Annotated in this window: 51 protein-coding genes and 2 pseudogenes (1 of these 53 running past the window's edge); 26 read left to right on the forward strand and 27 right to left on the reverse strand. The window is 68.3% G+C overall.

Annotated features, from left to right (window positions below; translation table 11 throughout):
• Positions 1 to 51 precede the first annotated feature (51 nt).
• The 4 genes from OG2516_RS18070 (at position 52) to OG2516_RS21020 (ending at position 2,577) form a co-directional block, all read left to right on the forward strand.
• Entirely contained in the window at positions 52 to 594 is a 543-nt protein-coding gene (locus OG2516_RS18070; RefSeq protein ID WP_156799445.1) for a hypothetical protein, read from the forward strand.
• Positions 594 to 1,025, forward strand: coding sequence for an SPRY domain-containing protein (locus tag OG2516_RS18075; protein WP_007257145.1), 432 nt, complete (start codon positions 594 to 596; stop codon positions 1,023 to 1,025). The genes OG2516_RS18070 and OG2516_RS18075 overlap by 1 nt, the downstream gene beginning before the upstream one ends.
• Positions 1,026 to 1,498: 473 nt before the next feature.
• The gene (locus tag OG2516_RS21015; RefSeq protein ID WP_007257147.1) at positions 1,499 to 1,846 is read left to right on the forward strand and encodes an IS5/IS1182 family transposase; all 348 of its coding nucleotides are present in this window, start codon (positions 1,499 to 1,501) and stop codon (positions 1,844 to 1,846) included.
• A 23-nt stretch (positions 1,847 to 1,869) separates the two neighbouring features.
• Positions 1,870 to 2,577: a transposase gene (locus OG2516_RS21020; RefSeq protein WP_425357556.1), complete on the forward strand. Its 708-nt coding sequence runs from the start codon at positions 1,870 to 1,872 to the stop codon at positions 2,575 to 2,577.
• A gap of 129 nt (positions 2,578 to 2,706) precedes the next feature.
• Here the strand turns inward: OG2516_RS21020 and OG2516_RS18085 are convergent, their stop codons facing one another.
• The 8 genes and pseudogenes from OG2516_RS18085 to OG2516_RS18115 form a co-directional block, all read right to left on the reverse strand.
• Positions 2,707 to 3,129, reverse strand: a complete 423-nt coding sequence (locus tag OG2516_RS18085) for a hypothetical protein (protein ID WP_007257150.1) — start codon at positions 3,127 to 3,129, stop codon at positions 2,707 to 2,709.
• A 583-nt stretch (positions 3,130 to 3,712) separates the two neighbouring features.
• Positions 3,713 to 3,880, reverse strand: a pseudogene (locus OG2516_RS20820) (IS3 family transposase); the annotation flags it as partial.
• A 251-nt stretch (positions 3,881 to 4,131) separates the two neighbouring features.
• Positions 4,132 to 5,130: an ABC transporter permease gene (locus tag OG2516_RS18090; protein ID WP_007257151.1), complete on the reverse strand. Its 999-nt coding sequence runs from the start codon at positions 5,128 to 5,130 to the stop codon at positions 4,132 to 4,134.
• Positions 5,127 to 7,688: an ATP-binding cassette domain-containing protein gene (locus OG2516_RS18095; protein WP_007257152.1), complete on the reverse strand. Its 2,562-nt coding sequence runs from the start codon at positions 7,686 to 7,688 to the stop codon at positions 5,127 to 5,129. Before OG2516_RS18095 ends, OG2516_RS18090 begins: the two co-directional genes overlap by 4 nt.
• Positions 7,689 to 7,757: 69 nt before the next feature.
• Positions 7,758 to 8,927, reverse strand: a complete 1,170-nt coding sequence (locus tag OG2516_RS18100; RefSeq protein WP_007257153.1) for a substrate-binding domain-containing protein — start codon at positions 8,925 to 8,927, stop codon at positions 7,758 to 7,760.
• Positions 8,928 to 9,094: 167 nt separating this feature from the next.
• On the reverse strand, positions 9,095 to 9,814 hold the full coding sequence (locus OG2516_RS18105; RefSeq protein ID WP_007257154.1) for an SDR family NAD(P)-dependent oxidoreductase: 720 nt from the start codon (positions 9,812 to 9,814) through the stop codon (positions 9,095 to 9,097).
• Positions 9,815 to 9,929: 115 nt separating this feature from the next.
• On the reverse strand, positions 9,930 to 10,643 hold the full coding sequence (locus OG2516_RS18110) for an SDR family NAD(P)-dependent oxidoreductase (RefSeq protein ID WP_007257155.1): 714 nt from the start codon (positions 10,641 to 10,643) through the stop codon (positions 9,930 to 9,932).
• 16 nt (positions 10,644 to 10,659) lie between these two features.
• Complete coding sequence (locus OG2516_RS18115; RefSeq protein ID WP_007257156.1) at positions 10,660 to 11,562, reverse strand: MBL fold metallo-hydrolase; 903 nt, start codon at positions 11,560 to 11,562, stop codon at positions 10,660 to 10,662.
• Positions 11,563 to 11,705: 143 nt separating this feature from the next.
• Here OG2516_RS18115 and OG2516_RS18120 point away from each other — a divergent pair, with 143 nt between their 5' ends.
• From OG2516_RS18120 to OG2516_RS18130, 3 genes are all read left to right on the forward strand, one after another.
• Positions 11,706 to 12,767 (forward strand): SDR family oxidoreductase, encoded by a 1,062-nt coding sequence (locus tag OG2516_RS18120; RefSeq protein ID WP_007257157.1) that lies wholly within the window; start codon positions 11,706 to 11,708, stop codon positions 12,765 to 12,767.
• A gap of 210 nt (positions 12,768 to 12,977) precedes the next feature.
• On the forward strand, positions 12,978 to 13,670 hold the full coding sequence (locus OG2516_RS18125; protein WP_007257158.1) for a GntR family transcriptional regulator: 693 nt from the start codon (positions 12,978 to 12,980) through the stop codon (positions 13,668 to 13,670).
• Positions 13,671 to 13,710: 40 nt separating this feature from the next.
• Complete coding sequence (locus tag OG2516_RS18130) at positions 13,711 to 14,541, forward strand: 3-oxoadipate:acetyl-CoA acetyltransferase (protein ID WP_007257159.1); 831 nt, start codon at positions 13,711 to 13,713, stop codon at positions 14,539 to 14,541.
• Positions 14,542 to 14,568: 27 nt separating this feature from the next.
• On the opposite strand, the gene OG2516_RS18135 is transcribed toward OG2516_RS18130, so the two are convergent.
• The gene (locus OG2516_RS18135; protein WP_007257160.1) at positions 14,569 to 15,816 is read right to left on the reverse strand and encodes an iron-containing alcohol dehydrogenase; all 1,248 of its coding nucleotides are present in this window, start codon (positions 15,814 to 15,816) and stop codon (positions 14,569 to 14,571) included.
• Positions 15,813 to 17,300, reverse strand: coding sequence for an NAD-dependent succinate-semialdehyde dehydrogenase (locus OG2516_RS18140; protein WP_040616407.1), 1,488 nt, complete (start codon positions 17,298 to 17,300; stop codon positions 15,813 to 15,815). Before OG2516_RS18140 ends, OG2516_RS18135 begins: the two co-directional genes overlap by 4 nt.
• A gap of 367 nt (positions 17,301 to 17,667) precedes the next feature.
• Here OG2516_RS18140 and OG2516_RS18145 point away from each other — a divergent pair, with 367 nt between their 5' ends.
• Complete coding sequence (locus tag OG2516_RS18145; RefSeq protein WP_007257162.1) at positions 17,668 to 19,281, forward strand: flavin-containing monooxygenase; 1,614 nt, start codon at positions 17,668 to 17,670, stop codon at positions 19,279 to 19,281.
• Positions 19,282 to 19,755: 474 nt separating this feature from the next.
• Positions 19,756 to 20,746 (forward strand): annotated as a pseudogene (locus OG2516_RS18150) (IS30 family transposase).
• A gap of 235 nt (positions 20,747 to 20,981) precedes the next feature.
• Here OG2516_RS18150 and OG2516_RS18155 read toward each other — a convergent pair.
• The 7 genes from OG2516_RS18155 to OG2516_RS18185 form a co-directional block, all read right to left on the reverse strand.
• Entirely contained in the window at positions 20,982 to 22,964 is a 1,983-nt protein-coding gene (locus tag OG2516_RS18155) for an alpha-amylase family protein (protein ID WP_007257164.1), read from the reverse strand.
• A 267-nt stretch (positions 22,965 to 23,231) separates the two neighbouring features.
• Positions 23,232 to 25,151: an ABC transporter substrate-binding protein gene (locus OG2516_RS18160; protein WP_007257165.1), complete on the reverse strand. Its 1,920-nt coding sequence runs from the start codon at positions 25,149 to 25,151 to the stop codon at positions 23,232 to 23,234.
• Between the two features lie 44 nt (positions 25,152 to 25,195).
• Entirely contained in the window at positions 25,196 to 26,047 is an 852-nt protein-coding gene (locus OG2516_RS18165; protein WP_007257166.1) for an ABC transporter ATP-binding protein, read from the reverse strand.
• Entirely contained in the window at positions 26,044 to 26,859 is an 816-nt protein-coding gene (locus OG2516_RS18170) for an ABC transporter ATP-binding protein (protein WP_007257167.1), read from the reverse strand. The genes OG2516_RS18165 and OG2516_RS18170 overlap by 4 nt, the downstream gene beginning before the upstream one ends.
• A complete protein-coding gene (locus OG2516_RS18175; RefSeq protein ID WP_007257168.1) occupies positions 26,856 to 27,695 on the reverse strand; it encodes an ABC transporter permease in 840 nt (279 codons plus the stop codon). The genes OG2516_RS18170 and OG2516_RS18175 overlap by 4 nt, the downstream gene beginning before the upstream one ends.
• Before the next feature lies 1 nt (position 27,696).
• Positions 27,697 to 28,695 carry an ABC transporter permease gene (locus OG2516_RS18180; RefSeq protein ID WP_007257169.1) on the reverse strand — a complete coding sequence of 333 codons (999 nt, stop codon included), beginning with the start codon at positions 28,693 to 28,695 and terminating at the stop codon, positions 27,697 to 27,699.
• Positions 28,696 to 28,701: 6 nt separating this feature from the next.
• A complete protein-coding gene (locus OG2516_RS18185) occupies positions 28,702 to 29,814 on the reverse strand; it encodes a glycoside hydrolase family 172 protein (RefSeq protein WP_040616410.1) in 1,113 nt (370 codons plus the stop codon).
• A gap of 585 nt (positions 29,815 to 30,399) precedes the next feature.
• Here OG2516_RS18185 and OG2516_RS18190 point away from each other — a divergent pair.
• Positions 30,400 to 31,194, forward strand: a complete 795-nt coding sequence (locus tag OG2516_RS18190; protein WP_007257171.1) for an IclR family transcriptional regulator — start codon at positions 30,400 to 30,402, stop codon at positions 31,192 to 31,194.
• 123 nt (positions 31,195 to 31,317) lie between these two features.
• Here the strand turns inward: OG2516_RS18190 and OG2516_RS18195 are convergent, their stop codons facing one another.
• Positions 31,318 to 32,358 carry an SDR family oxidoreductase gene (locus tag OG2516_RS18195; RefSeq protein WP_281004414.1) on the reverse strand — a complete coding sequence of 347 codons (1,041 nt, stop codon included), beginning with the start codon at positions 32,356 to 32,358 and terminating at the stop codon, positions 31,318 to 31,320.
• The gene (locus tag OG2516_RS18200) at positions 32,355 to 33,101 is read right to left on the reverse strand and encodes a DUF4336 domain-containing protein (RefSeq protein ID WP_007257173.1); all 747 of its coding nucleotides are present in this window, start codon (positions 33,099 to 33,101) and stop codon (positions 32,355 to 32,357) included. The genes OG2516_RS18195 and OG2516_RS18200 overlap by 4 nt, the downstream gene beginning before the upstream one ends.
• A gap of 271 nt (positions 33,102 to 33,372) precedes the next feature.
• Here OG2516_RS18200 and OG2516_RS20495 point away from each other — a divergent pair, with 271 nt between their 5' ends.
• The 3 genes from OG2516_RS20495 to OG2516_RS18210 all read left to right on the forward strand — a co-directional run bounded on the left by OG2516_RS20495 (position 33,373) and on the right by OG2516_RS18210 (position 34,911).
• Positions 33,373 to 33,543, forward strand: a complete 171-nt coding sequence (locus tag OG2516_RS20495; RefSeq protein ID WP_007257174.1) for a hypothetical protein — start codon at positions 33,373 to 33,375, stop codon at positions 33,541 to 33,543.
• Positions 33,544 to 33,661: 118 nt separating this feature from the next.
• Positions 33,662 to 34,027, forward strand: a complete 366-nt coding sequence (locus tag OG2516_RS18205) for a hypothetical protein (RefSeq protein WP_007257175.1) — start codon at positions 33,662 to 33,664, stop codon at positions 34,025 to 34,027.
• Positions 34,028 to 34,161: 134 nt separating this feature from the next.
• Positions 34,162 to 34,911, forward strand: coding sequence for a Crp/Fnr family transcriptional regulator (locus OG2516_RS18210; RefSeq protein ID WP_007257176.1), 750 nt, complete (start codon positions 34,162 to 34,164; stop codon positions 34,909 to 34,911).
• Here OG2516_RS18210 and OG2516_RS18215 read toward each other — a convergent pair.
• From OG2516_RS18215 to OG2516_RS18235, 5 genes are all read right to left on the reverse strand, one after another.
• A complete protein-coding gene (locus OG2516_RS18215; protein ID WP_007257177.1) occupies positions 34,853 to 35,521 on the reverse strand; it encodes a sensor histidine kinase in 669 nt (222 codons plus the stop codon). The two genes, OG2516_RS18210 and OG2516_RS18215, sit on opposite strands and share 59 nt — an antisense overlap.
• 234 nt (positions 35,522 to 35,755) lie before the next feature.
• A complete protein-coding gene (locus tag OG2516_RS18220) occupies positions 35,756 to 36,688 on the reverse strand; it encodes an amidohydrolase family protein (protein ID WP_007257178.1) in 933 nt (310 codons plus the stop codon).
• On the reverse strand, positions 36,685 to 37,419 hold the full coding sequence (locus OG2516_RS18225) for an SDR family NAD(P)-dependent oxidoreductase (RefSeq protein WP_007257179.1): 735 nt from the start codon (positions 37,417 to 37,419) through the stop codon (positions 36,685 to 36,687). Before OG2516_RS18225 ends, OG2516_RS18220 begins: the two co-directional genes overlap by 4 nt.
• 2 nt (positions 37,420 to 37,421) lie before the next feature.
• Positions 37,422 to 38,477 carry a Gfo/Idh/MocA family protein gene (locus tag OG2516_RS18230; RefSeq protein ID WP_007257180.1) on the reverse strand — a complete coding sequence of 352 codons (1,056 nt, stop codon included), beginning with the start codon at positions 38,475 to 38,477 and terminating at the stop codon, positions 37,422 to 37,424.
• A 28-nt stretch (positions 38,478 to 38,505) separates the two neighbouring features.
• Positions 38,506 to 39,585 carry a LacI family DNA-binding transcriptional regulator gene (locus OG2516_RS18235; protein WP_192808397.1) on the reverse strand — a complete coding sequence of 360 codons (1,080 nt, stop codon included), beginning with the start codon at positions 39,583 to 39,585 and terminating at the stop codon, positions 38,506 to 38,508.
• A 109-nt stretch (positions 39,586 to 39,694) separates the two neighbouring features.
• Between OG2516_RS18235 and OG2516_RS18240 the strand changes: the two genes are divergently transcribed.
• From OG2516_RS18240 to OG2516_RS18280, 9 genes are read left to right on the forward strand one after another with little or no spacing between them, the layout of a single operon-like run.
• Positions 39,695 to 41,008, forward strand: a complete 1,314-nt coding sequence (locus tag OG2516_RS18240; protein WP_007257182.1) for an extracellular solute-binding protein — start codon at positions 39,695 to 39,697, stop codon at positions 41,006 to 41,008.
• A gap of 31 nt (positions 41,009 to 41,039) precedes the next feature.
• Positions 41,040 to 41,921: a carbohydrate ABC transporter permease gene (locus tag OG2516_RS18245; protein WP_083788652.1), complete on the forward strand. Its 882-nt coding sequence runs from the start codon at positions 41,040 to 41,042 to the stop codon at positions 41,919 to 41,921.
• Positions 41,918 to 42,775, forward strand: coding sequence for a carbohydrate ABC transporter permease (locus tag OG2516_RS18250; protein ID WP_007257184.1), 858 nt, complete (start codon positions 41,918 to 41,920; stop codon positions 42,773 to 42,775). The genes OG2516_RS18245 and OG2516_RS18250 overlap by 4 nt, the downstream gene beginning before the upstream one ends.
• Positions 42,772 to 43,905 (forward strand): enolase C-terminal domain-like protein, encoded by a 1,134-nt coding sequence (locus OG2516_RS18255; RefSeq protein WP_007257185.1) that lies wholly within the window; start codon positions 42,772 to 42,774, stop codon positions 43,903 to 43,905. The genes OG2516_RS18250 and OG2516_RS18255 overlap by 4 nt, the downstream gene beginning before the upstream one ends.
• A gap of 10 nt (positions 43,906 to 43,915) precedes the next feature.
• Positions 43,916 to 44,986, forward strand: coding sequence for an ABC transporter ATP-binding protein (locus OG2516_RS18260; protein WP_007257186.1), 1,071 nt, complete (start codon positions 43,916 to 43,918; stop codon positions 44,984 to 44,986).
• Positions 44,983 to 46,146, forward strand: coding sequence for an enolase C-terminal domain-like protein (locus OG2516_RS18265; RefSeq protein ID WP_007257187.1), 1,164 nt, complete (start codon positions 44,983 to 44,985; stop codon positions 46,144 to 46,146). Before OG2516_RS18260 ends, OG2516_RS18265 begins: the two co-directional genes overlap by 4 nt.
• Complete coding sequence (locus tag OG2516_RS18270) at positions 46,143 to 46,490, forward strand: L-rhamnose mutarotase (protein ID WP_007257188.1); 348 nt, start codon at positions 46,143 to 46,145, stop codon at positions 46,488 to 46,490. The genes OG2516_RS18265 and OG2516_RS18270 overlap by 4 nt, the downstream gene beginning before the upstream one ends.
• Complete coding sequence (locus tag OG2516_RS18275; protein WP_007257189.1) at positions 46,487 to 47,395, forward strand: dihydrodipicolinate synthase family protein; 909 nt, start codon at positions 46,487 to 46,489, stop codon at positions 47,393 to 47,395. The genes OG2516_RS18270 and OG2516_RS18275 overlap by 4 nt, the downstream gene beginning before the upstream one ends.
• Entirely contained in the window at positions 47,392 to 48,234 is an 843-nt protein-coding gene (locus OG2516_RS18280) for a fumarylacetoacetate hydrolase family protein (protein WP_007257190.1), read from the forward strand. The genes OG2516_RS18275 and OG2516_RS18280 overlap by 4 nt, the downstream gene beginning before the upstream one ends.
• Before the next feature lie 59 nt (positions 48,235 to 48,293).
• On the opposite strand, the gene OG2516_RS18285 is transcribed toward OG2516_RS18280, so the two are convergent.
• Genes OG2516_RS18285 through dgoD form a run of 3 tightly spaced genes read right to left on the reverse strand, consistent with a single transcriptional unit; the run spans position 48,294 to position 50,995 of the window.
• Complete coding sequence (locus tag OG2516_RS18285; RefSeq protein WP_007257191.1) at positions 48,294 to 49,034, reverse strand: FadR/GntR family transcriptional regulator; 741 nt, start codon at positions 49,032 to 49,034, stop codon at positions 48,294 to 48,296.
• 5 nt (positions 49,035 to 49,039) lie between these two features.
• On the reverse strand, positions 49,040 to 49,813 hold the full coding sequence (locus OG2516_RS18290) for an SDR family oxidoreductase (RefSeq protein ID WP_007257192.1): 774 nt from the start codon (positions 49,811 to 49,813) through the stop codon (positions 49,040 to 49,042).
• A 9-nt stretch (positions 49,814 to 49,822) separates the two neighbouring features.
• Positions 49,823 to 50,995: a galactonate dehydratase gene (gene dgoD, locus OG2516_RS18295; RefSeq protein WP_007257193.1), complete on the reverse strand. Its 1,173-nt coding sequence runs from the start codon at positions 50,993 to 50,995 to the stop codon at positions 49,823 to 49,825.
• Between the two features lie 134 nt (positions 50,996 to 51,129).
• Between dgoD and OG2516_RS18300 the strand changes: the two genes are divergently transcribed.
• The 4 genes from OG2516_RS18300 to OG2516_RS18315 all read left to right on the forward strand — a co-directional run.
• Complete coding sequence (locus OG2516_RS18300) at positions 51,130 to 52,032, forward strand: carbohydrate ABC transporter permease (protein WP_192808398.1); 903 nt, start codon at positions 51,130 to 51,132, stop codon at positions 52,030 to 52,032.
• Positions 52,032 to 52,868: a carbohydrate ABC transporter permease gene (locus tag OG2516_RS18305; RefSeq protein ID WP_007257195.1), complete on the forward strand. Its 837-nt coding sequence runs from the start codon at positions 52,032 to 52,034 to the stop codon at positions 52,866 to 52,868. Before OG2516_RS18300 ends, OG2516_RS18305 begins: the two co-directional genes overlap by 1 nt.
• A 23-nt stretch (positions 52,869 to 52,891) precedes the next feature.
• Positions 52,892 to 54,172: an ABC transporter substrate-binding protein gene (locus OG2516_RS18310; protein WP_007257196.1), complete on the forward strand. Its 1,281-nt coding sequence runs from the start codon at positions 52,892 to 52,894 to the stop codon at positions 54,170 to 54,172.
• A gap of 94 nt (positions 54,173 to 54,266) precedes the next feature.
• On the forward strand, positions 54,267 to 56,550 hold the 5' portion of the coding sequence (locus OG2516_RS18315; RefSeq protein ID WP_007257197.1) for a glycoside hydrolase family 2 protein. Its footprint extends 428 nt past the window's final position; only the first 2,284 of its 2,712 coding nucleotides appear in the window; it begins with the start codon at positions 54,267 to 54,269; the stop codon falls past the right edge of the window.

The following is a 56,550-nucleotide window of genomic DNA, read 5'->3' on the forward strand; positions in this document are numbered from 1 at the left end:
GGGAGAAGTCGGGCGCGTCGGATGTTCACACTGGAAATGAAGGAGCTGACAATGCTCGACATCACCGACACGACCCTCGCGATGACTCCTGCCTGGCAGGAGCACCTTTCGCCCGGCGACATCGTCTCGTTCGAGTTCCCGCTGGCGGAGGCCGATCCCACTGAAAGGCCAAAGCCGCGGCCGTGTCTCGTCCTCGAGATCGAAGACCTGGCGGGCGAGCGCTTCGCGCTGATCGCCTACGGCACGACCTCGCCGCGCAAGTCGAACTGGGGATACGAAGTGCACGCCTTGCACGAAGAGGATTACCTGTCGTCCGGGCTGGACCGCCCGACCCGTTTCATCGGCCGACGCCGGCTTATGGTCTCGCTCGACAGTCCGGGCTTCGTCATCTCCTCCAACACCGGTGCGCCCGTGCTTGGCCGCCTCTCGGGTGGGCCCGCCGAGCGGCTGCTGGCGGTGCGCGCCCGCATTCAGGCGGAGCGGGACATCGCGGCCGAGCGGCGCGCGGACCGGCGCCGGAGGCGGGAGCCTCGGTTCACGGTCGAGCGGCGCCGGCCAAAGCGGCTGGTCCAGCGCGCGCGGGGGGCCGCCTGATGCTGGCCCAACCCTTCGCCGCCGGCCCCGGCCAACTCGCCGCTGCCGTCGAGCAGGCGCTCGACCAGGCCCGCGCCATCCGCGCGATGCTGTATGACACGGTGATCCCGCATCTGCCGCCGCTGCGGCGCGGTGCGGCCGAGCACATCATCCGGTGCATCGACCGCGGCAGTATCTTCCTCGAGAAGATGCTGCACGATCTCGACGCGCTGATCGCGCTCGTGGAGCGGGAGGCGGAGGCCGGCACCCGTCACGGCTGGCAAGCCGACGACAACCATGTTCGCGGCGGCTGGCCGACGCTCCACCGAGACGAGCGCGCATCCGCGCTGTCGTGGAGCGCCTCCGAACTGAGCCGCTTCCACGGCGCCATCGCGGCCGTGCTCGACGCCGCTAAGGCAGAGCGCGCGACGACCCGCCTCCTCGAGGACTGAGGGCGCCGCGGGCTTGCGAGCCGCCCCTGTCGCCCGCCCGTGCCTTGTCGCACGGCGGGCGACGACCCGAGGCTATCCAAGGTGACGGCCCGGTTCGTGCGTCAGAGGTCGGCTGCGTTCAGCGCCGCGAGGATCGACATGCGCTTCAGCTCGACGACGTGCCTCGCCGGCCAAGCCCGCCAGACGAGCCAGGCACGGCACCTCATCCACCTGATCCAGAACGTAAAAGAGAGGCCGGTCAGAAGATTCCGCCGGAATGCTTCCTCGGCCAGTCAGGTCGGACCCAGCTTCTTTCTGGGCGCGGTGGAATGAGCCGGTCCTTGAACCTACCAGGCAATGGAGTGATCCCGTGAAGACCTTCACCGACGAACAGCACCGCCTCGCCCACGAGCCCGGGCTCCTCGAGCTGGCTCTGTTGCGCAAAGCCCGGGTGAGGGATTTATCTAGTGAATCCAGCGTGGTAGCCGGTCTGCATGAGCAAACCCATCCCGCCGAGCGACAAGACCGAGAACTGGCCGGCCTACAACGAAGCGCTGAAGCAGCGTGGCTCCCTGACGATCTGGTTCGACCCGGACATAGCCTGGGTGCCGCCGCCGACCGGCAAGCGAGGCCGTCAGCCGCAATATAGCGATGCTGCGATCCAGACATGCCTGACGATGAAGGTCCTCTTCGGCATGGCGCTCCGGCAGACGACCGGTTTTGTTGAAAGCCTCCTGCGCCTAGTTGGCCTCGACTGGGCAGTGCCGGATTTCAGCACGTTGAGCCGGCGCCAGAAGGCCTTGGCCGTGACCATTCCCTACCGCGGCTCGCAGGGGCCCTGAACCTGCTGATCGACAGCACCGGCATCAAGGTCGAAGGTGAAGGCGAGTGGCACGCCCGCAAGCACGGTGGCGCGAAACGCCGCCTATGGCGCAAGATCCACATCCATTGCCCGGCAGGCGAATGCATGCATTCGCCGAGAGGGGCGTCGACGAGCAGACGCTGGAGATCCGAGGCCTCGAGATCACCGGGAGCAACGTCGGTGACGCGCCCATGCTGCCCGAACTGCTCAGCCAGATCCCGCCTGATCGCGGACGGTGCCTACGACACGCGCAAGTGTCACGACGCCGTCGCCGACGGAGGCGCCCATGCGGTCATGCCGCCGCGCAGGAACGCCAAACCGTGGAAGCCGCCGAAGCCGCGCCGAGACGAAGATGCACTGCGTGAAGCTCTTGGGGCAGAGCCTCATGGCACGCGACTTCGATCGTCAGGTCGCCGAACTTCAGATCCGCGCCGCCGTCCTGAACGGCTACACCGCGCTCGGCATACCTGTCACAGAGCCCGGGGCATAAGTGCGTCTGGGGAAAGGGGAGGTCCGCGCTTCACGTCCTTTGCGCAACAAGGCCCGCCGAATGCCATGGTCTCTGGCCCGGCATCGACCGGTTGCGCGTGCGGCCGTTCGGAACGGCCATGGGGAGGACCCACAAGAGCTTTATCCGGATGCCGCCGGAGACGGCGAAGGTCTGCCTCCAGGAAGGGAGTTGCTGGGTCGAAATGGCGCCGGCCGACATAGGCGATGCAATCTTCAGGGACATGCAAATCGGCTTCCGTCGGACACGTATCCAGCAACGTCCGCAGCGCGGTTCGAGCACTGCGGCGCTTCAAAGTCACGACAGTCACGCCAAGACCTGTCCGTCTCCGGCTATACTCTCCCAACGAGCCCGAACAGCAAGAGGTCGGGGTCGTCGACTGACTGGCGCATGTCGAAGAAAAGGTCGTCACAGTCCAATGCGTCGAACATCCCTCCGGCGGTCATGACGGACATGGTGTTCAGGATGAGCCGGTTCCCTTCGGGTGTGCGCGCGGCGTGGCCCATAGTCTCTGCCGCCCGTCCGTTCTCGCCGCCCCAGAACGGCAGCAGAAGCTGCCGAGGTTCGCAAGGAGGGTGCCGATAGTAGCGCCCGCCCATACCCGAGTCAGCGTCGACCATTGCCTCGACCGCAGCCGACCAGCCGCCCGGCAGAAGCGTGCGCTTTCGAAAATGAATATTCTCAAACCAGCGCACGTCCCAGCGCTCGCTGGCAAAATGATCGATACCACGGGCGGAGACCAGATCCCCATCCATGATGAGATAAGCGAACTGCGTTGCCTCCTCATACGCTTCTTCAAGGGTCCGGGCTTCGGAGCCTGCAGGAAACTGGAAAGAGCGTCAGCGAGTTCCTCCCACACATACAGCATCGACAGGTGGTGCCGCATGCCAAGGCGGCTGGTCAGGATGGTCGCTTTGATCTGGGCCACGGAAAGGTCCTTCCGGTGAGTGCTCTTGCTGTCATTTGACAGCCGGGGCGGTTCGGGTGGTGAAGAGCGTGCCGCTACGGACCCGGTTCGGAGCCGTCAGCCGCAGCGTCCTGATCAGTGGGGAATGCCGGGACCGGCGGCGAACCCGTGCGGTTCGCGTCAAATGGGCTCGAAGCGCTAGTGGAGCTGAAAAGGCTCATGGGGTGATCTTTCTGAAGCAAGAGAAGGGGAGGGTGCCGCCCTCAAGGATGTTCGACGGCAACAGCGCCGTCACAGAGGAGATTGGATCGCCCGACAGAGGAAAAAGTAGATCCCGCAGAAAGTCCGGGAACGCGCCGCAACGCGCTGAAATCGCAAGGCGAAGATCAGTCGCTACACAAGAGCGGCTCGCCCAGCATCGGACGACGTCAGCGATACAACAGGTTCGACACAACGTCATTCCGGCGGGCAACGACCCAGATATTGGAGCCTTCCTCCAGCGTCTCCTCAACGATCCACATCTTCCCCGCTCGCGGACCAGCTGCGCCGACAGCCTCGCTGACGATCTCAATCTCAGCAAAAAGCAAGCACTTAGGCATGTGCTTAAGCCTCCATGGCTAGCCCAAGTGTCCGGTCGAAACGGGAGCCCGTAGAGCGTCTCAGCGATTAGGATATGGGAGGCTCAGCATAGACTGCGTCGTCCGGCCGCTAGTTGAGGTGGGTTCGAGCGGAAACACCGTGCGGTCAATGATCTTGAAAGGCAGTACAGGCGCCCGACCTATCCTGACTGATGCTGTGAACGGCCTCCGCGCACGCTTCGCTCTCGGAGCTGCGGCGGAGGGCGCTCCCCTTACCGCCGCTGCTCCCACCAGCCCGAGAGCCACATGCCGATGGCGATGGCGATGCCCTGAATGATCATCTGGTAGGAGGTCTCGAGGCCGAACAGGCGCAGTTGCTGGCCGAGCTGGGTCAGGAACAGGGCGGCGCCGAGGATGGCGATCATGCTGCCGATGCCGCCGTTGATCGAGGTGGCGCCGAGCACGGCGGCGGCGATCGGGGCGAGCAGGTAGGGGGCGCCGACCTCAAGAGTCGGGTTGCGGATGAAGCCCGAGATCAGCACCGCCATGATGCCGTAGAGCAGCGCGGCGCTGATATAGGCGCCGGCCTGAAAGCGCATGGTCTCAATGCCGGCGGCGCGGGCGGCGGCGGGATTGGCGCCGACTGCCTCGAACTTGCGCCCTATCACCGTCTTGCGCAGCACCAGCGTCGCCAGCACCGTCACCACCAGCGCGATCCAGAACGGGTTGCTGATCCCGAGCGTGCGGCCGCCGCCGAAATCGGCGAGGGCGGCGGGCACATTGGCCTCCGCCGGCAGCGCCTGGCGAAAGCTCAGGGTCAGCCCGGTGACGATCGCGCCGACCGCCAGGGTCACGATCAGCGCGTTCATCCGCAGCACCGCGATGAAGAAGCCGTTGACCGCGCCGACCAGCATCGCCGCCGCCAGCGCCACCAGGATCGCCAGCAGCGAATTGCCCTCGGTGCCGCCCGAGACCGCGAGCAGCACGGTGCTCGACAGGGTGACGATGGCGGGCACCGACAAATCGATCCCACGGGCCATGATCACCAGTGCCTGGCCCTGGGCGGCGAGGGTCAGGAACGCCGCGAAGGGCAGGATCGACTGGATCGAGGAGAACTGGATGCTGCGCGGCAGGAACACCGCGCCGAGCAGCAGGATCGCCGCCAGCGCGATCCAGATCGCCAGGAAGCGCATCGGCAGGCTCTCCAGCAGCCGCGCCGGGGCGGCGCCGCGGGGGGTGTCGAGATGGGTCTTGCCGGTCGCCGCGTTCACCACGCCTCTCCCCCCTGCAGGCCCGCCATCCGGCGGAACGCCCGGCGCCGGCGTCCGGCGGCGAGCAGCTTTTCCAGCTCCGAGAAGCCGGTGTAGAGAAACACCGCCAGCAGCGTCATCGCGCCGCTGGCAATCACCCCGACCGAGGCGCTGAGGCCGAGGATCGAGATCACATTGATGGTCAGCGTGAAGAAGAACGCCCCGAACAGCGCGCCGCCGAACGAGCCGCGGCCGCCGCCGAGCGAGGCGCCGCCGAGCACCGCCGCGGCGATGCTGGCGAGCGCGAAGTTGGCGCCGATGGTGGGGTGGCCGACGCCGACTTCGGAGGCCAGGAAGAAGCCCGCCACTGTGGCGGTCAGCGCCGCCAGCACGTAGGCGCGGATCTGCACCCTATCGACGGCGACGCCGTTGCGCCGCGCCGCCTCCTCGCGAAAGCCCACCGCCTTGGCCTCGAGGCCAGAGCGGGTGCGGTGCAGCCAGAGGTCGCTGAGCAGCGCGAAGGCGATCAGGAAGAACACCGAGACCGGCAGGAAGCCGACGCGGGCGCGCAGGAACTCGGTGAAGTCTTGGCTGATCAGCCCGCCCGGGGTCGGCCGGAACACCAGCGCCAGGCCCTGCAGGATCGACAGCATCGCAATGGTGGTGATGATGGCGTTGATGCGGGCGTAGCGCACCAGCATCCCGTTCACCGTCCCCGCCGCCAGGCCGATCAGCAGGCAAAGGCCGATCCCGAGCAGGATCGTCCCGGTGCCGGACTGGAAGGCGATCAGGAACGAGGCGGCGACCACGGTCAGGCTCATCATCGAGCCGACCGAGACGTCGAGGCCGCGCACCAGGAGCACGTGCAGCTGCGCCATCGCCACCATTGCCGCCGGCGCCACCGCCAGCAGGATGTGGCGGAAGTTGATCGGCCGCAGGAAGGCCTCGCTCTGGCTCGCCGCGTAGCCGCCGACGATCAGGGTGAGGATCGACAAAAACACCAGCGGCACCCACCAGTTCACTGAGCCGCGGAACAGCGACATCATCGAGGCGCCGAAGGACGACAGCGCCGGGGCGTCGCCGGCGCGGGCGGCCTGGGCATCGCGGGTGGTGAGGAAGCTCGAGACGATCCGCTCCTCGGTGACGTCGGCGCCGGTGAGCTCGGCGACGATGCGGCCGCGCGAGAACACCAGCACCCGGTCGCAGATGCCGGCGAGCTCCTGGGCGTCGGAGGAATTGACCACGCAGGTGCCGTCGTCGCGGATGTTGTCGCGGATCGCGCGGTAGATCTCGAAGCGGGCGCCGGCGTCGACCCCCTGGGTCGGCTCGTCGATCAGCACCGCGCGGGCGCCGCTGCGGAAGGTGCGGGCGAGGGCGGCCTTCTGCTGGTTGCCGCCCGAGAGGCCGTTGATCTGGCTGTCGAGGCTGGCGGTGACGACGCCGAAATCGCCGCGCATCCGCTCGGCCTCCCCGTCCTCGCGGCGGGCGGCGACGAAGGGCCCGGCGACGACGTCGCGCAGCCGGGTGAGCATCATGTTCTTGCGCACGCTGAGCTCGGGGAAGATCGCTTCGCCGACCCGGTCGGAGCTGAGGAACAGCACGTCCGAGGCGATCGCGTCGTGGGGCGCGTTGTGGTTCACCCGGCGGCCGTGGCAGCGCACCTCGCCGGTGGCAGTCTCGAGCCCGACCACCGCGCGCAGCGCCTCGCGCTGGCCGTTGCCCTCGGCGCCGGCGAGGCCGAGGATCTCGCCCGGATAGGCGTCGAAGGAGACGTCGTGGAACTGCTCGCCGTCGAGGCCGCGCACGCTGAGCACCGGGGTGGCGCTGCCGGCGTCGAGCTTGTCGGGGTATTCGCCCTCGAGGTCGCGGCCGATCATCAGCGAGATCAGCTCGTGCTCGGAGAGGTCGGGGGTGACCGGGAAGGTGCCGCGCTGGACGCCGTCGCGCAGGATCGTCACCCGGTCGGCGAGGTCGAGGATCTCGGGCAGGCGGTGGCTGACGTAGAGCACGCCGGTGCCTTGCGCGGTGAGATCGCGCACCATCGCCATCAGCTTGGTGACGCCGGCCATGTCGAGGGTGGAGGTCGGCTCGTCGAGCAGCAGCACCCGGGGCGCGTTGAGCAGGCCTTTGATGATCTCGACGAACTGGCGATGCGCGGGGGTCAGGTCGCCGAGGATCGTCGTCGCCGGGAACGGCATCTCGTACTCGTTGAGCTTGCCCTGGGCCCAGGCGTTCATGCGGGCGTAGGGGACGGCGCCCTTCTCGGTGCCGAGGTAGAGGTTCTGGGCGACGGTCAGCTCGCGCACGAGCGAGTCGTCCTGGTAGACGGTGTAGAGGCCGAGCTGGTGGGCGAGGCGGGCGTCGGCGGCGGTGAGCGGCTGGCCGTCGATGGTGACGCTGCCGCCGTCGGGGGTGACGGTGCCGCTGGCGATCTTCATCAGCGTGCTCTTGCCCGAGCCGTTCTCGCCGAGGATCGCGTGGACCTCGCCGGCGCGGCACTCGATCGAGAAGTCGTCGAGCGCCCGGACGCCCGGGTAGGTCTTGGAGACGTTCTCCATTTTCAGCACGATCTCGGCCATTGGCGTCACTCCGGCGTGGCGGCTGTCAGGGGCGGGGCCCCGCCGTGGTGGCGGGGCCCCCGGTTGGCGTCACTGGCCGAACATCGCGCCGAGGGTCTCGGCGTCGACCAGCGAGGAGACCGAGATCTCCATCGGCAGCGAGGGGTCGCACTGGCCCTGCTGGGCGGGCTTCATCGAGAACGGAACGTTGATCGAGGAGGACACCTCCTCGCCGTTCAGCGCCATCATCGCGGCGGTCAGCGCTATACGGGACTGGAAGTTCTGGCCCGAGGAGTAATAGACCTTGAAGTTCTCGTTGCCCGAGGCCTCCCAGTCGCAGAACAGGCCCTGCTCGTCGGTGCGCAGCGCCACCACGAAGTCCATCGGCTTCTCGGCTGCCTCGTAGGCGCGGACCGCGCCGCGGAAGCCGTCGGCGTACTCGTAGATGTAGCCGTCGACCTGGTCGAAGCGCGACAGGGCGGCGGAGACCGCGGTGAAGGTGCCTTCCTGGGTCCACATCGTGTCCTCGCGGGCCACCACCTCGACGCCGTCGCCGATCTCGCCGGCGCGGGTCTCGGCGCAGTCCTGCCAGGTCTGGCTCAGCGGGTTGCCCGGCGTGCCGCCGAGGGCGACGATGTCGGTCGCCTCGGGGTTGCCCTCCCTAACCGCATCGACGAAGGCGGCGCCGAGCGCGCAGATGTCCTCGGCGATGTTGGCGACGTAATCCTCGCCGGCCACCCCGACCTCGGTGCCGTTGTGCACGGTCACCATGATCCCGGCCTCCTGGGCCTCGCGCACGGTTGGGCCGAGCGCCTCGCCAGCATCGGCGAAGATCACGATCACGTCCACGTCCTGGGCGATGTAGGAGCGCAGGTCGGAGATCGCCTGGGCGGCGTCGCCGCGGGCGGAGGTATAGAGGATCTCGCCGATCTCGGGGTAGGTGAGGGCCTGCTGGATGAACTCCATCGCGGTGACGCGGCGCCAGACGTTCTCGCCGAAGCCGTCGGCGTAGGCGACGGTAATCTCGCCGCCGGTGCCGGTCTCGCAGCCGTTGTTGTTCCAGCATTCAAGCGCCTTCTGGCGCATCTCGTCGGTAACCGGCTGGGCGGCGCGCTCGAAGGTCTCGACGATGACCGGGCCGGCGTCGGTTGTGCCGAGGCGCGACTGCATCAGCTCCTCGGCGGTCTGCGCGGCCGCGACGCCCGGCAGCAGCGCCGTGGCGCAGGCCAGCGCGGCGGGGATTGCTAGCGATTTGAACATAGCGTTGTCCTCTCCTGAAGGATGGTCGTCGGTGGGATCGGGTAGCGGCGGTCGCACCGCTCCCGGCCGGCGGCGCGGCTGGATCCGCGCTCCCCGGTGGGTCTCGTCTCGATCTCGGTCCTTGCCCGGCGGCGCCGCCCTGCCTCGGGCGCGGCGCCGTCAGCGCCTCACTGCGCCAGGTAGCCGCCGTCGATGACGAGGTCGGCCCCGGTCATGAACGAGGATTCGTCGCTGGCGAGGAACACGCAGCCGTTGGCGATCTCGGCCGGCGTGCCGGCGCGGCCGAGCGGCGTCAGGCCGACCACGTACTTGTTGACCTCGGGGTCCTGGGACTGGGTCAGCGGCGTGTCGATGAAGCCCGGCAGCATCGAGTTTACCCGGATGCCGTCGCCAACATAGGTGATCGCGGCGTTGCGGGTCATCATCAGCACCGCGCCCTTGGTGGCGTGGTAGGCGTGGGCGCCCGGCACCGCGGCGTTGCCCCAGATCGAGGACACGTTGATGATCGAGCCCTTGCCCTGCTTCTTCATCGCCGGGATCACTGACTTCATGCCGAGGAAGACGCCGGTCTGGTTGACCCCGACCACCCGGTGCCAGGATTCGAGGTCGAGCTCCTCGAGCGGCTCGTAGGCGATGATGCCGGCGTTGTTGACCAAGACGTCGATGCGGCCGTGCTCGGCCAGCACCGCGTCGGTGACCCGCGCCCAGTGGTCGGGATCGGCGACGTCGAGCTCGACGCCCTGGACCCCGTCCGGGTAGCCCGCCTCGGGCAGCTTGCGGCTGCCGGCGATGACCTTGGCGCCGGCGGCCGCGAAGGCCTCGACGATGCCGAGGCCGATCCCGCGGGACGCGCCGGTCACGATCGCGACTTTGCCCTCGAGTCTCATGGTCCTCCTCCCTGATGAACACCGACCGAAGCACGCTCCTCCGCGCGTTCGATCTTCTTGTGCTGATCTTACCGTATTACGGTCTTATGGCAAACATCTTTTTTTGCGGTCGCGCTCAGCCGACGGTGACGCCGCCGCAGACGAACAGGGTCTGGCCGGTGACGAAGCCGGCACGGTCGTCGCAGAAGAAGCCCACCGCGTTGGCCACGTCCTCGGGCGTCCCCATCCGGCCGACCGGGATCTGGTCGATGATCTCGCGGGTCTTGGGCGCGTCGGGCGGATTGTTGGCCCAGAAGGCGGTGGTGGCGATCGGCCCGGGGGCGACGCAGTTGACGGTGATTCCGTCCCGCGCCAGCTCCAGCGCCCAGGTCCGCGCCATCGATTGCGCGGCGCCCTTGGTGGCGCTGTAGAGGGTGCGGTCCTTCTTGCCCTTGGTGACGCGGCTGGTGTTGAAGACGATCCGGCCGCCGCCGGCGGCACGCATCCCCGGCACCAGCGCCTGGGCGCAGACGATGGCGCAGCGCAGGTTGAGGTGCATCAGCCGGTCGAAATCGGCGAGGTCGACATCGTCGAACCCGGCGGGCGCGACGATGCCGACGTTGTTGACGAGGCAGCGCACCTGGTGCCGCGCGGCGATGCCGGCGACCGCTTCGCGGGTGGCGTCGGCGTCCATCAGGTCGACGTCGACCCGGTCGGCGCGCAGCGACTCGACCTCCGGCTCGGCATTGTCGAGCGCGAATACCCGGTAGCCGTCCTGCTGGAGCCGCAGCGAGATGGCCTGGCCGATGTTGCGGCCTCCACCGGTGACGATCGCGCAGCGCTCGGCCATGTTTCCGCGCCCCGCGCTAGAGCCGCGGGGTCACGGCGTCGCCGTGGAAGCGGTAGCTGCCGTCCTCGACCCGCTCGAGGTCGCCGATACCGGGGAAAGGGAAGTGGTAGCCGTGAAAGCGGATGTTCTCGTCCACCACCCGGGCGAAGATGTCGGACTTGGCCTTTGCCCCGAGCTCGGGGTCGCTGTCGTAGTCCATGTGGAAAAACCACTCGGGGTGGATCGGGTCGAACACCTGGTGGTGCGCGACGTCGCCAGTGAACACGACCTTCTCGCCGTTACTCTCGAAGATGAAGGCGGTCTGGCCGAGGCTGTGGCCGGCGACCGACATGCTCTCGATCCCCGGCAGCACCTCGTCGCCCATCCGGAACAGCTTGAGCCGGTCGCGGTAGGGCTTCACCGCCGCCAGCGTGCCCTCGGTCCAGGGGCCGACATGGTCGTTGCGGCTGAGGCTGCCCTCGTCGGTCCACTCCGCCCAGTCCTGCTCGGAGACGTAGAGGTCGGCGTTGGGGTAGGCGGCGTTGCCGTCGGCGTCGATCAGGCCGAAGGAATGGTCGGGATGCAGGTGGGTCATCAGCACCGCGTCGATGTCGCGCGGGTCGATCCCGGCGGCGGCGAGGTTCTCGCGGGCGCGGCCCTGCTTGTCGCCGAACATCCGCGAGGTCTCGCCCATCCCGGCGTCGATCAGGATCAGCCGCTCGCCGTCGTTCACCACCGCGGGGTTGCAGTCCATCGGGATGTAATCCTCGGGCAGGCGATAGGCGCGCTTGAGCCGGGCCATCTCGCCGGGATCGGCGTTGGGATAGATGCCTTCGTAGCCGTGATGGATGTAGCCGTCCCAGATCGTGGTACATTCGAGATCCCCGACCTTGAAGCGGTACCATCCCGCGTTCTGGGTATTCTGCTTGCTGGCCGGCATGATCTCTCTCCCTCGGTTGCACCCCGCTGGAGCGGGCGCATGTCTAAAACGTGTTGCATTGCAGTATTACGGTAATATGCTCTTCTCGTCTAGCGGCATTTTCCCGGGTGCCTCCGGGGGCCGCGGCCTTGGAGGGCTTCACAATGAACGGACGACACGCGCTCGTTGTCGGAGCTTCCGGCCTGTCGGGCAGTCATGCCACCGCCGCGCTCGCCGCCGCGGGTTGGCGGGTCACTGGCCTGTCGCGCTCGGGCCGCGGGCCCGGCGCGCATCGCACAATCGCGCTGGACCTCGGCCGGCCCGAGGCCGCCGAGGCGTCGCGGGGCGAGTTCGAGGACGTGCAGGACCTGGTCATCTGCACCTGGTCGATGCAGGCAAGCGAGGCCGAGAACGTCCGCGTCAACCGCGCGATGCTCGAGACCCTGTTCGTCGCGCTGGAGGACGCGCCGCTGCGCCACGTCTCGCTGGTCACCGGGCTCAAGCACTATCTCGGCCCGTTCGAGAGCTACGGCTCCGGCCGGCCCTATTCGCCGTTCCTCGAGACCCAGCCGCGGCTGCCGGGCGACAATTTCTACTATGCCCAGGAGGACGTGGTCTTCGCCGAGGCCGAGCGGCGCGGCATCCCGTGGAACGTGCACCGGCCGCACTCGATGATCGGCTACGCGCTCGGTAACGCAATGAACGTGGCGGTGACGCTCGCGGTCTACGCCAGCATCTGCAAGGAGACCGGCCGGCCGTTCGTTTTCCCCGGATCGCAGGCGCAGTACGAGGCGGTGGCCGACGTCACCGACGCCCGCATTCTCGCCCGCCAGATCGTCTGGGCGCTGCAGACCCCGGAGGCGGCGAACCTGCCGCTCAACGTCGCCAACGGCGACGTCTTCCGCTGGTACTGGCTCTGGGCGCGGCTGGCCGAATATTTCGACCTCGAGCCGGCGCCCTATCCCGGCGCGCCGACCCCGCTGCAGGCGCAGATGGCGGACGCCGAGCCGATCTGGGAGGACATCGTCGCCCGCCACGGGCTGCAGCCGACCCGGTTGCACGAGATCGCCTCGTTCTGGCACAGCGACGCCGACCTCGGCCGCGAGATCGAGTGCATCACCGACATGAAGAACAGCCGGGTGCGGGGATTCACCGCCTACCAGGACACGCTGTCGAGCTTTACCGACGTCTTTGACCGGCTACGGGCGGAGCGGGTGATTTCGTGACGCTCGAGTTGACGGACATACCGTCACCCTGTATTATCGTATTATGGATTCCGGACCCTGTGCCACGGCGTGTCTGGCGTTCACTGGACGGGGGCTGCTATTACGCGCTTCGGGTGAAACGGCGCGGTGGCACTCGCCTGTGCGATCCCGAGTGACAGAGCTTCGTGAATGACCGGCGCGCCAGCGCCCAAGGTGAGGCAGGAACCGCCAATGCCAGATTCGAAGATCATTTCCCGCACCGCGGCGCCGCTGCGCCAGCAAGTGCTGAAGCGAGTTCGCGAGGAGATCGTCGAGGGCCGCCTGGCCCCGGGGATGCGGCTGGTGGAGAGCGCGCTGTGCGAATCCTACGGGGTGTCGCGCACGGTGGTGCGCGAGGCGCTGCGCCAGCTCGAATCCGAGCACCTGGTCAACGTCGTCCCCAATGCCGGGCCGATCGTGGCGGTGCTCACCGAGGAGGAGATCCGCTCGATCTATGTGGTGCGCGCTACCCTCGAGGCGCTCGCGGGCAAGCTCTTCGCCCAGCACGCCGACGCCAACCACTGCAAGGCGCTGGTCAAGCTCGGCAAGCGGCTCGACAAGGAATACCGCAAGGGCACCGTGGAGAGCCGCGAGGCGATCAAGGCGGAGTTCTACGAGCGCCTGCTCGACGGCGCGCAGAACCGAGTGCTCACCGAGGACCTGCGCGCGATGCACGCGCGGATCGCGATCTTCCGCCGCTTCGCCTTCGTCGACGAGGCCCGCACCGAGCCGTCGCTGCGCGAGCTCGAGACGATCATCCGGGCCGCCGCCGTCGACCGCGACGCCCAGGCCGCCTGGAACGCCTGCGAGCACCACATCCTGCTCGCCGGCGAACTCGCCATCCATGAGTACATGAAGCGCCATCCCGACGTCGCCAAGGATTGACGGAGCGGGTGCGGCGCCGCGGGCAGCCGAAGGACCAGCCATGACCAAACCCTGCATCATCTGCGTCGCCATCACCGGCTCGCTGCCGCGCAAGGCCGACAACCCGGCGGTGCCGATCACCGTCGCCGAGCAGGTCGAGAGCGCCCACGAGGCGCACGAGGCCGGGGCCACGATCTGCCACGCCCACGTGCGCAACGACGACGAGAGCCCGAGCTCGGACCCCGAGCGCTTCGGCCGGCTGCTCGAGGGGCTGCGCGCGCATTGCCCCGAGCTGATCGTGCAATTCTCCACCGGCGGCCGCTCAGGTGCCGGCCGCGAGCGCGGCGGGATGCTGTCGCTGAAGCCGGACATGGCGTCGCTGTCGGTGGGGTCGAACAACTTCCCGACCCGAGTCTACGAGAACCCGCCCGACCTGGTCGACTGGCTCGCCGCCGAGATGCGCGCTCACGGCGTGATGCCCGAGGTCGAGGCGTTCGACCTGTCGCACATCCTCAAGGCCGCCGAGATGAGCGCCGACGGGCGGATCGCGGGCAAGGTCTACGTGCAGTTCGTGATGGGCGTGAAGAACGCGATGCCGGCGGACCGGCGGGTGTTCGACTTCTACATCGAGACGATGGGCCGGCTGCTGCCGGACTCTGAGTGGTGCGCCGCCGGGATCGGCCGGCATCAGATCGAGATCAACGAATGGTCGGTGGCCGCCGGCGGCCATGCCCGCACCGGGCTCGAGGACAACATCCGCCTCGACCGCGACACGCTGGCGCCGTCGAACGCGGCGCTGGTGCGGCGGGTGACCGAGATCTGCGAGCGCCACCAGCGCCCGGTCGCGACGCCGGCAGAGGCCCGCGAACTGCTCGGCCTGCCGGTGCGCTAGGGCAGGGGGCGCACGCGCCCCCGCGGCTCAGGGGCTGGTCCACCAGCTCCGGTCGCCGGCGAGGGCGCGGCGGAGCACGGCCTTGACGCTCTCGGGCGTCATCGGCGCGGGGTTGTTGCGCACCAGCCGGACCGCCTTGACCGAGGAGGCGGCGATCTCGTCGAGGTCGGCCTCCGTCACCCCCAGCGCGGCGATGTCGAGCGGGCTGCCCGCCGCCGCGAGCAGCGCCTCGACCCGCGCGATCCCGGCCCGGGCCCGATCCTCGACCGGCCCGTCGGGGTCGGCGACGTTCAGCACCGCGCCGATCTCGGCGAACTCCTCGGTGCAGTAAGGCAGGTTGAAGCGCATCACGTAGGGCAGCAGCGCGCCGACCCCGAAGCCGTGCGGCGCGTGGCCGAAGGCGGCCATCGGGCTCTGGATGGCGTGGGCGGCGGCGGTGCCGGTGGTGTTGATCGCCATCCCCGCGCAATAGGCGGCGAACATCACGTCGCTGCGCGCGGCGAGGTCGGAGGGCACCTCGACCACCCGCGCCAGCGATCGATCCATCAGCCGCAGCCCCTCGCGGCAGAACATGTCGGTGATGCGGTTCTTGCCGACGTAGATCTCGCGGTCGAGCTCGTCGGCGCTCGGGTTCTTGGGCTTGACGGTAAAGCCCTCGACCAGGTGCGAGAGCGCATCGGCGGCGGTGGCGGCGGTGAGCCCGGGCGGGCAGGTGAGCGTCAGCTCGGGGTCGATCAGCGCCACCGCCGGCGCGATATGGGCGTCGGCGATCGCCATCTTCATCCGCGCCACGTCGTCGTAGACGATGGCGAGGCTGGTGACCTCGGCGCCGGTGCCGCCGGTGGTGGGGATGGTGATCAGCGGCACGCAGGGGCCGGGCACCGCGAACTCGCCGAAATAGTCGCGCACGTCGCCGCCATGGGCGAGCACCGCCGAGGCCGCCTTGGCGAGGTCCATGCAGGAGCCGCCGCCGAGCCCGACGATCACGTCCGGCCGGTCGCTGCCGCAGGCGGCGACCACGTCGAGCACGTTCTGGCGCGGCAGGTCGGGCAGGGCGGCGTCGAACACCGCCACCCGCAGCCCCTGCGCCTTGAGGTCGGCCTTCATCGCCGCGAAGTCCTCGGTGGTCGCCATTCGCTCGTCGGTGACGATCAGCGCCGAGGTGCCGAAGCGGCGGGCGTGGCGGCCGAGCTGGCGGCGCTGGCCGGGGCCGAAGAGCACGGTCTTGGGCTGGCGCACCAGGCCGAGCCCGAGGGCGTTGTCGAGGCGACTCACGACAGCTCGTCCGCCACGGTGAGGGCCATGTATTTCGGCTCCATGAACTCGTAGATTCCGTCCTGTCCCGCCTCGCGGCCGATCCCCGACGCCTTGGTCCCGCCGAACGGCGCGGCGGCGTCGGCCATAATCCCGCGGTTGATCCCCACCATGCCGAAGGCGAGCCGCTCGGCAAAGCCGATGGCGCGCGAGATGTCGCGGGTGAAGACGTAGGAGGCGAGCCCGAACTGGGTGTCGTTGGCTAGCGCGATCGCCTCGGCGGCGCCGTCCACCGGGAAGATCGTGGCGATCGGCGCGAATAGCTCGTTGGAGCACATCACCTCGCTCGGCCCCTCGAAGCGCACCACCGTCGGCTCGAAGAAATAGCCCGGCCCGGCGATCGGGTTGCCCCCCGCCAGCGTCCGGCCGCCGGCCTCGGTGAGCTTCGTGAGGGTCGCCGCCAGCCCGTCGCGCTGCTTCGCCGAGATCATCGGGCCCACATCGACCGCGTCGAGCCCGTTGCCCACGGTGAGCGCCTTCACCTTGGCGATGAATTTCTCGGTGAACTCCGCCTCCACCTTCTTGTCGATGATGATCCGGTTCGCCGCGACGCAGGCCTGGCCGGCGTTGCGGAATTTGCAGATCACCGCCTGGGCGACGGCGAGGTCGATGTCGGCGTCGTCGAGCACCACGAAGGGGCCGTCGCCGCCGAGCTCCATCGAGCAATTGACGATGTTGCGCGCGCCCTGCTCCATCAAGAGCGCGCCGACCCCGGTGGAGCCGGTGAACGACACCTTGCGGATCCGGCGGTCCTTGAGCAGCGGCGCCGAGATCTCGGACGAGGTGCGGGTGTGCAGCAAGTTGACCACGCCGGACGGAAAGCCCGCGTCGTGCAGCACCTGGGTGAACAGCGCGCCGGTGAACGGCGTCTCCTGGGCGGTCTTGACCACCGCGGTGCAGCCCGCGGCGAGCGCGGCGCCGGCCTTGCGCACGATCATCAGCAGCGGGAAGTTCCACGGCGTGATCAGCAGGCAGGGGCCGATCGGCTGGTGGTGCACCATCACCCGGAAGCCGCCGTGCGAGCTCTCGGCGTAGCTGCCGTGGACATGGGCGGTCTGCTCGGCGAACCACAGCAGGAAGTCGGCCGACAGCTTGAACTCGGCGCGGGATTCGCTGAGCGGCTTGCCGCTCTCCAGCGTCATGATCCGCGCGAAGGCGTCCTCCTGGTCGAGCATCAGCCGGTAGGCGCGGTGCATCAGGTCGGCCCGGGCCCGCGGCGCGAGGCGGCCCCAGGCGGCCTGCGCGGCCTCGGCGGCGTCGAGCGCGCGCAGTGCATGCGCCGAGGTGGCGTGCGCCACCGCGCCGACGCGACTGCCGTCGGCGGGGTTGGTCACCTCGAATTCGCCCTCGCCGGCCACCCAGGCGCCGTCGATGTAGAGCTGTCCGCTGGGCAGCGCGACCGCGACGTTCGCTGCGGCGGCCAATGTCGTCGAATTGGGGGGCATAGTTCGATCCCTGGGCTGTGGGCGCGATGGCTCCGCGGCAGCCGCGAGCTCATTGCTCCGTACTGCCTCGTGCCGTGCATTGATAATACCGTAATACGGGCTTATCCTAATAGCAAGGCGATTCCGGCGCTGGCCGCGGGCGGCACGACGGCGGCCGGAAAAAGCTCTCGACCATTGGCGCGGTGGTCGGCGACTGCTCACAAGGTCGCCCCGTTGCCTACTAAGAGCGCCAGCACACGCCACTCGGCCATTCCGACCTTGACGATAATACCGTAATACGGTAGTAGCATTTCCGACGCAGCGCTGCGCCCGATCGCGCGCCGCCGACTCTGCCTTTCGGCAAACGGGATTGAATGGGAGGTCAACCATGGACGGCAACGGAGCAAGCAAGCTCGACGGACGGAAACTGGATGTCGCGGTAATCGGCGCGGGCGTGGGAGGCCTCTACGCGCTGCACCGGGTCAAGAACGAGCTCGGGATGAACGCCCAGGGCTTCGACGACGCGTCCGGCGTCGGCGGCACTTGGTACTGGAACCGCTATCCCGGCTGCCGGGTCGACACCGAGTCCACCGTCTACACCTATTCCTTCGACATGGACATGTTCCAGAACTGGGAATGGTCCGAGCGCTACGCCAAGCAGGAGGAGGTGCTCGGATACCTCAACGCGGTCGCCGACAAGCACGGGCTGAAGGAGGCGATCAACTTCAACACCCGCATCGCCAAGATGGAGTGGCAGGAGGAGGCCCGCCGCTGGCGCCTCACCACCGAGGCCGGCGAGACGGTGACGGCGAAATACGTAATCGAGGCAGTCGGCCTGCTGTCCTCGTCCTACGCGCCGCAATTCCCTGACCGCGACAAGTTCAAGGGCGAGGTGCTTCTGGCCTCGAAGTGGCCCCGCGACGAGCCCGACCTCGCCGGCAAGCGCGTCGGCGTCGTCGGCACCGGCTCCACCGGCATCCAGATCATCACCAGCATCGCCGACAAGGTCGGCCACCTGCACGTGCTGCAGCGCACCCCGCAATGGGTGGTGCCGCTCGGCGTCGGCCCGTTCCCCAAGGAGACCCGCGAGAAGATCAAGCGCGACCCCGAGGGCTTCCGCGACTGGGCGCTGTCCACCGCCGCGGTGTTCGGCTTCGACGAGAGCACGGTGTCGGCGCTCGAGGTCTCCGAGGCCGAGCGCCAGCGCGTCTACGAGGAGGCCTGGCAGAAGGGCAACGGCTTCGCCTTCATGCTCGAGACCTTCTCCGACATCCCGGTGACGCCGGAGGCCAACAAGACCGCGACCGACTTCATCAAGTCAAAGATCGACTCGATCGTGAAGGACCCCGAGACCGCGCGTAAGCTCACCCCAAAGGAGTACTACGCCAAGCGCCCGCTCGCCGCCGACCACTATTACGAGACCTACAACCGCGACAACGTCACCCTCCACGACGTCAAGGCCAACCCGATCGAGCGCTTCACCGAGAATGGCGTGATGGTGGGCGGCGAGGAGGTAGAACTCGACGTGCTGATCATGGCGACGGGCTTCGACGCGATGACCGGCAACTACCTCAAGATCGAAACCGTCGGCCGCGACGGCGTGCGGCTGCAGGACGAATGGAGCGACGGCCCGCACGCCTATGCCGGCATGTCGATCGCCAACTTCCCCAATCTGCTGATGGTGTTCGGCCCGTTCAGCCCGTTCACCAGCCAGCCGCTGGTGCACGAGTGGCAGGTCAAGTTCCTCACCAACATGATCCAGACCGCCGAGGAGGGCGAGGGCCTGATCGAGACCAGCCGCGAAGCCCAGGAGGAATGGGTAAGGGTCTGCCAAGAAGGCATGGCCGGAACCCTGTTCGAGGTCACAGACAGCTGGATCAACGGCGCCAACATCCCCGGCAAGCCGCGCACCTCCATGTGGTTCATGGGCGGCATGGGCGGCTACATGGAGAAGATGAACGAGATCAAGGCGGACAACTATCGCGGCTTCTCGATCCGCTGAGCAGCGCGCCCGCCGGCTGTGACGTCGGCGGGCGTTGGCGCCCGGACAAGGGCGATCGACGACGCTATCGTCGGCCTGTCAGCCATGTCACCTCGAATGCCGGCCTGATGGCGAACTGTTCGATACCGACGATGATTGGGTGGTCGCGCGGAGATACATGCCGCTTTGAAACGCGTGCGCGTCACCGATATTGGGCCGGTCGAGCGCGATAGGGATGTTGCGGCAGATCATCCGCCGCCCGCGCAACTGTGCTCCGCATTGTTCATGGAGCGCGTATAGCCCTACTTGACGAGTAGGTCCTCAAGCCGAATTCCGGCACCGGCTCCTGAGATCGAACCCGGCCGTCGCCCGCGCCCCGCAACCAGGGCGCATCCAACATAACATTCCTTAGCGGCCCTCGCACTTGCAGCTTGGCACATTCTAATCTGGCTTGCGACAAATTCCCTATCTTGCTGGAAAGCAAGGAGAAGGAAGATGGCCCACACCGGACTGGATCTGCGTGAACGTCGCCTGATCGAGGACATGCTGAATGCGAAGACGCCGGTCAGCAGGATCGCCACGGAGCTCGGCCGGCATAGGTCGAGCGTCTACCGGGAGATCAAGCACAACGCTTTCTCGACGAAGAGCTGCCATATCTGAACGGCTATTATGGGATGGTCGCCCAGAAGACCGCTTCGAACCGGCGGGCCAGGCGCAGCAAGCTGGTGCGGCTGCCGGACTTGCGCGAGGCGGTGATCGCGCAGCTGAAGGCAGGCTGGTCACCGGAGCAGATTGCCGGTCGTCTTGGGTTCGAGGGCCAGCCTCAGCGAGTAAGCCACGAGACGATCTACGCCTATGTCTACGGCTCGGAAGGTCGGTCGAACGAGCTCGCCCGCCATCTGCCCAGCCGAAGAAAAAAGCGCCGCCCGCGTTATGGCCGCAGGCCGCGAGGCCTTGTTTTCCCGCCTGACCGCTCGATCCATCAGCGGCCGGACCATGTGAAAACCCGCGAGACCTTCGGCGAATGGGAAGGTGACCTGATGATCTTTGAACGCGCCTAGGGCAATGCCAACATCGCCTCTCTGGTCGAGCGCAAAACCCGCTTTGCCGTCCTGTTCCGGAACAACGACCGGAGTACGACGCATCTGATGAACCGACTCATGACGGTCATGGAACCCCTGCCCCAGCCTGCCCGTCGTTCGATCACCTTCGACCGCGGGATCGAGTTCCGCAGTTGGCGAAAGCTGAAGCCCGGGATCGGTACCGAGGTTTGGTTCTGCGATCCGCAGGCGCCCTGGCAGAAGAGATCGGTCGAGAACCTGAACAAGCGCGCCCGGCGCTACCTGCCACGGGACACGCCCTGGCGGCGCTCTCAAATCGCAATATGAAGGCGATCTGCGACCGCCTTAACGGAACCCCGTAGAAATGTCTCGGCTGGAGAACACCGGCAGAGGCCTTCAGAGACGAGATGATGACCCTGAGGTAGCGGACCCTGTCGCACCCTTGAACCTACAAGGAAAAGAACGCCTACCGCAAGGCCCGTTCGACCGACGATGATGCCCGGCCGCCTGGGTCGGGGAACGGCGTTTCATCCGACCCGATGACGCCTTCCGTCCAACACCACCAGGTTCACAGTCGCGCACGACCGCTCTCCCAGCACGACCGAAGGTCGGGGAAGCCGCTGCTGTTCCGCGTATCGGCTTCCCCTACCCCAACGAGCGTCAGAGGATCTCCACCATCTGATGGGCCCGGATCACCGGCACCTGGAAGCGGAGCCGATCGCCGTCCGACTGGAAGTCGAGCGCGGTGCCCTCGGGAACAAGGCGAACCGACGTGACATTCCTGGCCTCGATGTCGAGCGAAACATCCCGCAGCGGCACGATGTCCTGGATCGGCTGCACCGGGTCCTGCCGCAGCACGCCGCGCAGGACCGGCGTTGCGTAGAGCAGGTGCAGGACATCGCCCTTGCCGTCCGGCATCGCGCGCAACGTCGCGCGGGCCGCGGTGGGCAGGTCGGAGCGGATCATCCGGTCGCGGCCGAGGGAGGCGTCGATGACCCGGGCGGCGATCTCCAGCATCGCCACAGCGCCGGCATGGTGGTAGGCTGAGAAGACCGGGAAGGCCAGGCGCGTGACGGCCCCTTCGCGGGTGCCGAAGGCATAGTCGCTCGGATCCGGCTGCGCAGGCGTGTTCAGGTGGCCGCTGAAATCGGCGCCACGGTCGAAATAGGGCTCGTAGACCGCGCCGAGGCTTTCGCCGGTGGTGACGGTCAAGCGCTCGGCGGGCATGTAGTAGAACAGCGGTTCATCGACGAAGCCTGCGCGCAGATCCGGGATCGGAAGGCCGTAATCGCCGCCCTTGTTCGGTGAGGTGCCGTGCCATTCGGCGCCTGCCGAAAAATGCATCGTCTCACCGTCGATCCCGCTGGCCCCTGTCAGCAGAAGGCGCCCGCCCTGCGCGAGATAGGCATCGAGTTTCGCCTTCAGCGCGTCGTCGATACGCACGAGATCGGGCAGGATCACCAGCCGGTAGGGAGCGAGATCGCTGTCTTCGTCCAGAAGATCGAAGGTGAACCGCGACTCCATCAGCACGCGGACCACGCCGTCGTCGGCCGGGCAGCTATGGGCCGGGCGGTCCGCGTAGCTGGGCCTTTCCATGGCTTCGACGCTGATCACGCCAATCTCGGCCCGGTTCGTGGTGCCTTCGCACCATGGCTCCCGCGCCTCGATCCACTCATAGGCCTGGCCGATCGCCTTGTACGTTGACGGATCGATCCGGCCCGAGGGATGCAGGTGGTCCCCGATGCAGACCCGCGCGCCCTGCGCCAGGATCGTGCCGCATTCGTAGATGAGGGCTTCGGGTTTCTTGTAGCCGCCCATCTCGCCCCACATGTGATGGAACTTCCCGGTCATCCCGAGGTAGTCCATTCCCAGCGGCTCCAGGTAGCGGGCGCTGACGGGGAAATGCTCGTATCCCCAGTTCGCGGTCGGCAGGGACTCGATCTCGAGATGGGTGAAATACTTGCGCAGCACGTCGGCCCGTCCCCGGCGCAGATGGCCGAGGTTGAAGAAGACTGGCACACCGGCACGATCGGCAATGGCGCGAACGCGGCCGTAAAAGCTCAGTGCCGTCTGCTCGGAAAAGTCGATCCGGTCGGCTTCCCGTTGCGGGTCGAGGCCGGCGGCCTCCATGCCGGCCAGCGCCGAGGGGCTGACGGATTGCAACTGGTGACATATGTCGATCCAGAGCCCGTCGAGGTTCGGAAACAGCCGCGCGACCTCCTCGATCTGCGCAACGAGGTAGTCGACATAGGGCGAGCTGAGATCCATGAATTTCCAGCCCCCGCCGGCCTCTTCGCCGTGGAACATCGGATTGCCGCCATCCGGGCTGAGGATGCGCCAGTCCGGATGTTTCGCCGCCACCAGTTCGTCCCACGCCGCGGAGAGGTAGATCGGCGCCTTGATGCCTTCGGCCTGCAGCGCGTCGACCTGGGCGCGCAGAAGGTCGAACTCGAGATGCGGGTGCATCTCGCCGACCTCGGTGGGGTGATAGGAATAGCCGTGATGGCATTTGGCGAACACGTTCACGGCGTTCACGTGGGCCTGCTTGTAGGTTCGGGCGAAATCAGCCGGATCGAACCGGCTGCCGATGCCCGGGATCTTGCCGGAGGTATGGAAATCGAGATGGACCTGGCGGAAACGCATGGGGGTCGTCCTTGTTACTGGTCTGGTACGCTTGGATGCATGTCTCTGGAAACGCTGGAGTCTCGGCAGCGCATCGGTGGTTCGCGCCAGCACGCGTGGCTGCAGGCGGCGTGCAGCCCGGCCTGGGTCACGAGGCCGGACAGGTCATGGTGATCGGGACGGCGTCGGTCGATGACCCGCACGACTTCCGTGGGCTTGCCCGGACACACGGCGGCAAGAAACCTTGCCGCCGTGCACCCGCCGAGTGGCGGGAAGGCGCGCCCGGGCCTACTCGGCCGCGGTGGCGGGCTCGAGCTGGGCGGTGATGAACTTGAAGTTCGACCACCACCACCAGGGACCTTCGTAGTAGTTTTCCGCAGTCGGATAGTTGGTCCAGTAGGTCTCGTTGACCGGGACGAACTTCGACGTGCCGAACATGTTGATCGCCGGCATCCCCTCGACGAGGACCTTCAGAATCTCCGTGCCGAGTTCGGTGATCTCGGGATGGTCCGGGGGAACCTCGCGGAGGCGATCGATCAGGGCCGACAGCTCGGGATTGGCGTAGCGGCCCCTGTTGGCGGACGCGGGCACGCCGATCTCGCGGATGTAGTCTTCGTGCCAGCCCTCCAGGTTGACGAAGACATCGGGGATGATCGCACAGGCGGCCGCCCAGTAGGAGCCGACCTCATGGCTGCCGGCGTTCTCGGCGGTGAAGAAGGCGCCGGCCGGCATCGGCTGGACCTGCGTCGGGACCCCGAACTGCGTCCACTCGTTGGCCACTGCGTAGGCGAGCCGTTCGGACTGCACCTCGAACCCGCCCGGGGCGAAGAGGGTGATGGTCCAGGGCGTCCCGTCGGGCGTCATCCAGGTGTCACCGTCCTTGGTGAAGCCGGCGTCGAGCAAGAGCTTCTCGGCCTGCGCGGGGTCGTGCTTCCACCAGCCGACGCCGAACAGCTCGCGTTGAGCCTCGGGGTCCTCGGGGATGTTGTCGATTCCTTCCGAGCGCAGCCGCTCGGCCATCTCCGTCGCGAAGTCCGGATTGAACGGCTTGTAGCCGTCTTCGAGTTCGAACTCGGTGAGCCACTCGGTCATCGGCTCGTGGTAGGTGTTTTGCAGCACTTCGGTCGGCGGCACCCCAAGCGGCGAGGCCCGCATCATCCCGTCGAAGGTCGCGATCGAGGCCCGCTCGATGTCGATGGCGAGCGCCAAGGCCCAGCGGGTCTGCCACATGTCGTAGGGCGCGACCGCGGTGTTGAAGTGCATCCCCCTTTCGCAGGGATCGTCGAGGTTGGCGTAGGGGAAATCCGGGAACCAGGCGCGGACGTTCTCGTTCTGGTTGAGAAGGATGTCGAGCGACTGCGGCGAGATGTCGGTCAGGATGTCCATCTCGTTGTTGGCCATCGCCAGCACCCGGCGCTCCTCGGTGCCGTAGGTGCGGAACAGCACGTAGTCAGGCTCCGGCTCGCCGACCATCTGGCCGATGTCGGTGTTCTGCCAATCGTCACGCTTCTCCCAGAGGAACCACGAGCCGTTGGGGTCGTGCTCGGAATACTCGTAAGCGCTGATCGTCACCGGCGGGAAGTTGGTAAAGGTGGCGGCGTTCTCACCCTCCCAGACGTGCTGGGGCACGACGTAGAACGAGTTGCCGTAGATCACCGAACCGAGCACCACGGACAGCCGCGGGGTCGGGCGCGTGGTTTCGATCTCGATCGTGTGCTCGTCGACCTTGGTCATCGAGGCGATCACGTCGGTATAGGCCGCGCTGAACGCGAGCTCGGGCGTATTCCGGATCATCTGGTCGGTGAAGATCACGTCGTCGGCGGTGAAGTCCTCGCCATCCGACCAGGTGATCCCCTGCTTGAGCGGTACCCGGAACCGGGTGAAGTCGTCGTTGAGCGGTTCCGGCATCGCATCTGCGAGGACCGGGATCTGTTCGCCGGCGGCGGTATCGATGTCCCACAGCAGCGACAGTGCCAATTGGTGCAGGCCCTGGCCGAGAATGACCCCCTGCTGGTACATGTTCATGTTGGTCGGGTTGCTGACCCGGGCGCCCAGCATGTCGACGATGAGCGTGTCGGCCCGTGGGGTGCCGACGTCGGTCATCTCCTGCGCAGTGGCGGTGCCGGCGATCAGGGCCAGCGTCGCCGCGGTGCCCAGTCGGGCCAGGCGGGCCCGGACGGGCCGGCCGTTGGAATGAACTCTCTGCATACTCTCCTCCTCGAATGCCAAGAGATTTCGGGGTCGTTCCTTGGTCAGGCCGGCACGGAGGCCGCCTTGAGACGGTCGATCTCGGGCCAGCGGTCGTTGACCCGCGGCACCGCGTTCATCAGTTCCTGTGTGTAGGCCTCTGCGGGATCGTCGAGCACGTCGGCGGGGGTGCCGCTCTCGATGATCCGGCCCTTGTTCATGATCGAGACCCGGTCCGACAGGTAATAAGCGGTCGACAGGTCGTGAGTGATGTAGACGAAGGAAATGCCTTCCTCGTCCTTGATCCGCTTGAAGATGTTCACGATCGACATCCGCAGCGAGGCGTCGACCATGCTCACCGGCTCGTCGGCCACGATCAGCCGCGGCCGCGGGATCAGGGCGCGGGCGACACTGATCCGCTGCAGCTCGCCGCCGGAGAACTGGCGGATGAACTTGCCCTCCACCCGCGCCAGCGACAGCCCCACCATCCGCAACGCCCGGTCGACCTCGGCGTCGACCGCCCTTGCGCCCTCGGCGACCTCGAGGTTGCGGGCGGTGGCGCGCAGGTAGTCGATCACCGGCAGGTAGGCGCTGAACGCCTCGAACGGGTTCTGGAAGATTGGCTGCACCTGCCGGCGGAAGCTCATGTCGTCGATGCGCTCGGTCTTCTGGCCGTGGACCGGACGGCCGAGCAGGCGGATCTCGCCGCTGGTCGGGGTCACCAGCCGCAGCAGCATCCGCGCCAGCGTGGTCTTGCCGCTGCCGCTCTCGCCGACGATGGACGAGACACAAGGCTCGGCCGGAAGGGTGAAGGTGACGTCGTCCACCGCGGCGAAGGACTTGCCGCCGAACAGGCCGCCGCCCTTGCGGAACAACCGGGTGAGCCCGGTCATCTCGAGCACGTTCGGTTCCGTCATGGCGTCGCCCTCCGGAGCGCCGTGACCGTCGACTTGCGAGTACCGAGCCGCGGCAGCGAGCCGATCAGACGCTGGGTGTATTCGTGCTTGGGATTGGCGAAGATCTCGTCGGTGGGCCCGGTCTCGACCACCTCGCCCTTGAACATGATGATCAGCCGGTCGGCGATCTGGTAATGGACGCCGAGATCGTGGCTCACCAGGACCAGCGTGTTGCCGAGCCGGCGCTGGATCTCGACCAGCATCAGCAGGATCCGCTTCTGCACCACCACGTCGAGCGCGGTGGTCGGCTCGTCGGCGAGGATCAGGTGCGGCCCGACATAGGAGGCGATCGCCACCAGCACCCGCTGGCGCATGCCGCCCGAGAGCTGGTGCGGGTAGGCGTCGAGCACCGACGGGTCGAGGTCGAGCCCGGCGAGGAAGGTCTCGAGGTCGCGCCGGATCGCCCGGCGGTCGCCCTTGCGCTTGTGCTTGGGCAGCCCGTCGATGAGCTGCTTGTGCACCTTCATCAGCGGGTTCAGCACCGACATCGAGCCTTGCGGCACGTAGGAGATGTCCTGCCACCAGGTCTTGCGCATCTCGCTGCAATCGATCGGCGCACGGTCCGGGAAGGTCGCGGTGATCCGCCCCGAGCGCAGCCGCAGCCCGGTGGAGAAGTCGCCGTAGATCGCCCGCATCAGGGTCGACTTGCCGCTGCCCGACTCGCCGGCGACGCCGACGATCTCGTTGCGGCCGATGGTCATGCTGGCGCCGTCGACGGCGGTGATGAAGTTGCGGCTGCCGTAGCCGAGAGTGACGTTGTCGACCTCGATCATATGCTCATCCTCCGCTCCGAGGACCGCATCGCCAGCCCCGAGGACATCAGGAACAGGCCGATGAAGAGGGCGACAATGACCACCACCGGCGCGCCGATCCAGATGTAGCGCTCGCCGAGCAGCGCCTGGTACTTGAGAGCCCAGTAGATCATCGTTCCCACGGTGGCCTGGCTGGCGCTCGACAGCCCGATCACGGCGAGCGCGGATTCGGTGGCGATGGCCACGAGTACGGTGTTGATGAAGTTCGCCGCCGACCAGCCGGCGATGTAGGGAAAGATGTGGCGGGTCAGGATCCGCGAGCGCCGCTCGCCGCTGAACCAGGCCACGTTGACGAATTCGCGCTCGCGCATCGACAGCGCCACCGCCCGCACCTGGCGGCCCGGGAACGGCCAGTTGAACACCACCAGCGCCACCCCGGCCGCGACCAGGCTGAGCTGGCCGCCGAACAGCGCCGCCAGCAGGATCAGGATCGGCAGCGTCGGGATGCAGATCAGCGCGTCCATCAGGAACGACAGAAACCGGTCGAGCCCGCCGCCGACATAGCCGGCGGTCAGGCCGAGGAAGACGCCGATCAGGGTCGACAGGAAGGCCACCGAGACGCCGAGGATCAGCGAGTTGCGCACCGCCCAGGTGAGCAGCCAGAAGATGTCCTGGCCGAGCGAGGTGGTGCCCAGCGGATGCGCGCCCGAGGGCCCCTGGTTGCGCGGCGCGGTGTACCATTCGAGCGGGTCGACCGGGGTGAACCACGGCAGGACCAGCCCGATGGCGCTGACGATCAGCAGCAGCGCGAGGCCGATGTAGAGGCGGAACGGGTTGTCTTGGAACAGCGCTCTCATGTCAGCCGTGCCTGATGCGGGGGTCGATGAGCGGGTACAGGAAGTCGATGATCATCGTCGCGGTGGCGACGGCGACGATCGACAGGCTGATCGTGCCCATGAGCAGGTTGTAGTCGCCCTGGAGCACCGCCTTGTAGATCAGCAGGCCGAGCCCGGGGTAGTCGAAGATGATCTCGGTGATCAGCGAGCCGTTGAACATCAGCCCGATCTGCAGCGCCAGGAAGGTGATCTGCGGCAGCAGCGCGTTGGGCAGGATGTAGCGCCCCAGCAGACGGGCGTCGCTCAGCCCCTTGAGCCGGGCGTAGCGGACGAACTCCTCTTCCTTGAGCGCCTGGGTCTGCGCCTTCACCGAGATGATCCACCAGCCGAAGGTGGTGATCACGATCGCCATCGCCGGCAGGAAGCTGTTCCAGACGATGCTGCGGACGAGGTCCCAACTCCAGGGCGCGCCGCGGATCGTGGTGGTGAGCGGAAAGATCGCCCAGACGTAGGAGAACAGCACCGACAGGATCAGCGCGACGATGTAGTAGGGGATCGGGTAGAGGCAGATCGCCAGCCCCTCCATCGCCCGGCCGGCGTTGCTGTTGGGCTTCCACCCCGCCAGCAGCCCGACGAAGTTGCCGAGCACCCAGGCGATGATGGTCGCCGAGAACAAGAGCCCGAAGGTCCAGGGCAGCGCGTTGCTGATCAGCTCCATCACCGGGGTCGGGTACATCGACAGCGACGGGCCGAAGTCGAACTCGACGAAGACCCGCCGCAAGAACGCGCCGTACTGCTCGAGCAGGGAGCCATCGAGCCCGAACGTGTCCGACAGCGAGGCGCGCAGCGCATCGACCTGGCTGGCGTCCATGTACCCCGATTGCACGGCGATCTTGGCGAGCATCGCGTCGACCGGGTCTGTGGGGGCGAAGCGGGGGACGAAGAACAGGATCGTCATCCCGACCGCCAGCACCATCACGTAGACCGCGATCCGCCCGGCTATGAAATTGACAAGTCGCATGGGGCTTCAGTTGACCTGCAGGTCGTCGCGGGAGGGAAGTTCGGGGAACGGCGCCGTCGGCAGGGTCTGGTACCAGAAGGCGACCGAGGCAATATCGTCCTGCAGCGGCAGATAACGGCGCTCTTCATTGCTACGCCAGCCGCGCCAGCCGAGCGCCTGGATCGTCACCTTGAGATCGGTTTCGAAGCGGATCGGATCGGTGATGTGCCAGCGGTACATGCCAAACCGGGTCTGGCTGTCGTAGACCCCGTCGGGCCGGATCACCTGCGGCATGCCCGCATAGGGCGTGGTGAACTCGCGGTAGGCGTTCTTCTGATCGGGGTCCATCGCGCCGACGTCGAAATTGTAGGCGCCGCAGAAATAGTCCTCGGTCCCGGTGCCGCAGATCGTCGGCCATTCCTGGTCGCCGTCGAGGAAGAACTTGATCTCGCCCTCGCCCCACCAGCCGTTATTGTTGACACCCCAGGCCATGTAGGTGCCGACATAGGTGCCCTGACCGCGGACCCCGTCCAGGATCGTGTGATCCTCCATGTAGGGCAGCGGGTTGTTGCGGCGGAACTGAGCGTGGAAGTAAGCCGCGTCTTCGGGAACCTCCGTGAGCACGTAGTTGATCTGGTAGTAGATCGTCATCTCGTCGGGCGAGCGGTTCTCCAGAGTCACCCGGCAGCGCTCGCGGAAGGGCATTTCCCAGTAGCAGTTGAACGCCCGCGCCGGATTCACGCAGACCGCCAGCGACGAAATCTGGGCATAGCGGTTCCAGCCTGACGCGAAGAAGTCGCCGAGCGGGCATTCCACCGACGGGTTGTCCTGGCCGTCCCAATAAATCCGCAGGATGCAGTCGCGCCACGGCACTTGGGAGACCACGCACCAGATCTGCTGGATCGCCCCCGGCCCCTCGATCTCGGCCAGCGTCCGGGTCTCGCCGGCAGCCATGTCGATCGAGGGCGAGACCTTCCAGCCACGACCCAGATCTCGGGACGGACCGGCGCCGGTCCCCTCGGTCGCCATGCCGCCCTTGCCTTTCTCGCCGGTGAAGTTCTCCGGCGAGATCGACCGCGTCCTGGCCGAAGAAAGCCGCCACAGGTTGCCAAGATTTGAGCCCAGTCCGGAGTGGGTCATCTGCGTCGTCCTCCCTTGGCCAACACGCCACCGTCATCGACGGGGATTTGTTGGTGAATATTTTATCCGTGGACGAACCATGCATCGAAGCTTGTGGATGGTCAAGCCAGATTCACTTTGATCGGAGCGCAGGCCGCGGGCGTGATCGATCCTTAGCGAAACAAGGCGAAGCCCTGGCCTCGGCCTTCGGGACTCGGGCACTCTCGGAAACCGAAGCTCTGGCGGTACCGGACGCGTTAGGGCGTGCCCCCGGGATGACGCTTGCCTGCCGGGACGAACTCCCGGCTAGCCGCGATCGAGGCACTTTCGGCCCGGGTTCTCGGCCCGTGCGAATACGTGCAGCACATGTCGATGATTGACTACGTGGCCATCTCTACCGAAAAGGACAGCCGCCGGATCGAGTTCGTGGATCATCTCCACGAGCGTTTCGTCGATCCCCGTGAGATCGGAACGGCGCCTGCGTCGCGCCGAGCAGACCCGGGGTCTCGATCGAGATGAAGCCCCGGGCTTTGGTGGAGTACCGGTTGCCACTGCCGAGGCCCCGGGAGCCTGAGAAATGCCGAGAAAGGGACCTAGGACCGACTGATGGCTGGCAAGGAAGAGAAGTACCGGGCGCCGGCGCTCGAGAAGGGTCTGGATATCGTCGAACTGCTGTCGCTGAACATGGACGGCATGACCCAGGTCGAGATCGCGAAGGCCCTGGAGCGTTCCCAGGGTGAGATCTACCGGATGCTCTCCACTCTGGTGCGCCGTGGCTACGTCGTTCGCCGCTCCGAAGGAGACCTCTATTCGCTATCGCTGAAGATGTTCGCAGTCTCCCAGCGCCAGCCCCCGATCCAGAGGCTGCTGGAGGTCGCGGCACCGAAGATGCGGGCTCTGACCCGGGTGGCCTGGCAGGCGTGCCACATCGCGATGGAAAGCGACGGCGACATTGTCGTCGTCGCCTCCGTCGGATCTCCGGGAAACTGGGGCCTGGCGCTACGGACCGGCATCTCGATCGGCCTGGGAAACACCGGGACCGGGCGCGTTCTGGCAGCCTTCCGAACCGATGCCGAGGTCGAGGAGTTGCTCGACCGACATCGACTTGCCGAAGGCGAGCCACCGATCGATCGGACGGCGTTCATGGAGCATGTCGCGCGGGTCCGGGAACGGGGCTTCGAACGTATGCCATCGGCCACGCTCATGGGTATCACGAACCTGGCCTACCCCGTTCTGGATCAGGAGAACCGAGCCGTCGCGGTCGTGAATTGCCCGTTCCTGACGCGCATCGACGAAGTCGAGGTGCCCGACATCGACGAAGTTCACGAACTCTACCAGCAATTTGCTCGCGAACTCACTGACTTCTACACGGGCGGCCAATATGCCGGGCCGCATGGCTAACCCCCCGGGCGACCTGGCCGAGGGCTTTTCTCCCAGAACCGCATCCGCATCACGTCGGCCGGTTCTGCCTCGAGCCTGGAGCTGCAGTCTGGAAGCGGCTCGAGAGCCGCTTCGCGCTGCTGCTCAGGCGATGCCGGCGCCGCCCGTGATGCCGTAGACCTCTCCGGTGATGTAGCTGCCTTCCTGCGAGGCCAGGAGCACGTAGACCGGAGCGAGCTCCACCGGCTGGCCCGGACGCCCGAATGTGCTTCCGCCGCCGAAGCTCTCCACCTTCTCCTGCGAGGACCCGCCGCTCGGGTTGAGGGGCGTCCAGATGGGACCGGGCGCGACGGAGTTGGCGCGGATGCCCTTGTCGATCAGCTCCGAGGCCAGCGCCTTCGTGAAGGCGACGATCCCGGCCTTGGTGGTGGCATAATGCATGATGGTGGTTGAGGGGTCGTAGGCCTGCACGGAGGCGGTGGTGATGATGGATGCGCCCGGGGGCATGATCCTGGCCGCCTCCTGCGTCGTCCAGAAGAGCGCGTAGAGGTTCGTCCGCATGGTCGTGTCGAAGTCGTCGCTCGTGAGCTCGTCGAACGAGGGAAAGAACTTCTGGTGGCCGGCGTTCACCACGAGGATGTCGAGCCCGCCGAGCTCATCGGCCGCCCGCTTCGGCAGCTCCCGCGCGTATCGCTCCTCGCTCACGTCGCCGGGCAGAGCGACGGCCTTGCGTCCCGCCTGCTCGATGAGGGCGATGACCTCGTCGGCGTCCGGCTGCTCGTCGGGAAGGAAGGAGATCGCGACATCCGCCCCCTCGCGCGCATAGGCGATGGCAGTGGCGCGCCCGATGCCGGAATCGCCGCCGGTGACAAGCGCCTTGCGCCCCTCGAGCTTGCCGGAGCCCTTGTAGCTCTCTTCGCCGTGGTCGGCCGGAGGCTCCAGCCGCCGGGCGAGACCCGGGGCCTGCTGTGGCTGCTTTGGAAACGGCGGCGCGGGATACTGCTTCCTTGGATCCTGCATCTTCGGACGGTCGACCATGTGCTCCTCCTCGAATGCCGATGAAGCCGGCGACTCCTCAACACCTTCGGGCGGCTCCTGTTCATTCAAAGTGCCAGAGATGTCGAAGACCGCGTCCGGAGGCCCCTGACCGGGCCGGGTTGTGGCACTGTGCGTACCCGTGTTCATCCCCGGTCGAGAAGCCAGGCGAGCGCACGCTTCAGCTCGCGCGCGCCGTCCGTCTCGAACCACTTCCCGTGCGCGAAGATCACCCGCTCCGGCTCCCACCCGACGAGACGCCCGCACGCGGCGGCGGCATCGCGTCGGCGCAGGAGCAGGCTCGCGCGCAGGTATGTCGGGGTCGAGCCTTCCGGGGCGCGCGTACCGGTGAGCCGGGCGTAGAGACGGGTGGCCGGCGGAACGCGATCAGGCTCGAGGTTCGAGACGAGATCGGTCAGCACCACGGTTCGGGTCGGGGGATGGAAGAAGGCAACCTCACGAAATCCTCCGCCGCCCGGCACGACGGTCTGCCGCAGGTCGCTGGACCAATCGTCGGGCGGCGTGTCGCCGAGGTCGTGGTCGAAGCGGACGCCGGACGCCCTGACCTGAAGCCGGCGGCGCAGGTTCGGTGCGGCCCAGCAAGTCGCCCCCGGACAATGCCGTTGCCAAGCCTGCAGGAACTTCCAGTGCCCTATCGTCGGCGCCACGAGGTGCCGCACCGGCCCCAACTCCTCCAGGCGCGCGAGCAGTTCCGGGCTGAACGGAGTGGGCGAGTGAAGCCACAGGCTGCCATCGGTCAAACGGACGACGGTCATGCGCGCGGGCAGCGCGAGTCCCATGGCGTGGATCGGCTTCGCGTCAACGATCCAGACTCCGTCGGCGACGCGCTTCGGCACGTCGAAGGGAGGATAACCGCGCGCCTCAGACCCCATGGAAGGCCCCTTCGCCAAGATGCGTTAAAACCGGTCAGGCCGAATCCGCGATGACGCAGGGGGAACGGGGCGGACGGAAGAAATGTTCCGGGGCGCTTGTCCGTATCTCACGAGCTGAAGAAGCGCACGCCTTCGCTCCCGGCCGTTTCGTCGACTGAACCGCCGAGGGGAACGCGAGACGCATCAGCCGGTTGGACAAGCGTCTGCAGTGGACGCGGTCCGGTTCCGGAACGGGCGGCCCGCGTCGACGCGGAAGCGAAAGGAGCACAGCGTGGAAGAGCAAGTTCAAGACGCGATTCTGACCGAGCTACAGCGGCAGTCTGAAGATCCCGAGTGCAACTTCAACCTGTTCCAAGCTGGCAGCCGGCTTGCGGTCGACGGAGAAATCGATCTCGACGCTTTGGTCCTGGCGATCGTCGGCTCGCTGGCTGGCGGGCCATAGCACCTGCCAGATCGGAAAGCCCGCCGCGTGTGTACGCTTTTGCACGCTGGATTGCCCGATCCATCGGAGGGGAATAGCTGGTTACTCGACTCGATCATCCCCCGGCGAAAGGGAGGGCATGTCAGAACGCGAGAAAGTCGTTGCCCGCGCGCTGCAGCGGGAGCTGGATCTCCCCGTGTCGGTTCGCTTCGGGCCCGGGTCCAATCAGGAGCAGGACCACGTGGTGATCTCCGACGAGCAGGGCGGCGAGTGGCGCCTGTCGCTCTTCAGCCGTGCCGACGCCGACGGCCTGCACATCCAGCTGCGCGAGACAATCGCCGCCCTCGGTCGCTGCCGCCTGACGCTCCGCGATCACCGGGGCGCGCCCTGCACCCTCGCTTTCGAAATCGCCGAGACCCTCGCGCCGTCACTGGCAGGCGCTCCCGTCACCTTGATCTTGCGCGCGCGGACCCGGCAGCCCTCTCCCGGCGACGCATCACGCTAGACGGTACGCTACCGCACCCCGCGTAGACGCGCGCCTCCGGCCGTGGCACGCTTCGCCGACCAACCGCACGGACATTTGGCATGGTTGGCTGGGAGACCGCTTCATGTGCTCTTGCCTTCGCAGGAGCAGAACCGATGGCCGTCAGCCCTTATGCGCCGGAGCAGAACAACCTGCTCAGAACCCTGCCGGATGCAGCTCAGGCGCTGCTCGTGCCTCATCTCGAGCCGGTGACGCTCGGGCGGGGGCTGGTGGTCGAGGCGGTCGACGATCCGGTCACGCGCGTCATCTTTCCTCTCACCGGCGTCGGCTCGATGCTCGCGGTCGGCGATGGCAAGCGGCGGATCGAGGCCGGCCTGTTCGGGTCCGAGGGAATGTCCGGCGTCTCCGTCGTCCTTGGCAGCGTCGACAACCCGAGCGAGGTCGTGATCCAGATCCCCGGCCACGGGCTGGCGATCGAGACCGGCGTCCTGCGCGGCCTCCTCGAAGAAAGTCCCGCTTTGCACCGCCACCTGCTGCTCTACGTGCTGACGCTGCTCGTCCAGGTGACCTACACCGCCTTCTCCAACGGGCAGGCGAAGCTGGAGGAGCGGCTCGCGCGCTGGCTGCTCATGTGCCACGACCGGATCGGCGGCGACCGCATGGCGCTGACCCACGAGTTCCTGTCGATCATGCTCGGCGTGCGTCGCGCGGGCGTCACGGTGGGCACCCACCTGCTTGAAGGCAAGGGACTGATCCGCGCCAATCGTGGCGAGATCATCGTGCTCGACCGGGCGGGGCTGGAGCAGGAGGCGAAAGGCTCCTACGGGGTTCCCGAGGCGGAGTATGTCAGGCTTCTGGGAAGCTGGCAGCCTGACCGTCTGCCCGGCGGGGCAGCAGAATTCTGAAGCCCGCTCCGGCGCCGTCGGTGAGGACGTCGATCGATCCGTCCAGTCTTTCGACGGTGGAGATAACGATGCTCAGCCCCAGCCCCGCTGCATCGTCCAGCCGGAAGCCCGCCGGCAGTCCATCGCCGTTGTCGCGCACCACGAGGCGCAGGCGTCCGTCCTCCAGGCGGTCAGCCTCGAGCGTCACCACCACGCTCCGGCCGTCCGGCGAGGCGTGCTTGACCGCGTTCATGGCAAGCTCATTCAGAAGCACGCCGATCTGCCCCGCCTCGTGCCCGTCCACGGTCACGGCGCCGCACTTCACCTCGATGGCAGCCCGGATGATCTCGGAGATATCCGCACAAAGCGGCGCGAGCACCTCGCTCAGCGCCACCTCCTCGTCGGAGACGTTGTTCGCAAGCTCCCGGTGCACCCGCGCCATCGCCGCGAGCCGACTGGCCGCGGATATCAGCGCATCGCGTGCCGTCTCGACGGATGTCATCTGCCGGCTCTCGTGGCGCAACATGGCGGCGAGGAACTGCAAGCTGTTGGCGATGCGGTGGTCTGCCTCCTTCTGCCGCAAGATGATGTCTTCGGCGGCGCAGGATGTGTGCGAACTGCTCGAGGTCACTCGTCAGCTCCTCTGGAGAGGCTCGTTTCATGACGAGATGTTTGGACGACATCTGCTCGTTCGCTCATTTCGTCGGACGTAGGCTTGTTATACGGCACCTCCCCCGGTTCAATGCCGCGTGCGGTTTCGTACCAGTTTGATCTCTTGCTCGGGATGCATGCCGCGAGCACCCGGGACAGGGGTCGAGAGCGGGCGACCGTCGCTATCGTGTAGAAGTGCGTCGGATGGCCCGCCCTACGCCAGCCGGTAAAGCCGCCGGGCCGTCCCGCCGAAGATCGCCGCGATATCGCTGCGGGGGCGGTCGCGCAGCAGGATGGCGAGCTGGGCGAGCTGGCGGGGGACCGGGCAGTTGACGGCCTCGACCGGGGCGTTGGAGCCCCAGAGGACACGCGCGGCGCCGAAGCTGTCGAGGAGGTGGTCGACGTGAGGCTGCAGCCGCGTGACGTCCCAGCCCTTGTCGACGGTCCAGAGACCGGAGAGCTTCATCGCGACGTTCGGCCTCGCGGCCAGCTCGGTGAGGCCCGCGCGCCAGCGGGCGGCGTTGCCGGGCCGGTCGGGCTCGAGCGTGCCGAAATGGTCGACGACGATGCTCAGGTCTGGCTGCGCGGCCGCGAAATCGGCGAGCTGGGAGAGCTGCTCCGGGACGACGACCATCTCGAGGCACAGGTCGTGCACCGCCAGCTCGGCGGCCGCGGCGCGGAAGGCAGCGTCGGCCAACATTCCCGGCCGGCGCGCGACGCGCCAGCGGCCGGCCCGGTCCCAGGCGACGGGCGTGCGGATGCCGCGCAGGGCGGGGTGCGCGCGATGCCGCGCGATCAGGGCCCCCGCGCCCGGCGCGGCGAGATCGGCCTCGCCGACGATGGCGATCGGCCACGGCGCCGCGTCCGCCAGCGCCTGCAGCCACGCCGTCTCGGCAACCGGATCGTCGGCGCCGCAATTGGCCTGCACGTGGACGCTTCCCGCCAGCCGCCCGCCGCAGGCGGCGGCGTGCTCGGCGAGGAGGTAGTCGCGCGCGATCGAGCGCTTGTCGCCGAAGCGCGCGGGCGGCGCGTCGGGGGCGAGCCAGCGGTAGGGGAAGCGGCCGATCTGCCAGAGGTGGTGGTGCCCGTCGACCAGCGCGATACCCTCCAGCATCGCCGCGACGGCGGGCTCCGCCTGCCCGCTCAATAGGTCGCCCGTCCGCCCGACAGGTCGAACACCGCGCCGGTGGTGAAGCTGTTCTCGGCCGAGCAGAGCCAGCAGATCATCGCCGCCGCCTCGGTGAGCTCGAGGAAGCGGCCGCGCGGGATCTTGGAGAGCATGTAGTCGATGTGCTCCTGCTTCATCTGGTCGAAGATCCGCGTGCGCGCCGCCGCCGGGGTGACGCAGTTCACCGCGATGTCGAGATGGGCGAGCTCCTTGCCGAGCGACTTGGTCAGCCCGATCACCCCCGCCTTCGACGCCGAGTAGGCCGAGGCGTTGGGGTTGCCCTCCTTGCCCGCGACGGAGGCGATGTTGACGATGCGCCCGTAGCCGGCCTCGGTCATCGCCGGCACCACGGCGCGGTTGACGTGGAAGGTGCCGATCAGGTTGATCTCGGTGATCCGGCGGAATTCGTCGACGGGATACGCCGCCAGCGGCCCGTTCGATCCGGCGACGCCGGCCGAGTTCACCAGCACCGACACCGCCCCGCCCTCGCCGCGCGTGCGCGCCATCGCGGCCTCGACGCTCGCCCAGTCGGCCACGTCGACCTCGCAGGCGAACGCGCCGCCGCCGATCTCGCGCGCGGTCTCTTCGGCCAGCGCCCGGTCGCGGTCCCAGATGGCGAGGCGCAGGCCCTCGCTGGCGAGCCTCTCGGCGACGGCGCGGCCGATGCCCTGCGCGCCTCCGGTCACGATGGCGGTCTGTTGCTTGTCCATGGTCACTCCGCGATGGCCTCCCGGGGCCGGTCAATGTGGTAGGGCTGCCCGCCGGCCCTGGCCGACTCGATCAGGGCGTGCAGCGCCTCGACGGCGCGGGCGCCGACATGGCCGGGGCTCGCGTTGGTCCCCTGCCCCAGCGCGATGTCGACGAGCCGGTCGGCCGGCCCCTCGCAGCTGTAGCGCCACGCGCCCTCGGGCACGGTGGCCGTCTCGCTCTTGCCGTCGGGCAGCTTGAGCGTGAGCCGCTCCGTCTCGATGTCGAGCAGGACGGAGCCCTGGCTGCCGTAGATCCGCAGGTCGACCTCGAAGCCGTGCCCCTCGGGCACGCCGCAGCTGCCCGAGAACACCCCCGTCGCCCCGCCCTCGAAGCACAGCGCGGCGGCGTCGTGCAGATCGACGCGGGAGGGCGCGTCGAAGGTTATCGCCTGCACCTCGGCGACGCGCAGGTCGGTCATACGGAACAGGATGCCGAGTGCGTGGGAGAGCTGGCCGTAGGCGTAGCCGCCGCCCCGGTCGGGCGAGTCCCAGGTGTCGCGGTCGGGCTGGATCGGCACGTGCGCCCAGCGGTGCAGCCCCTGCCCGGAGAAGATCGACCGGGTGAAGGAGGCCATGTGGCAGACCACGTGCTCGATCTCGCCGATGCGCCCGACCATGTCGGCCATCGCGTCGAGGCCGGGCTTGTAGTTCCAGCCGTAGGCGACGAGCAGCTCGCGCCCCGCCGCGCGGGCGGTCTCGACGAGATCCCACGCCTGCGCCGGGTCGAGGCACATGGGTTTCTCGACCAGCACGTGACAGCCCTTCCGCAGGAAGGCGCGGGCCTGTTCGTAGTGCAGGTCGTGCGGCGAGGCGATCACCGCGATGTCGATGTCGCGCTCCAGCACCTCGCGCCAATCCTCGGTGGCGAAGGCGAAGCCGAACTCGTCGCGGATCAGGTCCAGCTCGTCGCGGCCGAGCCGGCAGACGCTGTCGAGCGTCACCTCCGGGCGGGCGGCCAGCACGGGGATGTGCATGCGGTAGGCGAAGTGCCCCGCGCCGATGATCGCGGCCCTCACCATGCCGCGCGTCCCGCGGCGGATCTGCGGCTCATGTGCTGCTCCTGATCTTGAGGTGGTAGCCGACGTCGTCGACCGGGACGGGCGCGTTCGCATCCGCGATCCGCGCCAGTGCGACCTCGGCGGCGCGCCGGCCGATCTCGCGGCCGTGGATGCGCACGGTGGTCATGGGCACGGGCAGCAGCGCCGACAGGCTGAGATCGCCGAAGCCCGCGATGGCGACCTGCCCCGGCACGTCCACGCCGTTGGACAGACACCAGAGCATCGCGCCCTGGGCCGGCAGTTCGGCGAGGAAGAGCACGGCGTCGGGCGGGTTCGGCCGCTCCAGAAGGCTCTGGATCAGGGGGCCGCCGCTCTCGATGGTGGCGGGGTTGTCGAACTCGACCACGCTGTCGGGCCGCAGCGCGCGCCCCGCCGCGCGCATGGCGTCACAGAAGCCCCGGGTCCGGTCGGCGGCCTGGTCGTTGTGGCGCGCGGCGCCGCCGACCATGACGATCTCGCGGTAGCCGGCGTCGATGAGATAGCGCGTCAGCTCCGCGGCCGCCGCGTGGTTGTCGAAGCCGACGACGCTGCCGATGGCCCCGTCGCGCAGGTTCCAGGCCTCCACCACCGGGCCCGGATAGCGCTCGAGCAGCTTGCGCGTCGCCTCCGTGTGGGAGAAGCCGGTGAGGATGATCGCGTCGGCCTGCCGCGCGATGAAGGTCCGCACGGCGGCTTCCTCCTTCTCCGGCGACCAGTTGCTGACGGCGAGCAGCATCCGCTGGCCGTGCGGATCGAGCGCGCCGGTGATGCCCTGCGCGAAGTCGGCGAACAGGGAGCTGGCGAGGATCGGCACCACGACGCCGATCATGTCGCTGCGCTGCGAGACGAGGGAGCGCGCGGTGAGGTTGGGAATGTAGCCGAGCTCGTCGATGGTGCGCTGTATCTTTTCGCGGGTGTCCGGGCGCACCGTCTCGGGCTGCCGCAGGGCGCGGGAGACGGTGATGAGCGACAGGCCGGCGGCCTTCGACACGTCCTTCAGCGTCACCGTCTTCTTGTCGCCCTGCCCCACGCCGCTGCGCTCCCCTGACCCACCCATCTTCGACAGGCGGCTGAAATTGACCGTTGACATACGAGTATCATCGCCCCTAGGGTCCGTCAATATCGAATGATACACGAATATCATCCGGTTTTCATAGCTCGCGGGGGAACGAGGCCGCGAGGGTCACGGGAGGAAACAGATGACCAAGGCAATCACACGCCGGAGCTTTCTCGGCACCACCGCCGTCGCCAGCATCGCGGCCCTCGCGCCGCTGCGCGCCAGCGCCGCCTCGGGCGAGCTCTCCGTCTGGAAGTTCGGCGGCACGCCCACCGAGGTGGAGCAATGGGCCGCCCGCAACGAGGCGTTCGCCGCCGCGAACCCGGACATCGAGCTGAACTACTCCTACTTCAACGGCCAGATCCGCCGGCAGAAGATCCTCGCCGGCTTCCAGACCAACCGGCTCGCCGACGTCATCGTCGCCTTCGGGCAGGACATCCCCGAATTCGTCGGCTTCGGCATGGTGCAGCCGCTCGACGATATCGCGGGCGACCGCATCGATGGCTGGAAGGAGCGCGTCGTTCCCGAGGTGCTGGAATCGGGCATGCACGAGGGCAAGCTCTACGGCCTGCCGACCTACGTCGACATGGCGAGCTTCCTCGCGGTGAACCTCGACGCGCTCGAGGAGGCCGGCTTCGACCGCCCGCCCGCCACCTGGGAAGAGCTGCGCGAGTACGCGCGGGCGATGACCAAGCCCGACCGCCCCGGCATCGCCTTCCCGGCGACGACGGCGCCCGTCGACATCAACATCTTCGAGGGCATCGCCTACGCCAACGGCGGCCGCATCTACGACGAGGAGACCAACAAGGTCACCCTGAACGATCCCGGCGTCGTCGACGCGCTGCAGCTTTACGTCGACCTCATCGCCGACGGCTCCACGCCGCAGGCCACCTCGCTGACCGAGACCTTCTTCCGCGACACCGCCCAGCTCTTCGGGCAGGGCCGTTCGGCGATGTGGATCGGGCTGTCGTGGCTCAACACGCCCTGGGGCGTGAACGACGACGTCCGCTGGACCGGCGTGCCCTTCCCCCGCCCCGAGACGCCCACGGGCAGCTTCGATCCGGTGGCGGCGATCATGGACCCGACGGCCATCCTCATGGTCTCCTCGCGCGCCGAAAACCCGGAGGCGGCGGTCGAGTACCTCGATTTCTGGTCCCAGGACGCGCAGCTCGAGATCTGGGGCGGCCAGCCCGAGGTCGCGCGCATTCCGGCGGGCAAGGCCGCCTGGGACAACGCCGAGCTCGCGGAGACCTGGCCGAAATGGGTCGAGGCCTACGAGGCCGGCACGCTGTTCGAGGGGGCCGCGCCGATGCCGCGCTTCATCGGCGTCTCCGCCATCGAGGCCGCGCTCGGCACCGCCATCCAGGAGGCCGTGCTGGGGCAGAAGACGCCGCAGCAGGCGCTCGACGACGCCACCAGCGCCGCGCAGACGCAGATCGACCTGATCCGCGGCTGATTCCGACAGCGCTTCGAGAAGGGGCTCGACGATGAGACATGACCGCCTACTGGCCTATGCGATGATCCTGCCCGTGGTGGCGGCCGTCCTCGCCTTCGTCGTCGGGCCCACCTACAACGTCGCCACGCTCAGCCTGACCAAGGTGGTCATGGGCATGGAGCGCGGCTTCGGGACGTTCGACAACTTCCGCGCCCTGACCGCCGATCCGGTCTTCTGGCTGGTGATGAAGAACACCGCCATCTGGATCCTCGGCGGCACCGTGCTCTGCGTCACCGTCGGGCTCGCCGTCGGCACCTTCCTCGCGCTCGACTCGCGGCTGACCGGCTGGCTGCGGGCGCTGATCCTGCTGCCCTGGGTGATCCCGGACGTCGTCACCGCGATGGCCTGGAAGTGGATGCTGCACGGGCAGGTCGGCATCATCGGCCAGACCCTTCAGGACACTGGCCTGACCGACCGGCCGATCTCGTTCCTCGGCGACCCGCAGCTCGTGATGTGGACGCTCGTGGTGGTGCTGATCTGGCGCAAGATGCCGCTGGTCGCGCTGATCCTGTGCGCCGCGATCCGCTCCGTTCCCGACGATCAGCTCGAGGCGGCGCGCATGGACGGGGCCAACGCCTGGGAGCGGTTCCGCTTCGTGACGATCCCCAACATCGCCTTCTCGCTGACCGCCGTGACCGTCATCTCGATGATCTGGATCACCGCCGAGTTCGCGCTGCCCTGGATCATGACCGGCGGCGGGCCCGCCAACGCCAGCCAGATCATGGCGACGTACATCTACCAGCAGAGCTTCGAGTTCTTCAATTGGGGCGTCGCCTCGGCGATGTCGGTGATCAACCTGCTCATGCTGGTCTCGATCGTCGCCCTCTACCTCTACATCAACCGCCGCTCCTGGGCTTCGGAGGGTTCGCAATGAACGAGCAACCGCGCGTCCTCTACTGGACCATGCTGAGCCTGATCGGCCTCGTGATCGCCGTCTACATCCTGTTCCCGGTGTTCTGGCTCTTCCTCGCCTCGTTCAAGACGCAGGCCGAGCTGGCGCAGCTGCCAATCAACTTCTGGCCGCAGACGCCGACGCTCGACGCCTATGCCGCGCTGTTCTCCGACACGCACCAGAAGGGGCAGCTGCTCGACTGGCCGCGCCTGATCGGCAACAGCTTCTTCATCGCGGTGACCTCGACGATCATCGTGCTGATCTTCGGCACCTTCGCCGGCTACGCCTTCGCCCGCCTGCAGTTCCCGGGCCGCGACCTGATCCTCGGCGGGCTGCTCATCAGCCGCATGTTCCAGGGCGCGGCGCTGCTGCTGCCGACCTACCGCCTGATGAGCATGATCGGCCTGCAGGACAGCCTGATCGGCCTCGTGCTGCTCTACTCCGCCTTCGGCCTGCCCTTCGCCACCTGGATCATCGCCTCGTCGCTGCGCGAGATCCCCCGCGAGCTCGAGGAGAGCGCGATGATGGACGGGGCGAGCCGGCTGCAGAGCATGGTCCTCGTGGTGCTGCCGCTGGCGACGCCGGCGCTGATCACTGCCGCCATGTGGCACTTCGTCGGCGCGTGGTCGGAGTTCGCCTTCGCCTCGATCCTGCTGGAGTCCAACGAGAACAAGACCGTAACCATCGGCCTCGCCAGCTTCGTCGAGCTGTTCACGCTGGAGTTCCAGTATGTCGGCGCCGCCGCGACCATCGTCGCCCTGCCGATCATGCTCGTGTTCTTCTTCGGCCAGCGCTACTTCACCCGCGGTCTGCTCGCGGGGGCGGTGAAGGGATGAAGATCGTCTCGATCACCGCGCAGGCCATCGACTGCGGCTTCCAGAGCCAGAAGCTGCAGACCAGCCGGGTCGCCTCGCCGATGTCGCGCTTTCCGCGCTTCGCGGCCGAGCGGGCGAGCTGGATGTGGCCGACGAAGAAGGTCTTCGTGCGCGCCGAGGACGCCGACGGCACCGTCGGCTGGTCCTGCACCAACGGCGGCGAGATCGTCGCGCTGATCGTCACCGCCCAGCTCGCGCGGCTGCTCGAGGGCGAGCGCGTCGAGATTGCCGAGTCCTGGGCGCAGATGAAGGCGGCGCTGCTGCCGAACGACCGCTCCGGCTTCGCCATGATGGCGGTCGCCGGGGTCGATATCGCGCTCTGGGACCTCGCGGCGCGGCGCGCCGGGCGCGGGCTCGTCGACCTGCTCGGCGGCGCCCGGGCCGGGCGCCTGCCGGTCTACGCCACCACCGCCCGGCCCGAGGCGCTGGCCGGACAGGGCTGGCACGGGCTCAAGGCCGCCGCACCCTACGGCCCCGAGGCGGGCGAGGCGGGGCTCGCCGAGAACATCGCCCTGCTGCGCCGCTTCGCCGAGGCGGCGGGGCCGGGCCGGTCGATCATGATCGACGCCTTCATGGCCTGGGACGCCGATTACGCCCTGCGCTTCGCCGAGGCCGCTGCCGGCCTGCCGCTGAAGTGGATCGAGGATCCGCTGCCGCCCGACGACATCGACGGGCTGATCCGCCTGCGCGGCGAGATGGACCCGGGCATCAAGCTCGCCCTCGGCAACTTCGCCTTCTCGCTCGCCGATTGCCGCGAGCTGCTGCGCTACGGGCTGGCCGACATCCTGCAGCCCGACATCGCCTGGGCCGGGGGCATCACCGAGGGGCTGCGCATCCTCGACCTCGCCGCCGAGGCCGACACGCCTGTCATCCTGCACAATTCCTGCGAGCAGCCCTGGGCGCTCGCCCTCGCCGCCGCCCGCCAAAGCGCGCCGACGGTCGAGTTCGTCGACCGCGGCGACGACTCGCCGCTCTACGCGCTCTCCGGCCCCCGGCCCGAGATCGACGACGGTTTCGTCACCGTGCCCACCGGGCCCCTGCACAACCGCCCCCCCAGCCACATCGCCGCCGCGTTCGGCGACCAGACCTGAGAGACACATCATGGGATCAGTCGCGCTCAAAGACATCCGCAAGTCCTACGGGGCGGTCGAGGTTCTGCACGGGATCGACCTCGACATCGCCGATGGCGAGTTCACCGTCCTCGTCGGCCCCTCGGGCTGCGGCAAGTCCACCCTGCTGCGCTCCATCGCCGGCCTCGAGACGATCAGCGGCGGGGACATCATTCTCGACGACACCAAGATCAACACGCTCCAGCCCAAGGAGCGCGACATCGCGATGGTGTTCCAGAACTACGCGCTCTACCCGCACATGACGGTGGCCAAGAACATGGGCTTTTCGCTGCGCCTGTCGAAGGTCGACAAGGACGAGATCGACCGCAAGGTCCGCGCCGCCGCCGAGATCCTCGACCTCACCCCCCTGCTCGACCGCTACCCGCGCCAGCTCTCCGGCGGCCAGCGCCAGCGCGTCGCGATGGGCCGGGCCATCGTACGCGATCCGAAGGTGTTCCTGTTCGACGAGCCGCTGTCCAACCTTGACGCCAAGCTGCGCGTGCAGATGCGCTCGGAGATCAAGGAGCTGCACCAGCGGCTCAAGACCACGACCATCTACGTCACCCACGACCAGATCGAGGCCATGACCATGGCCGACAAGATCGTCGTCATGCGCGGCGGCCATGTCGAGCAGATCGGCAGCCCGCTCGAGCTCTACGAGAACCCCGCCAGCGTCTTCGTCGCCGGTTTCATCGGCTCGCCCTCGATGAACTTCGTGCGCGCCAGCGCGGGGGCGGACGGCATCGAGTATGCCGACGGCCACTGGCTCGGCCGCCCCGCCGCCGCCATCGCGCCGGGGCGCGCGGTCATCGCGGGATTCCGCCCCGAGGACATGCGCCTCGCCGACACCGGCTTGCCCGCCCGCGTCGCCCTCGTCGAGCCGACCGGGGCGGAGACGCAGCTGGTGCTGCGCACCGGTCAGGATTCGCTGGTGATGACCACCCGCGAGCGCGTCACCCAGAAGCCGGGCGACCTCGTCCACGTCGTCGTGAGCGAGGGCAAGCTGCACTGCTTCGACGCCGACACCGAGCGCAGCCTCGCGCCGGGGGCGGCCCCGGCATGAAGATCACCGACGTCCGGGTCATCCGGTTCCGCACCCACGCCGACCGCTGGGACATCGGCCACGCGCGGCTCAGACCCGCCGCCGAGGTCAGCCAGACCGTCACCTGCATCGACACCGACGCGGGCCTCACCGGCTGGTTCTTCGGCGGCGGCAAGCATGGCGACCAGGACGGGATGAGCCCCGACGAGCAGCGCCTGATCGAGGGCCGCGTGCGCGACCTGCTGCTCGGCGTCGACCCGTTCGACCGCGAGGCGGTCTGGAAGTGGATGTGGGTCGCCAACCTGCCCGAGGTCGCCCAGAGCGTCATCGACTGCGCCCTCTGGGACCTCGCCGGACGCGCCGCCGGCCAGCCGGTCTACAAGCTGATGGGCGCGGCGCGCGACAAGGTGCCGGCCTACGCCTCCACCTACCCCAACATCGGCCCGCCGCAGGTCTACGCCGAACACGCGCTCGCCTGCCGGGCCGAGGGCTACAAGGCCTACAAGATCCACCCGCACTACTTCTGGAATCCCGACACCGGCCTGCCGACCAAGGGCCGCCCCTCCAACATCCGCGCCGACATCGAGACGATCAACCTCGTGCGCGAGGCGGTCGGCCCGGACATGGTGCTGATGTACGACGTCTGGGGCACCTACCACACGATCGAGGAGACCATCAAAGTCGGCCGCGAACTAGAGCGGAACGACTTCTACTGGTTCGAGCACCCGATGCCCGAGTACCGGGTCGAGAGCTATCGCCGCCTCTGCCGCGAGCTGTCGATCCCGATCCTCGCGCCCGAGATCGCCGCCGGCGGCGTCTTCACCCGCGCCGAGTGGATCCTGCAGGGTGCCTCCGACATGAGCCGCATGGACATCCGCCGCGGCGGCGTCACCGGCTGCCGCAAGACGGCGGTGGTCTGCGAGGCGTTCGGCCAGCGCTGCGAGATCCACATGGCGGGCTGGGGCAACCTGCAGGTCATGGGCGCGACCTCGCAAGACACCAGCGAATGGTACGAGAAGGGCCTGCTCGCCCCCGGCGTCGACTACGACGCGCCCCACCCGTACCTGGAGCGCAACTGCGACCCGATGGACGCCGAGGGCCACGTCGCCCTGCCGACCGCCCCGGGCCTCGGCTACGAACCGATCTGGGACTACATCGACGACAACCGGGTGCCGTCGTGACCTTCCGCCGGGCCTGGACCATGCGCCTGCGCGCGGGGGCCGAAGCCGCCTACGACGCCGCCCACGCCGCCGTCTGGCCCGAGCTGCAGGCGCAGATGCGCGCCGACGGCATCCGCCGCTTCGTGCTCTACCGCGACGGCACGACCGTCTTCGCCTACCAGGAGCGCCAGCGTCCGTTCCCCGACCGCGCCGCGCCGGCCAGCGAGATCACCGCCCGCTGGTGGCGCGAGATGGCGGCGCTGATGGAGACCGACGCCGAGGGCCGCCCGCTGCAGACCATGCTGCGCGAGATCTTCGCGCTCCGCCCCGACCAGGAGACCGAGAACAGGGAGACCGCCCGATGAGCGGACTGACGGGCATCGTCCCGATCCTGCTGACGCCGTTCCGCGAGGACTTCAGCATCGACTACGCCAGCCTGCGCCGCGAGCTCGACCACACCCTCTCCGCCGGGGTGCACGGGGTCGGCATCGCCATCGGCTCGGAGGTGTTCAAGCTGACCCCGGAGGAGCGCCGCGAGCTGCTGCGCGCCGTGGTCGACCAGGTCGAGGGCCGGGTGCCGGTCGTGATGAACGTCTCCGCCCCCGGCAGCGAGGTGGCGTGCCAGCTCGCGCGCGAGGCCGCCGAGGCCGGGGCCGGCCGGCTCATGGTCTGGCCGCCCGACTTCTTCCCCGCCAGCGCCGACGCCGTCGTCGACCACCTCGCCCGCATCGCCGACGCGGCGGGCCTGCCGATCATCCTGCAGGACGTGCCCCAGGCCCCGATCCCGCCCGGCCTCGCCCTGCGCATCGCCGACGCGGTGCCGCTGGTCGACACGATCAAGGTCGAGACCCAGCCGACCGTGCTGCAGGTGCAGGCGATGGTCGAGGCGGTGGGGGACCGGCTCACGGTCCTCGGCGGCGCCGGCGGCGGCACCCTCGTCGAGGAGCACCGGCGCGGCGCGCGCGGCACCATGCCCTTCGCCAGCCAGAGCGCCGACTTCATGGCCGCGTGGGACGCGCTCGAGCGGGGCGACGCGGCGGCGGCGGAAGAGGTGCTCGCGCGGCGCATCCTCCCGGTCAGCCGGCTCGGCTTCCAGGGGCGCGACCTGTTCTACCACGTCCACAAGGCCCTGCTGCGCCGCCGCTGCCTGTTCCGCACCACCCTCGTCCGCCCCCCGACCGATGCCCCCGACGCCGTCACGCAGGGCGAGATCGACCGCCTGCTCGCCCACCTCTCCCCTGCCCCCGCCCCGAAGAAGGAAACCGCATGAGATTGCTGCGCGTCGGCCCCGATGGCCACGAGACCCCTGCCCTCCTCGCCGCAGACGGCACCCTGCGCGACCTCTCCGCCCATATCGACGACATCGCCGGCGCGGCGCTCGCGCCCGGCGGGCTCGACCGCCTGCGCGGGATCGATCCGGCCGCCCTGCCCGCGCTCGACAGCGGCGCGCGCATCGGCCCCTGCGTCGGGCGGGTCGGCAAGTTCATCTGCATCGGCCTCAACTACGCCGACCACGCCGCCGAGAGCGGCATGGAGGTGCCGAAGGAGCCGGTGATCTTCATGAAGGCCACCTCCGCCATCTCGGGCCCGAACGATCCGGTCGAACTGCCGCCGGGGGCGGAGAAGGCAGATTGGGAGGTCGAGCTCGGCGTCGTGATCGGCGCGCCCGCGCGCGAGGTCGCCGAGGCCGACGCCCTGTCGCACGTGGCCGGCTACTGCGTCGTCAACGACCTGTCCGAGCGTGCCTTTCAGCTCGAGCGCGGCGGACAGTGGGTCAAGGGCAAGTCGGCCGACACCTTCGGCCCCATCGGCCCGTGGCTCGTCACCGCCGACGAGGTGGCGGACCCGGCGCGGCTGTCCATGTGGCTCGACCTGAACGGCGAGCGCATGCAGGACGGCTCGACCGAAACCATGGTCTTCGGCGTCGCGGAACTGGTCTCGTACCTGTCGCACTTCATGTCGCTGCAACCGGGCGACATCATCTCCACCGGCACGCCCCCCGGCGTCGGCCTCGGCCAGACGCCGCCGCGTTTCCTGCGCGCGGGCGACGAGATGCGCCTCGGCATCGAGGGGCTGGGGGAGCAATGCCAGACCGTGCGCGCGCGCTGAACTGGGCGGCGGGGGGCCGGGCTGAAGCCCGGCCTACGGGCGGCGCGGTGGCCGGGGCGTCAGACGGCGGAGCCGACGCCGAGGTCCATCACCGCGATATCGAGCAGCCGCGCCATCGTGGTCTGGGCGGCGAGCGGATCGCGGTTGCGGATGTGCTCCAACACCTCGCCGTGCAGCCCGAGCGAGCCGCCCGGATCCTGCGAGCGCGACGTGGTCAGCTTGAACGAGTAGCCGAGCGCCGCGCCGATGGTGTTGGAGAGCTGCTGGAACACGACGTTGCGGCTCGCCTTGAGCAGCGCGCGGTGGAACTGGATGTCGGCGGCGTTGAACTCCTGGAACGCCCTCGCCTCGAGATGCCGGGCCATGTCGGCGTAGGCCGCCTCCAGCCGCGCGATGTCTTCCGGGCCGGCGCGGGCGGCGGCGAAGCGGGCGGCGGCGGGCTCGATGACCTGCCGCGCGGCGATCAGCGACAGCACGAAGTCCGGGTCCGGCGCCAGCTCGAGCGACAGGTCGAGCAGGTCGGCATCGAGCAGGTTCCACTCGTCCTTGGGTTGCACGATCGTCCCGATCCGCGGCCGCGCCGTCACCAGCCCCTTCGTCACCAGCACCTTCACCGCCTCGCGCAGCGCGCTGCGGCTGACGCCGTAGCGCTCGCACAGGCTCGCCTCGCGCGGCAGCCCCTCCCCCGGCGCGATCTTGCCGGTGAGGATGTCGGCGGCGAGGGCGCGCACGATCTGGTGGTGGACGCGCGGCTTCTGCGTCGGGGCGGCGGCGGGCGGAGAAGCGAGGGACTCAGTCATGACAGTCACTCATGATAGAGCACCGAGCGGCCGCCATCGATGGTGATGCAGGTCGCGTTGATGAACGGCGCCTCGTCGCTGGCGAGGAACACTGCCGTCATCGCCACCTCGCGCGGGTCGCAGATGCGCTGCGGCGGGTGCATCTCGTAGGTCTTGCGCCGCTCCGCCTCGGGGTCGTCGAAGCCGTCCCAGTAGGCGCAGGCCAGCTCGGTCTCGACGTAGCCGGGGGCGATGGCGTTGACCCGGACACCGCGCGCCGCGAACTCGATCCCGAGCGAGCGGGTCAGGCCCAGCAGCCCGTGCTTGGCCACCGGGTAGGGGAAGGTGCCGGGAATGATGCTGAAGGAGTGGGTCGAGGCGATGTTGACCACCGCCCCGCCGCCGCCCTCGAGCATCGCGGGCAGCAGCGCGCGGGTGACGCGCCAGACGCCCTCGAGATCGACCGCCATGCAGCGCGCCCAGTCGGCGTCGGTCGAGTCGAGCGGCTCGGCGAAGACGTTGATCCCGGCGTTGTTGACGAGGATGTGCGGCGCGCCGAAGCGCTCGGCCACGGCTCCGGCCAGGCGCGCGACGGAGGCGCCGTCGGCCACGTCGCAGGCCACCGCCAGCGTGCGCTCCCCGCCCGGATCGAGCGCCGCCGCCCGGGCCTCCGCCCCCTCCGCGTCGATGTCCGCGAGCACCACCTTCGCGCCCTCGGCGACGAACGCCTCCGCGATGGCGGCGCCGATGCCGCGCGCGGCGCCGGTGACGATGGCGGTCTTGTCGGCCAGCCTGTCCATGGGCCTCTCCTACCAGTCCACTATGGTGCCGTCGGCGAGGACGGCGTTCTGGGTGTGGATCACCTCCTGCTGGAACGGGTGGCGCGCGCACTCCGCCTCGTCGACCTCGATCCCGAGCCCCGGCGCGTCGGGCACCTGCCAGTAGCCGTCGACGCGCTCGATCGGGCCCTGCACCACGTCGAAGTACCACGGCACCGCGCCGGTCATCTCCTCCTGGATCACGTGGTTGGGCGTGCTGACCGCGAAATGCAGCGCCGCCGCCCCTGCGATGGGGCCGAGCGGGTTGTGCGGCGCGACGCCGACGCCGGCCGTCTCGGCCATGGCGGCGATCCGCTTCGCCTCGAGCAGGCCGCCGCAATGGCAGATGTCGGGCTGCACGATCGCCACCCCGCCTGCGGCGAGCAGCGCGGCGAATTCCGACCGCTCGACCAGCCGCTCCCCCGTCGCCAGCGGCGTCGAGGTGCGGTTCGCGATCCAGGCGAGGCCGGCGAAATCGTCCGGCCGCACCGGCTCCTCCACGAACATCGGCCGCATCGGCGCGAGCGCCTCCACGTAGGCGAGCGCGGCGCTGGCCGAGGCGGGGCGGCCGTGGAAGTCGACCATGATCTCGATGTCGTCGCCCACCGCCGCGCGCAGCGCCTCGGCCTGCCGGGTGACGCGGGCGAGCTCCGCCTGCGGCGCGTGGTAGTGGGTGTAGGGCACGATCAGCACCTTCATCGCGCGGTACCCCTTCGCGACGACCTCTTCGGCCCGCTCGATCAGGGTGCCGCCGTCGGCGCTCTCGTAGACGGCCTTCATGTCGCCCATGCCGAGGTGGGTGTAGACCCCGACCCTGTCGCGCACCTTGCCGCCGAGCAACCGCCAGACCGGCTCGCCCCGCGCCTTGCCCGCGATGTCCCAGAGCGCCAGCTCGATGCCGGAGATCGCGCTCATCCCGATCGCGCCGAGCCGCCAGAACGACTGGCGCAGCATCGCCCGCAGCGCCTGCTCGATGTCGCGCGGGTCGCGCCCGATCAGCAGCGGCGCGAGATCCTCGATGGCCCCGGCCACGGCGCGGGTTTTCCACTCGAGCGTCGCCTCGCCCCAGCCGAAGAGACCGGGCTGGTCGGTCTCCACCTTCACGAAGACCCAGTTGCGCATCTCTGCATTCACGACACGGGTCTTGATGGCGGTGATCTTCATAACGTCCTCGCTGCTGTTAAAAGTCGTATAAATGATGGCCCTCTAGAACGTCAATGCGTCGTTTATGGCAAAAAAGTTCTTGCACCGGCAAATCCATGGCGCTTATTAATCCGATTATATCGAGGGAGGGCATCGTGGCGCCTGTGACCAAACGCAAGAGAACCGACCGCAGCTTCTACCTGTCGATCGCGCCGTTCTTCGCGATCTTCATCGCGTTCAGCCTGTTTCCCGTGGTCTTCTCGGTCTACCTGGGCTTCAACGACTGGGACGGCTTCAGCCCGCCCCGCTTCGTCGGCCTCGACAACTACGCCGAGGCCGTGGGCGACCCGGTCTTCCGCAAGGCCATCGGCAACACGATCTGGCTCTGGATCGTCACCACCGGATCGACCGTCGCGCTGGCGCTGGTGCTGGCGGTGCTGGTCGACGAGTACGTCCTCTTCGGGCGCAACTACTTCCGCATGGTCTTCCTGCTGCCGCTGCTCGTGGCGCCGGCCATCGCGGCGATCCTGATGCGGGTGTTCTTCACCTCCAACGGCGGGCTGGTGAACCTGCTCGCCGGCAGCGTCGCGGGGGAGCCGGTCTACTTCGACTGGCTCAACTCGCAGTTCTGGGTGAAGCCGCTGGTCGCGCTGCTGGTCATCTGGCGCTGGACCGGCTGGCACATGATCATCTTCCTCGCCGGCCTGCAGTCGATCCCGCGCGACCTCTACGAGGCCGCCCGCGTCGACGGGGTCGGGCGCTGGTCGATCTTCAGCCGCATCACCGTGCCGCTGCTGCTGCCCGCCCTCGCCTTCTCGGTGATGACCTCCACGCTCGGCGGGCTGCAGATGTTCGACGAGCCGTTCGTGCTGACGGCCGGCACCGGCGGCACCAACAACTCCGCCACCACGCTCGGCATGTACCTCTACGCCACCGCCTTCACCAACTTCGACTTCGGGCTCGGCGCGGCGGTGTCCTGGTACATCTTCATGGCGATCGTCGCCGTCAGCGTCCTCTATCGCCTGATCCAGAAGCGCCTCGACATGGGAGCCTCCTGATGCGCCGGTCCAACCCCGAGAAACGCTTCAAGCTGATCGTCACGATCGCGCTGCTGTGCCTGTCGGTGATCTTCATCATGCCGCTCTACTGGACGGCGGTGTTCTCGACGCGCACCCTCGGCGACGTCTTCAACTTTCCGCCGCCGCTCTGGTTCGGAACCAACTTCGACGAGAACTACGCCCGCGTCGCCGAGGTCTTCCCGCCCTGGCGCCCGGTGATGAACAGTTTGATCGTCGCGGTGCCCAAGACCGTCGGCCTGGTCCTCGTCAGCGCGCTCGCGGGCTACGGCTTCGCCCGCTACACCCGCGCGCCCGGCCACCGCTTCCTGCTGCTGATGGCCTTCGCCACGCTGTTCTTCCCGCCCACGCTCGCGCTGATCCCGTTCTTCCTCCAGATGAGCTGGATGGGCTGGCTCAACACCTTCTGGCCCCTCATCATCCCCGCCCTCGCCTCCGGCTTCGGCGTGATCTGGATGTACACCTACATCGGCTCCACCGTGCCCAGGGAGCTCTACGAGGCGGCCGAGATGGACGGCTCGCGCGGTCTCGCCACCTTCTTCTTCGTGGTGCTGCCGATCATCCGCCCCGGCCTCGCCGCGCTCGGGGTCTGGACGCTGATCCAGACGTGGAGCGAATTCCAGCTGCCGCTCGTGATCCTGGGCGACGGGTCCAAGTTCACCGTGCCGCTCGCGCTCACCAGCCTCAGCCGCAACTACTTCTCCGACACGCCCGCGGTGATGGTCGCCACGCTGCTGGGCCTGATCCCCGTCTTCATCCTGTTCGCCCTGCTCAGCCGGCAGTTCGTCGCCGGCCTGACCGCGGGCGCCGTCAAATAAACATCACCAAGGGAGGACCAAACATGAAAACCATCAAGACACTCGCCTCGGCCGGCCTCGTCGCCGCGCTCGCGGCGACCGGCGCGGCGGCGCAGGAGGTCAACACGGAGGTCTCGGGCGAGATCAGCGTCTGGACCTGGCCCAACAACGACCGAACCTTCGAGGCGTTGATGCCGGCGTTCAATGAGGTCTACCCGAACGTCACCGTCGACGTGCAGGGCTACCCCTCGGGCAACAACGTCTACCTCAACACCCTGCAGCGCGCGCTGATGAGCAACAGCGGCCCCGACGTGGCGATGATCGAGATCGGCATGATCGCCCAGCTGCGCGACCGCGACCAGTTCGCCGATCTGCGCGACGCGCCCTTCAACGCCGGCGCGATGGCCGACCAGTTCACCGACTTCGCCTGGGAGAACGTGCTCGGCGCCGACGGCCAGGTCGCCGCCGTGCCCAAGCACATCGGTCCCGGTGGGCTCTTCTACCGCGCCGACATCTGGGAAGAGGCCGGCTACGACACCGACCCCGAGGCCATGGCCGAGCTGCTCTCCGACTGGGACGCGCTGCTCGAGGCGGGCAAGCAGGTCGCCGCGCCGAACGAGCGCTGGATCATCGGCTCGGGCGAGGAGATCGTGCGCTCGTACCTCGCGCAGAACGGCCTCTCCTACTTCTCCGAGGACGGCACCCACAACTTCGATCACCCGGTGATGATCGAGGCCTTCGACCTCGTCGGCGAATTCGCCGAGGCCGACCTGATCTCGCCCTTCAGCGCCTGGACCCCGGAATGGCAGGGCGCCTTCGCGCGCGGCCAGTTCGCCTCCGTGATCTACGGCAACTGGATGGGCGGCCTGCTCAAGCGCGCCTATTCCACCGAGGACGCCGGCAAGTGGCGCGTCACCTTCGCCCCCGCCGCGCCCAATGGCGTGCGCGCCTTCAACATGGGCGGCGACTACATGGCCGTGCTCGCCGGGACCGACAACCCCGAAGCCGCCTGGGCCTTCGTGACCTTCGTCGTCTCCGACCCGGCCTCGCTGGAGCAGCAGTACCAGCAGGACGACCTCTACCCCGCCTTCGCCCCCGCGACCGAGAGCGACTGGATCAACTTCGCCGATCCTTACTACGGCGGCCAGAACGTCAACGAGTTCTTCGCCGAGGTGCAGGAAAAGCTCGTTCCCCTGACGCTGCACCCGCTCGATTCCATCGCCCAGTCGGCCATGCAGACCGCCGTCGACAACGTCGTGCGCGGCGTGATGAGCCCCCAAGAGGCGCTCGCGCAGGCCAAGGAGCAGGTCGAAGCCCGGCTCTGACCTTCCCCGCGACCCTCGCGGCGGGCCATCGCGGCCCGCCGCCCCCTCCCTCTCCTCCGACCGACCACGACAAGCCAATCAGGAACACAGCCACATGCTTCACGCGTTCTCCATCGCCGGCGACTGGGCCCTCAAGCTCGACCCCGACAACAAGGGGACCGACGCCCGCTGGTACCGCCAGCGGCTCGAAGGCGACACGATGGCTCTTCCGGGCAGCATCGACGCCGCCGCCAAGGCCCCGGCCAGCGATGCCGCCACCATGGCTCACCTCTCGCGCCGCAACCCCTATGTCGGCCCCGCCTGGTACCAGCGCGAGATCGAGATCCCCGAGGACCAGGACGGCCTCTACCACTGGCTCGTGCTCGAGCGCCCGCACGGCGAGGTGAACCTGTTCCTCGACGACCTCAAGGTCGGCCGCGACCGCTCGCTGAGCACCGAGCACCGTTTCTTCCTCGGCCAGGTCGCGCCCGGGCGGCACGTCGTCACCATGATGATCGACAATTCCCGCTTCGAGGCCGTCGGCGAGGCGGCGCAGCATATGGGCGACGCCTTCTGGGACGTCGCGCACTCCACCAGCGACCACACCCAGAGCAACTGGAACGGCACCGTCGGCTACATGCGCATCGAAGCCGCCGCCGCGGCGATCTCCGCCCTGCGCGTCGACGCCCCCGACCGGCAGGTCCGCGTGCGCGCCGAGCTCGAAGCCTTCGATCCGGACGACCGGTGGCCGACCTTCTGGGCCGAGCCCCACGACGACCGCCTGCGCCTGACCGTCGAGCTGGCGGGCGGCGACGCGCCCATCGTGCAGGAACGGTCCCTGACGATCGGCTCCGCCTGGACCCCCGTCGACGTGCCGCTCGACCTCCCCGACGACGCCGCCACGTGGAGCGAGTTCACCCCCGTCGTCCACCGCCTGACGGTGGAATGGCTGCGCGACGGCGCCCCGCTCGCCCGCAAGGAGACGACCTTCGGCATCCGCGACGTGCGCTGCGAGGGCCGCCACATCACGCTCAACGGCCGCCGCCTCTACCTGCGCGGCACCCTCGATTGCGCGCTGTTCCCCAAGACCGGCTACCCGCCGACCGACCACGCCGAGTGGCGGCGCATCTTCACCCAGTGCCGCGACATCGGCCTGAACCACATCCGCTTCCACAGCTGGTGCCCGCCCCGCGCCGCCTTCGAGGTGGCCGACGAGATGGGGATGCTCCTCGCCGTCGAGGGCCCGGTCTGGCCGCGCCTCTACGCCGACCCCAACCTCGACGACTTCATCCACCAGGAATGCGAGCGCATCTTCCGCGACTACGGCAACCACCCGAGCTTCGTGATGTTCGCCATCGGCAACGAGCTGCACGGCGAGGGGCTGCACGCCTTCACCTCGCGCTTCGTAGCCAGGTGGAAGGCCGAGGACGGCCGCCGCGTCTACACCGGCGGCTCGGGCTGGCCCTCCACGCCCGAGGCCGACTACCTGACCAAGCCGCAGCCGCGCTGCCAGCGCTGGGGCGACGGGCTCGACGGCCGGCTCAACCGCGCGCCGCTCGAGACCAACACCGACTGGCGCGACTGGGTCGAGAGCGTCGAGCAGCCGCTGCTCGTGCACGAGACCGGCCAGTGGTGCGTCTACCCCGACCTCGACAGCATCGGGAAGTTCGACGGCCCCCTCGCCGCCCGCAACTTCGAGATGATCAAGGCCGACCTCGACGCGAAGGGCCGCCTCGACGAGGCGCCCGCCCTGCTGGAGACAAGCGGCCTGCACCAGGTCGCGCTCTACAAGGAAGAGATCGAGGCCTGCCTGCGCACCCGCGACTTCGCCGGCTACCAGCTCCTCGGCGTGCAGGACTTCACCGGCCAGGGCACCGCGCTCGTCGGCGTGCTCGACGCCTTCTGGGACCCGAAGCCCTACCTGGACGAAGCTCACTGGCGCGAGTTCTGCGCGCCCGTCGTCCCGCTCTGGCGCACCGACGGCTTCGTGCTCGAGGCCGGCCAGCCCTTCGCCGGCACCGTCGAGGTGGCCCAGTTCGGCGCCGACGACCTGCCCGCCGGCGCCCTGCGCTGGCAGGTGCTCGACGACGTCGGCGGCGTCTGCCGCGACGGCGAGATCGCCCATGACGGCCTCGCGGCGGCGCAGCTCCACGGCCTCGGCCGGCTCGAGATCGACACCGCCGACCTCGCCCCCGACCGCCGCTACCAGCTCGTCCTCTCCCTGCCCGAGAGCGACGCCCGCAACCGGTGGGACTTCTGGGTCATGGACAGCGGCACCGCCGAGCTGCCCATCGTCCGCAGCCTCGACGCCGACGTGCTCGCCCGCGTCGCCAAGGGCGAGCGGCTGGTGTTCATGCCCGAGCCGGGCGAGATCGAGGAAACCAGCGTGCTCGGCTGGA

The organism is Oceanicola granulosus HTCC2516 (genome assembly GCF_000153305.1).
GTDB lineage: Bacteria > Pseudomonadota > Alphaproteobacteria > Rhodobacterales > Rhodobacteraceae > Oceanicola > Oceanicola granulosus.

Bases quoted from the DNA above. Each gene is read 5' to 3' on its own strand.
- OG2516_RS18070 (WP_156799445.1), top strand. From the start codon at position 52: ATGCTCGACATCACCGACACGACCCTCGCGATGACTCCTGCCTGGCAG.
- OG2516_RS18075 (WP_007257145.1), top strand. From the start codon at position 594: ATGCTGGCCCAACCCTTCGCCGCCGGCCCCGGCCAACTCGCCGCTGCC.
- OG2516_RS21015 (WP_007257147.1), top strand. From the start codon at position 1,499: ATGAGCAAACCCATCCCGCCGAGCGACAAGACCGAGAACTGGCCGGCC.
- OG2516_RS18085 (WP_007257150.1), bottom strand. From the start codon at position 3,129: ATGGATGGGGATCTGGTCTCCGCCCGTGGTATCGATCATTTTGCCAGC.
- OG2516_RS18095 (WP_007257152.1), bottom strand. From the start codon at position 7,688: ATGGCCGAGATCGTGCTGAAAATGGAGAACGTCTCCAAGACCTACCCG.
- OG2516_RS18100 (WP_007257153.1), bottom strand. From the start codon at position 8,927: ATGTTCAAATCGCTAGCAATCCCCGCCGCGCTGGCCTGCGCCACGGCG.
- OG2516_RS18105 (WP_007257154.1), bottom strand. From the start codon at position 9,814: ATGAGACTCGAGGGCAAAGTCGCGATCGTGACCGGCGCGTCCCGCGGG.
- OG2516_RS18110 (WP_007257155.1), bottom strand. From the start codon at position 10,643: ATGGCCGAGCGCTGCGCGATCGTCACCGGTGGAGGCCGCAACATCGGC.
- OG2516_RS18115 (WP_007257156.1), bottom strand. From the start codon at position 11,562: ATGCCGGCCAGCAAGCAGAATACCCAGAACGCGGGATGGTACCGCTTC.
- OG2516_RS18120 (WP_007257157.1), top strand. From the start codon at position 11,706: ATGAACGGACGACACGCGCTCGTTGTCGGAGCTTCCGGCCTGTCGGGC.
- OG2516_RS18125 (WP_007257158.1), top strand. From the start codon at position 12,978: ATGCCAGATTCGAAGATCATTTCCCGCACCGCGGCGCCGCTGCGCCAG.
- OG2516_RS18130 (WP_007257159.1), top strand. From the start codon at position 13,711: ATGACCAAACCCTGCATCATCTGCGTCGCCATCACCGGCTCGCTGCCG.
- OG2516_RS18140 (WP_040616407.1), bottom strand. From the start codon at position 17,300: ATGCCCCCCAATTCGACGACATTGGCCGCCGCAGCGAACGTCGCGGTC.
- OG2516_RS18145 (WP_007257162.1), top strand. From the start codon at position 17,668: ATGGACGGCAACGGAGCAAGCAAGCTCGACGGACGGAAACTGGATGTC.
- OG2516_RS18155 (WP_007257164.1), bottom strand. From the start codon at position 22,964: ATGCGTTTCCGCCAGGTCCATCTCGATTTCCATACCTCCGGCAAGATC.
- OG2516_RS18160 (WP_007257165.1), bottom strand. From the start codon at position 25,151: ATGCAGAGAGTTCATTCCAACGGCCGGCCCGTCCGGGCCCGCCTGGCC.
- OG2516_RS18165 (WP_007257166.1), bottom strand. From the start codon at position 26,047: ATGACGGAACCGAACGTGCTCGAGATGACCGGGCTCACCCGGTTGTTC.
- OG2516_RS18170 (WP_007257167.1), bottom strand. From the start codon at position 26,859: ATGATCGAGGTCGACAACGTCACTCTCGGCTACGGCAGCCGCAACTTC.
- OG2516_RS18175 (WP_007257168.1), bottom strand. From the start codon at position 27,695: ATGAGAGCGCTGTTCCAAGACAACCCGTTCCGCCTCTACATCGGCCTC.
- OG2516_RS18180 (WP_007257169.1), bottom strand. From the start codon at position 28,695: ATGCGACTTGTCAATTTCATAGCCGGGCGGATCGCGGTCTACGTGATG.
- OG2516_RS18185 (WP_040616410.1), bottom strand. From the start codon at position 29,814: ATGACCCACTCCGGACTGGGCTCAAATCTTGGCAACCTGTGGCGGCTT.
- OG2516_RS18190 (WP_007257171.1), top strand. From the start codon at position 30,400: ATGGCTGGCAAGGAAGAGAAGTACCGGGCGCCGGCGCTCGAGAAGGGT.
- OG2516_RS18195 (WP_281004414.1), bottom strand. From the start codon at position 32,358: ATGAACACGGGTACGCACAGTGCCACAACCCGGCCCGGTCAGGGGCCT.
- OG2516_RS18200 (WP_007257173.1), bottom strand. From the start codon at position 33,101: ATGGGGTCTGAGGCGCGCGGTTATCCTCCCTTCGACGTGCCGAAGCGC.
- OG2516_RS18205 (WP_007257175.1), top strand. From the start codon at position 33,662: ATGTCAGAACGCGAGAAAGTCGTTGCCCGCGCGCTGCAGCGGGAGCTG.
- OG2516_RS18210 (WP_007257176.1), top strand. From the start codon at position 34,162: ATGGCCGTCAGCCCTTATGCGCCGGAGCAGAACAACCTGCTCAGAACC.
- OG2516_RS18225 (WP_007257179.1), bottom strand. From the start codon at position 37,419: ATGGACAAGCAACAGACCGCCATCGTGACCGGAGGCGCGCAGGGCATC.
- OG2516_RS18230 (WP_007257180.1), bottom strand. From the start codon at position 38,477: ATGGTGAGGGCCGCGATCATCGGCGCGGGGCACTTCGCCTACCGCATG.
- OG2516_RS18235 (WP_192808397.1), bottom strand. From the start codon at position 39,585: ATGTCAACGGTCAATTTCAGCCGCCTGTCGAAGATGGGTGGGTCAGGG.
- OG2516_RS18240 (WP_007257182.1), top strand. From the start codon at position 39,695: ATGACCAAGGCAATCACACGCCGGAGCTTTCTCGGCACCACCGCCGTC.
- OG2516_RS18245 (WP_083788652.1), top strand. From the start codon at position 41,040: ATGAGACATGACCGCCTACTGGCCTATGCGATGATCCTGCCCGTGGTG.
- OG2516_RS18250 (WP_007257184.1), top strand. From the start codon at position 41,918: ATGAACGAGCAACCGCGCGTCCTCTACTGGACCATGCTGAGCCTGATC.
- OG2516_RS18255 (WP_007257185.1), top strand. From the start codon at position 42,772: ATGAAGATCGTCTCGATCACCGCGCAGGCCATCGACTGCGGCTTCCAG.
- OG2516_RS18260 (WP_007257186.1), top strand. From the start codon at position 43,916: ATGGGATCAGTCGCGCTCAAAGACATCCGCAAGTCCTACGGGGCGGTC.
- OG2516_RS18265 (WP_007257187.1), top strand. From the start codon at position 44,983: ATGAAGATCACCGACGTCCGGGTCATCCGGTTCCGCACCCACGCCGAC.
- OG2516_RS18275 (WP_007257189.1), top strand. From the start codon at position 46,487: ATGAGCGGACTGACGGGCATCGTCCCGATCCTGCTGACGCCGTTCCGC.
- OG2516_RS18280 (WP_007257190.1), top strand. From the start codon at position 47,392: ATGAGATTGCTGCGCGTCGGCCCCGATGGCCACGAGACCCCTGCCCTC.
- OG2516_RS18285 (WP_007257191.1), bottom strand. From the start codon at position 49,034: ATGACTGAGTCCCTCGCTTCTCCGCCCGCCGCCGCCCCGACGCAGAAG.
- OG2516_RS18290 (WP_007257192.1), bottom strand. From the start codon at position 49,813: ATGGACAGGCTGGCCGACAAGACCGCCATCGTCACCGGCGCCGCGCGC.
- dgoD (WP_007257193.1), bottom strand. From the start codon at position 50,995: ATGAAGATCACCGCCATCAAGACCCGTGTCGTGAATGCAGAGATGCGC.
- OG2516_RS18305 (WP_007257195.1), top strand. From the start codon at position 52,032: ATGCGCCGGTCCAACCCCGAGAAACGCTTCAAGCTGATCGTCACGATC.
- OG2516_RS18310 (WP_007257196.1), top strand. From the start codon at position 52,892: ATGAAAACCATCAAGACACTCGCCTCGGCCGGCCTCGTCGCCGCGCTC.